The following is a 57671-nucleotide window of genomic DNA, read 5'->3' as shown; positions in this document are numbered from 1 at the left end:
GTTACTTACGCCTATGAGCGAAGTGGCAGGTCGTATGTCTATACAGCAAGGAGCACGATATCTAGAGAAGCCCGTAAAAGGGCGAGGCGTACTTCTAGGTGGAGTTCCTGGAGTGAGTCCTGGTAAGGTGTTAGTCTTAGGAGCAGGAGTAGTAGGAATTCAAGCGGCAAAAATGGCTGCGGGATTAGGTGCCCATGTAACCATCCTAGATATTAGCATGAAGCGACTACGTCATGTAAATGACATCATGCCGCCACACGTGGTGACAGAATTTTCAAATGAATTTAATATTCGTAAGCATATAAAAACGCACGACCTTATTATAGGTGGTGTTCTTATTCCTGGGGCAAAAGCGCCAAAACTTATTACTCGAGACATGCTCAAGGAGATGCGTCCAGGTACCGTAATTGTAGATGTTGCTGTAGATCAAGGTGGCTGTGTAGAAACCTCAAAACCTACTACGCACGAAGGTCCAGTCTTTATTATAGACGATGTGGTGCATTATTGCGTGGCAAATATGCCTGGTGCAGTGCCTTATACTTCCACCGTAGCGCTTACTAATGTGACCTTGCCTTATGTATTGAAAATTGCAGACCAAGGTTGGAAATCTGCGTGCCTTAAAGATGCTACTCTTAAAAAAGGAGTCAATATCGTAGGAGGTGATGTTGTGTATCAAGAGATTTCGGAGGTTTTTGATGTGCCATATGTTCCGCTAGCAATATAGGTTGTGGGTTACGCTTTCGCGAAAGCGTACTTTTAAAAAACAACATATGTATTCCATAATCTTATGTAGTTGTTATTACACCGAGTATTTGAGGCTCTTGATGATAAAAAGATGAATTGTAATCTTGGCTTAATTTGTGCATAATACTTTTGTAACTTTAGAAACCTAAAAACAACTTTAAAATAAACGACTATGTTAGGAGGATATATGGGCTACTATATTATTGTAGGAGCTATCGGGCTTGTGAGTATGCTAGTAAGCAACAAGCTCAAAAGTAAATTTAAATTTTATTCAGAAGTGCAGCTGCGCAACGGGATGTCTGGAGCAGAGATTGCCGAAAAAATGCTAGCCGATAATGGAATTACAGATGTAAAAGTAATTTCTGTAGCTGGACAGCTTACAGATCATTATAACCCTAGAGATAAGACGGTAAATCTTAGTGATGTGGTTTACGGGCAACGCAATGCTTCGGCAGCAGCGGTTGCTGCGCATGAGGTAGGTCATGCTATACAGCACGCTACAGCTTACAGTTGGTTGCAAATGCGATCCAAGCTTGTACCCGTGGTAAACATTGCTTCAAAAATGAGTATGTGGGTTATTATGGGTGGTGTCGCGCTCATGGCGTCTACTTCAATAGGAGGTACTGTGGCTATTATTGGTCTTGCACTATATGCTATGGGGACTATATTTAGTCTTATCACGCTGCCAGTAGAGTATGATGCAAGTAACCGAGCATTAGCTTGGCTCAAAGCAGAAAACATGGTAACACCACAAGAGTATGATGGAGCAGAGGATGCTTTGAAGTGGGCTGCAAGAACGTACCTTGTTGCTGCAATAGGTTCGCTAGCTACATTAGCATACTTTGCGTTACAAGTTTTTGGTAATAGACGATAATAAGTGTTATCCTGTCAATGAACGTATGATAAACTGTCACAATGACGCTATAATCAAAGCTGATATAAGCGTTGTAAGGTTTGGATTAATTATTGACTAAGTTTGCATAACAGAAATTAATAAGAATACATTAAACACATATAGTTATGGCATTAGAAATCACAGATGCGACATTTGAAGAGCAAGTATTAAACAGCGATAAGCCTGTATTAGTAGACTTTTGGGCTGCTTGGTGTGGACCTTGCCGTATGGTAGGACCAGTTATCGAGGAGATCGCAGGAGAATACGAAGGTAAAGCCATAGTAGGTAAAGTAGACGTAGATGCAAACCAAGAATTTGCAGCAAAATACGGAGTGCGTAACATTCCTACAGTTCTTATGTTTAAGAACGGTGAGGTAGTAGGACGTCAAGTAGGCGTTGCTCCTAAGGCAACTTACACAGAAGCTATCGACGGACTTTTATAAGCCCAAGCTTTTTATAAGATTATCAGAAAGGTTTGGCACTGTGCCAAGCCTTTTTGTATTTTTAGTGCGCTGTTATACGAGTACGCTTTCGCGAAAGCAAAACAATACAACACTTAGCAGTTTTGATTACTAAAAGAAAATAATGATGAGGTTTCTGTCTAGGCAGGAACGATAAATAGCCGTAATCGCGGCATATGTTTATGGAAAAGAAAATGAAAGTACAAGACGCAATTGACAGTCAGTTGCTTGATGATAGAAAGATATTCCTCTGGGGAATGGTAGATGACAAAAGTGCAAAGCACGTGATAGATCGTCTTTTATACCTAGATGCACAAGGTCATGGTGAGATCCAATTGTTCATTAATAGCCCTGGTGGTTATGTAACATCTGGTTTTGCAATGTATGACACTATTAAAATGATTAAAAGTCCAGTTTCTACTATCTGTACAGGTCTAGCGGCAAGTATGGGTTCACTGCTTTTATCTGTAGGAGAGAAAGGGCGTCGTTTTATACAGCCACATGCACGTGTAATGATACACCAGCCATCTGGTGGAGCACGTGGTCAAGCTTCTGATATTGAGATTACAGCACAAGAAATTGTAAAAACAAAAGAATTGAGCGCACAAATCCTTGCTGATAACTGTGGTCAAACTTTTGAAAAAATAATGAAAGATTTCCAGCGTGATCACTGGATGGGTGCAGAGGAGTCTGTAGCCTACGGGATTGCAGATGGGGTTTATGAAGGATAGTCTCCTTTATAATTTTATGAGTAACACAAAGTGCGGAATTTATTCCGCACTTTGTGTTTAATGTATCAAAACATATATCTTACCTACTTAAATTGTACCCATAATGGATATCAAATCAGAACTTAACAAAACTTCGGGCTTCGGTAACTTAGAGTTGCTGGCGCGTCAGGTAGTGGAAGGTTTTATTTCTGGGATGCATAAAAGTCCGTTTCATGGATTTTCGGCAGAGTTTGCAGAGCATAAAATCTATAACCCTGGAGAGAGTACAAAGCATATAGACTGGAAACTCTATGCAAAAACAGATAGACTGTATACAAAGCGCTATGAGGAAGAAACTAATCTACGCTGCCACCTTATATTAGATAATAGTAGTTCTATGCATTATCCCGCTGTAAAGGAGCACAGCGTGACAGATCTTAATAAGATAAGCTTCTCTGCACTTGCAAGTGCCGCTATTATGAATCTCATGAAAAAGCAGCGTGATGCTGTGGGAATGAGTATTTATAGTGACGATTATGAATTTTACACGGGAGAGAAGGGAAGTGATAGACATCACCATATGTTATTAGATCAATTAAATGGTGTGCTAGATCCTGCTATTGCAAAAGCAGAAAAGAAAACAGCGACCTATAAGCACCTCCATCTTATTGCCGAAAAGCTAAAACGTAGATCCTTGGTATTTTTATTTTCAGACATGTTACAAGATGATGTAGAGCAAGAACAATTATTTGAAGCGTTGCAACATCTTAAATACAATAAACACGAGGTGATTCTTTTTCATACGTATAGTCAAGAGAAGGAATATGACTTTAAATTTGATAATAGCCCGCGTAAATTTGTAGATGTAGAGAGTGGATCATCAATTAATTTATATGCAGATAATATCAGAGATATTTACACCAGCGCGGTAGAGACGTACTTTAAAAACTTGCAACTACGTTGTGCTCAGTATCGTATCAAGTATATTCCAGCGGTGATTGAGAAAGGTTTTGCACCTATACTCACCACCTTTTTAGTGGAGCGTCAAAAATTTATTTAAAAATTTTAATTTTTTGTTTGTGTAATCAAAAAACGAGTGTATATTTGCACCCGCAACGAAGCAAAAGCAATGTTGCTTCTCTAATTAAAAAGTTAGAGATTGAAAAACTGAAAAATTTAAGACATACTCAAAGTCTCAAAAAGTGGAGTAACGGTCTGGTAGTTCAGCTGGTTAGAATATCTGCCTGTCACGCAGGGGGTCGCGGGTTCGAGTCCCGTCCAGACCGCAACAAAAAGCTCACAGTCCGTGGGCTTTTTTTGGTTTATAGAAGTAATTGATTACTTTTAACGATGTTGTGTTGGCCACATCACATGTGGTAGGATTTGTAGTTGAATCCGATGAAGAGCTTTTCCTGTAGGAAAGGCTTTTTTTGTTTCAGAGCAATCTTAGATGCTTGGAATAGCAACAAAACTTCCTTTATAGTTTCCCGATTTTCACGACAACTCTTGATATAATCTTTAAATCTTTGTATAGTCATTGTGCTAGCAAATACAAGAGCTCTTGATCATCTTTTTTAATATTTCTAGTAATGATGCTTTCGGCAGGGCTGATGATGCCGTAAAACGCTTTAATTGGCTCAAGAGGTTGCAAGCGTTAGGTCTTATGGTGGTGGTTATGTAAGAATTTATATAGTGAGCATTTATTAACACTTGTCACTTAGCACATTTAAAATAAGGCACAAAAAAAAGCCATACGGACTGTATGGCTTTTACTTACTAGCTCCTCAACTAAGACTCGAACTTAGGACCCTCTGATTAACAGTCAGATGCTCTAACCAACTGAGCTATTGAGGAGTGTTACTTTTTGTAAGCGGATGCAAATATAAAACTTTTTTACACTCGTCCAAAAAAATCAAGCATTTTTTTGACTTTTTTTTGACTTTTTTTTCATCATGCCTACCTGTAAGTAATGCGTTTCTTGAGCTTAAATAATCATCGTGATTCTTATGTGTTCAGAATCAGGTATTTTCAAAAAGAAGAGTAATTAAAAAGAGAAAACCCCAAGAAAAATATTTCTTAGGGTTTTTTCAGCTTTTTTTTGAAATTGTACTCAAAAGTAGTTTTCACTAATCCAAAAAAGCGGGGGAACATTGTTTTTAGTAGGATTAATTCTTTGTTATATAACCACCCAATTATAAAAACTCCTACCCTCCATTTGAAAAAAAAAGAAAAATAACTCAAGAATTCAATCATTGAGCATTGATTATCTTTGAGATAATCGCCTCTTAAACTTAAAACCTATGAAGAACCATCAGATATTATTTCTAATTGTAATTAGTTTAATGATTGCTTGCGCGAAAACAGGAGCACTCCATGCGCAATCTTCTACACAACAATTATCAAAAGAAGAGCTACAAATTGTAAACCTCGTAGAAAAACACACAGAGGAAAGTATTGAGTTTCTTAAAAACGTGGTAAATATTAATAGTGGAACACTCAACACAAAAGGGGTGAAAGAAGTGGGCGATGTATTCTCTACTTCTTTTAAAGAGATAGGTTTTACTACAAATTGGATTGATATGCCTGCCGAGATGAATAGAGCAGGGCATCTATTTGCTACGACAGAAGGAACAAGAGGCAAGCGATTGCTGCTTATAGGACATCTAGATACCGTTTTTGAGAACGATAGCGAGTTTCAGCAATTTGAAATGGTCAATGATTCTATTGCAAAAGGTCCTGGCGCAAATGATATGAAAGGTGGTAATGTTGTTGTGTTATATGCACTTAAGGCACTTAGAGAAGCAGGATTACTTGACGATGCACAAATCACCGTAGCCTTCACAGGTGATGAAGAAAGTACCGGAAAACCACTCACAATAAGCAGGAAAGATTTGATAGATGCTGCAAAGAATTCAGATATCGCTTTAGGTTTTGAAACGTCCACAGGTTTTGATAATGCTACGGTGGCAAGGCGAGGATCTTCTAACTGGAAAGTTACAGTTACTGGAAAGAGAGCACACTCAAGCGGAATTTTTCGCGAAAGCGTAGGAGCAGGAGCAAATTTTGAACTTGCACGTATTCTCAACGGTTTCTATAATGAAGTAAGAGGCCCAGAATTACTGTCTTTTAATCCAGGCATGATGCTGGGAGGTACCACAATGGAGCTCAACCCAGAAGAAAGCAAAGGAAGTATTTTTGGAAAAGGAAATGTAGTTGCACAAACAGCATATGTTCAAGGAGGTCTTCGCTTTATCTCTGAAGAGCAGAAGGAAGAAGCACGTGCAAAAATGCGTGAGATTGTAGCAAATAATTTACCGCATACAAGTGCCGTTGTCGAGTTTGAAGATAGTTATCCAGCAATGCAACCTACTCCTCAAAATTATGAAGTGCTTGAAATTTTGAGCCAAGTGAGTCAAGATATGGGAGGTCCTGCTGTTGCGGCCTATGATCCTGGAAAGCGCGGTGCAGCAGATACTTCGTTTGTGTCAGCTTATGTGGCTTGCCTAGATGGTCTGGGAACCATGGGAACGGGAGCGCATACTCCTAGTGAGACTGTAAATATTAAAACTATAGAAATGCTCACAAAGCGTACGGCAATTCTTATTTACAGATTGATTAATATGGAAAGATAATGAGGTACGCTTTCGCGAAAGCGCACTAATCCCACCACAACTTAAAAAGCCACATTGCTCTATGTTTATGAGTAATGTGGCTTTCTTACGATTTGTTATTCCAGTATTAAGAAGCGAGCAAATGCTCATAAAATTTTTTGAGCTTGGCTACCTTAGGATCTATGACTACGCGACAATATCCTTGCTGTCTATTTTCATTATAGTAATCTTGGTGTTCTTGTGTAGCCTCATAAAATAGAGGTAATTCTGAAACCTCAGTAACTATAGGATCCTCATAATACTCTTGTACCACCTTAATCACTTGTTCTGCTTGTGCTTTTTGCTCATCATTGTGATAAAAAATTACAGATCTATATTGTGTCCCACGATCTGCTCCCTGTCTATTTAGGGTTGTAGGGTCGTGTGTAGTAAGAAATACGGTGAGTATCTCTGTATACGTGATTACTTCAGGGTCAAAATCAAATTGTATTACCTCTGCATGCCCTGTAAGTCCAGAGCAAATCTCCCTATAGGTAGGGTGTCCAGGGACTTGCCCTCCTGCATATCCAGAAACCACATTAGAAACACCTTTTAAGCGTTGTATAACAGCTTCTACACACCAGAAACATCCTCCACCTATGGTTGCTTGTTGTAAATTATTCTTCATTTTCTTCTTCTTTAGGTGTATCTAGTCGGTTCCAGATTTTATCGGCCTTTAGTTCAAAGGTGCCTGCAAAATCCCAATTACATTCTTCTGGAGAGATTAAAGACAAAAAAGGCTCTCCATTTTTATAACGATATAGGTGATAAACTGCACCTACGATGGGTTCAAAAGAGAACTTTGCAGCATAGATGAGATTGTTATATTCAAACTTTTTCATCATCACCTCATACTGCGCCTTTAACTCCTCATATTCAGTCTTAAATTGGTGGTTAACCTTACTGATATTTGAGTTTTTCCATGTAGTTACATCATCAGTCACAATAGCTGGTGCTCCTAAGTTTGTAGCATAGGGCGTAAGTGAAGCGTCATACTTACCCTTCTCTTCATTATAAACAACCTGGTCTGGTTTTTTCTTTGTCATAGTGGTGATCTCTTACTTCAAAGTAAATACAATAGTATTACCTTCTTTTTGAAATTTTGTTATGTGTAATCTGTTTTTGACGACTGCATTTAAAGCGTGCATCATCCATGCCATAAGCACGTTTTGCTGCATGCTTAGTCTTACGTCCTTGCACTCGCTTACGCCACATACGGAAACTACTTTCTTTCATCTCACGACGCATTAATTCAATAACAAGTTGCTCCTTGATTCCGAACTGCATTTCTATAGCGTCAAAGGTAGTTCTATCCTCCCAAGCCATTTCTATAATACGGTCTAGTTCGCGTTCTGTAAATTCTGGTATTTCTTGCTTTTTCATAGTCTTTTAATCAAAATTATTTCTGTTTGCGAGCGTGTGTCGTCTTAAGATACGATACGCATCTCGCTTTACCATATTATCATCCTTAAGCTTCCACAACACGTCTCCTGCATATTTTGCCGTTTTCTTAATGTCAATTATAGGCGCAGGATAATCTTCACCTATCACTGTATTGCAAAATTGTTGTTCAAGAACACTCATCGTCCACGGTTCATGGATGTATGCGATAGGCACACTTGCCAATTCTGGAATCCATTTCTTTATAAACTCACCATCTTCATCATGCTCGTAACTATTTTTAACTGGATTGTATATGCGTAGCATATTTATCCCTGTCTTACCCGCTTGCATTTGTATTTGAGGGTAGTGAATACCTGGTTCAAAATCTAGAAACTGCTGGGCTAGGTGATACGTGGCATCTTGCCAAGGTTGCCATAAGTTATGTGTAAAAAAAGATAGCGTCATAGCACGCATCCTAAAATTGAGGTAGCCAGTCTCACACAGACATCGCATACAAGCATCAACAAGTGGATAACCTGTTTTTCCTTCTTTCCAAGCCTTTTGATAGGTGAGATTTACTCTTTTGGAAAGCTTGTGATATCCTTTATTTACACTCACAAATTCCATTGAATCCTCCATTTCAAACTTCTGAATGAAATGTGCTTGCCATCGCAATCGTGAAGTAAACCCATCGATGGCGCGTTTATTTTTAGAGCTTTCGCGAAAATGTTTTGCTTCTTGATACACTTGGCGTATACTCACATTTCCCCAAGCGATGTATGGTGACAATCTAGAACAGCTCTTTCTAGCTAGGCTAGGTTTTGAAATATGTTTTGCATAATTGAGGTATCGATTATCATGCAAAAATGACGCCAAGTAGCGCATCGCCATCGTCGTCCCTCCCTTTTGAAAAGCGCTAGATGCAGGTGTTTGTAAAGAGACTTTTTTAAAATTATCTTCTAGAGCATTAATATATTGTATTGATAGTAATTGATTTTTTTTGGGCTGAAAAGGAATCTGCGGTTGTTTCATAAACCACTCCCAGTCTTCGCTCCATCCTACACGATTTTTAAGTTTGCGTTGTACTCCGTTATTTGCAAATTCTACCCAGCCAAATTTATTTTCTGGTGAGGCTATTTTTAGATTATTTGCATATGCCTCTAGTGCAAGATCTCTATCATAGGTAACACGCAGTCCAGTTTCTTGATGTGAGAAAACGGTGTGAATTTTATAATGTTTTATAAGCTCTTTAAAAGCAGAGACCACTTCATCATGGACAATCAAAATCTTAGAATTAAATGGTTTTAATTCTTTCTGAAGATCAAGTAATGATTCTTTGATAAAGTTAAAGTGACGGTCACTATAATGAGGATCTGCTTCTAATGAAGGTTCTAAAATGTAAAGTAAAAGCAGCGGCTTACCCTCTTGCAAAGCATTGTACAAGGGTAGGTGGTCATGCAAACGCAAGTCCCTTTTAAACCATACTATGTTTACCTCTTTCTTAATAATTTGCTGGATTTTTAATGATGTCTTCTGCGCGCTCTTGATGCGCCTGTAATGTTTTCTTGTCCATTTTATTCAAAAGGCTTAGCATCATACTCATGCGATTGTTTCCTTTAAAATATTCTTGTTTTTCATTCAAGAAATTCCAATACAAGGAGTTAAAAGGACATGCATCTTCGCCTGTTTTTTTACTCACTTTATAATGACATCCTTTACAGTAATTAGACATCTTGTTGATGTAACTTCCGCTTGAAACATAGGGTTTTGTCGCAATTTTACCACCATCTGCCCATTGAGACATTCCGCGAGTGTTTGTGATTTCAACCCATTCTATAGCATCTATATAAATCCCGAGATACCATTCATCTACTTGTGCTGGATCACACATAGTAAGAAGCGCGTAGTTGCCAGTAATCATTAATCGCTGTATGTGGTGTGCATAAGCGTTATCTAGACTATTGTTGATACTGCACTTAAGGCAGTTCATCTTAGTCTTTCCAGTCCAGTAAAAATCTGGCAGCGCATTATGATTTTCAAGATGGTTAGTCGATGCAAATGCTGGCATCTCTTTCCAATACATGCCTCGCATGTACTCTCTCCATCCCAAAATTTGCCTTACAAAACCTTCTACCTGACTAATATTTATTTCTTCTTGATGCGCTCTCCAGAAGTTAATAACCGTTTCAATTACTTCTTGAGGATCTAGAATCTTACTATTCATAGCAAAGCTTAATCTGCTATGATATAAGTAGGCTTGATCTGGATCCATGGCATCTTGATAATCGCCAAAATGAACTAACAAGTGTTCACAGAAATAGTCAAGCACTTCAAGTGATTCAGTGCGTGTAGTAGGCCAAGCAAAATTCTTTTCATCTATGCGTCCTATTGTTTTAACTCCAGCACTTTCAATGAGCTTTACAAGAGACGAGACGTTGGTGTCAAATGTCTTTTCAATCGGGATTAAAGTGTCTCCTTTCCACTTGTTGCGGTTACTGTGGTCAAAGTTCCATTTACCACCCTCTGGGTCTTTATCGTTTATCATCATGACGTCATATTTCTTGCGCATCATGCGGTAAAAATATTCCATCGTAAAGAGCTTTTTACCTTCAAAAAACGAACTAAGATCGGTACGAGAAGTCATAAAATGCTCTGTATCGTATGACTTTACTTCGATGGTTACGCTTTCGCGAAAGCGTGATAACATTTCGTCCAGGCGGTATTCATCTGGAAGTTGATATTCAAATAGTGATATATTTTTTTCCTTGATAAGTTGCTCAAGGTTGTCAATGAGACTTTGGGTATTTTCAGGCGCATCTAAGCTGTAATAAATCACTTTGTGCCCTTGAGATGTAAGCCAATCAGAAAACTCGCGCATTGCTTTAAAAAAGGCGACAACTTTTTGAATATGATGGGTTGCATAATTTGTTTCTTGGCGCATTTCTGCCATGAAATAAATGACATCGTCAGATTGCTCTTGATACCAAGAGTGCTTGTGGTTGAGCTGATCGCCCAGAATAAGTCGTAAAGTGCTCATTTAGAATAATTCATTTTGCGTCCATAGCCTTACAAACTTGCCATTGCCATCATACATTTCCTGCTGCCTTTTAATGTTGAATTTTCTATCTCTAGGATCATTTCCTACTCCTGCGTTGTACATCCAGTTTGCCCAGTTGCTATGCACGTCATAATCTATGAGGATACTTTCAAAGTAAGCAGCGCCTACGCGCCAGTCTTGTTGTTGCTCTTTTGCCCAGAAGCTCGCAACATTCTGACGACCGCGGTTAGACATCCAGCCTGTTTCTTTGAGCTCTATCATATTGGCGTTTACAAAGTTGTATCTTGTATTGCCATGAATCCACTCGCGCTGAGCTTTGTCATTACGTTTCCAGTCGTATTCTTTATGTAGAATGCCGCCTATTTTAAACAGGTCGTTGCCATGTTTAAGAGAGACGTATTTAAAATAATCTCTCCATATCAATTCAAAAATGAGCCAATAGGTATCTTGATTTGAAATAATTTCCTTTTCAAACTTTTTTACCTCCCAATAAATTTGGCGTGCAGATATAGATCCATTTGCCAGCCATGCAGATAACTTTGAACTGTAATCTTCGCCTACGAGTCCGTTGCGTGTTTTCTTATAGTACTGGAGTTTTTTTGTATTCCAGAAGTAATTATTGAGTCGGCTCCAAGCTTCATCTTCTCCGCCGTTCCAAGGGAATGCAGAGCGATGGTCTTTAGTGAAAGTGTCTAAGCCTAGCTCTTGCAAGTCAGGTATGCTGCTTTCTTCATTGAGTAGATTTTTTGAAGGAAGCGCTTCGATTTTTTCTTGTAAAGGCTGGACATTGCTTTCTTTCTCGCACTTTTTACGGAATTGAGTGAATACTTGAGGAATGTCTCCGAAAGTATCGAAAGGAATATCTTCGGGATGAAAGAGAAACTGATCATAATAGGTGTGATGCTTTACGTTACTTAACTTTTTTTCAACAGCAAGGGTAACTTCATTTTCTTCACGCGTCCACTCTTTTTGAGAGTAAATTTCTGAGATGTTATGTTGGTCTATGAGTGCTGGAATAGTCTTTTCTGGATGCTCGTGAGTTACAATCAAAGTGATGTTAAGATTGTTGAGATTCCTTTTAAGATTCTGGACAGTCTCAATTAAGAATTGAGCGCGATATTTCTCCGTCTTTTTAAACCCAAAATCACCTAATTGAAATTGTCTAGGATCAAAACAGTATAATCCAATAACTTGCTTACCTGAGGAAATTGCATGAGTCAGGGAGGTATTATCTTGTGTTCGTAGATTATTTCTAAACCATACCAGTGCGGTATCCATATTTCTATTTTGAAATAAAGATACTTATTGTTTATCTTTTAATAAATAAGATTAAACAAAATTTAACCTATGATTGTATTATTTAACTTGGTGAGCTGGTTTGAGAAGGTCGTTTACTGTTTTTACTGGATTAAAAGTAAGTAGTGGAACTTCTATAAATATGGTGTTCCAGTGTGCCATTGCACCATTCCAAAGTCCGGGATGTTCAAGTGCTTTTATTTTCTTTCCTTGGTAGCTTTTTGAAGCGATAAATCCTGCTTTGTAATCCACATAATTGAGAAGATTGTATTTCTCTCCTTTGTAATTTTTTACACCACAAATAATGTCAACTGGATTAAAATGAGTGGCGTTTTTAAGAATTTCTTGCTGCTCCTTGTCATCAGGGTTGATTTGTACACTTTCTATAATTTGTAAGCTCTCAGTACCATCTTCATCAAGCACCCAGAAAGGTCCACCTCCTGGTTCGCCTTCATTTTTTACCATACCACAGACACGTATGGGGCGGTCTAATAGATTTCTGTAATGAGCAATTTGTGTACTCTGGTCAAGACTTTCATGATTTGCAGGAAGTCTCAAGCATAGGTCATTTTTTAAGAAGGCAGCAATCTCTCGATGCTCGTTGTCCAAAAGGTCTCTTTGTTTGTCGATTTTCTTTAGATATTCAAAAGATGTTGCTTGAAGTGAAAGCAACTTTCCAGCAAGCATTTTTTTATAATGAGCAACTTGAGTCTTGTACTTATTTACAACTACATTATCAATATTCTTAATGAATATGATATCTGCATCTTGCTCATTTAAATTTTTAATTAAAGCTCCATGCCCTCCTGGTCTAAATACGAGTTTTCCATTCTCATCTCTTAAAAGAGTATTTGACTCTGTAATGGCAACCGTATCTGTAGCCGAATCTTGGTAAGAATAAGATATGTCAAAGTTCACACCGGTCTTACGTTCAATATAATCTTTACGTTTATGAAAACGTTTTACAAATCTCTTCTGATGTTCTTTTGAAACCGTAAAGTGAAGACGAGCGACAGTTCCTTTGGTAGCATACAACGCGCCTTCAAAAAGGTGCTCTTCAAAAGCTGCTGCTACATATTTTTTATAACTATGAAAAGGAAATAGACCTTTGGGTTTTTTTCCAAAATTAAGTTCTTTCTCCTCAAGCATTATTTTTACAAATCGCAATCTGTTTTCATTGATGTCTGCACCATCTTTGCCATACTTTTCTTTAATGCGTGCTCTTATTTTCTTGTAGAAAGGGAAGCTCTCTAAGCCAACAAAGAATAATCTTAACTCTGGAACTCCTTTTTTATTAATATACGCATTAATGCTTCCATCATTAGGGTTATAATCTTCTACAAATTCAAATAGAAATTTGAACATTCTAGTAGCAGCACCAGAGGCTGGGGTAAATTTTAATGGATTTATACCATCTTTTCGATCCTCATAATGTTGTACAAGTTGTTCTTGTTCTTCGGGCTTAAGTACTATGAGTCCATTTCCTTTTGTAGCCGCACTGCGTAATTTTGTAAAAGGAATGCCTTGCTTAAGAATCTGGAACTGTTGCTCTACTTGATCTCTGGTTACACCTAAGTTTGTGATGTGCTCTATGTCTTGTTCTGTGATTTTCAAACTAAAAGTGTATTTATAGATTCGGTAGCAGTTACCATTCTTTCTGGAACGGTCCCTTTTACAAGAATAAATGGTTTTTTATATTTCTCTAAGTTATGTTTAAAATAATTAAACATTTCCTCTCTTCTTTCTGGGCGATCTCTTAAGTCATCTTGCTCCCAAGGAGTATCTATGTACGTTAAAAGATACAAATCATATGTGTTTTCCAATGCCATTTTCTCTAATAATTCTGGACACCAGCCATCATAATAAGCCTCGCTATATGTTTTTGTGGTGAGTAAATCAGTATCGCAAATAACAAGATTTGTGGCATTTTTTACAGCAGTATTCTCTAGTTTTATTTGGCCTTTGGCTATCGGTAACAAATCCATTGGTCTACATATCTTTTGCTCTGTGTCCCATAAATCTTGAAGATATTGTCTTGCATATTCGGGAACTAGGGGTGCGCTGTAATGCTGAGCTAGCTTTCGCGAAAGCGTACTTTTACCACTACTTTCTGGTCCAATAAGGCAAACTCTTATGCAATTACTGCTGACTTGTCTAAGTTCTTCTTCCATGCTAAATATCCAAAAATGGCAATAATAGTGAGTGCAAAATATAAAATACTGCTGAAAGTGAGTCCCTTATAAAAATAAAGGGGTACGGTTATAATGTCACCTATGATCCAGTATATCCAGTTTTCAATCTTCCGTCTAGCCATAAGCCACATGCCTACAAAAAAGATTCCTGTAGTTATCATATCTACGTAAGATGTCCAATGTTCAATTTTATCAAAAATGATATATACGACATACACAAAAATCGCAGATGTAATAAAAATCACTACAGAGAGGAGGTGTTCCTTTCTAGTAGCACTCGTAATGGGAGTAACCGCGACACCGTCTACTTTTTGTGTCCAGATGTACCATCCATAAACACTCATAATGAAGTAGTATCCATTAATCATCATGTCTCCCAGTAGTCCCCATTTGAGAAGTAGATACACAAAGATTGCTGTACAAATCATTCCTGTAGGAAAAACGAGAACGTTATTTCGTTTTGAATAGACTACAGATGCGATTGTAAATACGGCAGCTATAAGTTCTAAGACAATATCTAAGGTGTCGTATGTGGCGTACTGGCCAAAAAGGAAATCAAAAATCTGCGACATAATCAGAGCGATCTGTTTTTACAATTTTAATATAAAATAGACCGATGCCTATTTCCTCAAAGCTACGCTTCATTTCTTTAGTAAGTGTAGTCATCACCTTGTCATAGTCCCCATATACTTGAGTGGCAAGAGGATTTTCTATAATGGTAAGGCCAGAGTCGCGTAGTCGCTTTATAAATGCAATGATATACATTTCATAATCATTTTGTAGCGGACTAAAAGTAAGATCTACAGAGATTTGCATAGTTATTATTCTTGATAAACGTGCAGTAATGCACCCATTCCATAATTTACATTTCCAGTTTTTACTAGCGCCGAATGCTCATTGTACGTACGGTCAAATACTTGCCATTTTTTATCATTAAAGAATACCCTTCTTACATATGTTTTTTGTGATGGCAATTCATTTGTAAACGGTAATAAAGGTCTAAAAGTAACAGATACTTTTTGAATTCCTCTAGGAGTTTCAATTTCATTATATTTTTTAGTCTGTATGAGCTTTCCTTGTTTATCTGCATATCCCAGCACTTGTAAGGAGGCAAAAATCCCGTCTTTAGGAATAAAGATTTGATATTTATCTATATCGAGTTCGTACATCTCATCATCTTGCTCGCTTACGCGAAAAACAATATCCCTATGGATTACAGGTGTTCCAGGCAGTCCATTTTCGTTTTTATAAAACTGAATGCGAAACAAGGTAGAGAATTTCATATTGCCCTTCTTGCGAAATTCCTTTTCTGAGTTAATAGGAATCCAGAGTTGTGCAATTTTTGACAATTTACCATTTTCACGTTCAAAAAATACAGCAACCTCACTTTCTACAGTAGGAAGCCAGCAGTTGTAATAATTAGTGTGTGTAGTCTCCTTGTATTTTTTCTTCTTGTATTTACCTTTCTTCTCTGCAGTAACGATAACTTCAGAAAGTAAGCTAGCCTCTGGGGCTAGATATATTTTGTTTGGTAAACTGGCGGCAGCAAAAGCTTGTTCCTTAAAACCTATGGCCGAGATGTATAAACTGTCAATGTCCTTATATTTTGAACTTATAAAAGTAAACTCACCAACATCGCCTGCAAATGTTCCTCTTCCATCACCAAAGGAAATAGTAGCAAAGGATACGGGTGTTTTTGATACAGCATCTATTACATAGGTCGTTTGACCTAGTAGTTGTGTTGTGATGAGAATCGTTATTAGATAAATGATATGTTTCATAAGGATGATTTAATATTAAATTAGCAGTCATTCCATGAGTTCTCTTCAAAAGCTGTGCCTATAACGACCATTGTTGCACCAGCCTCATATGCCAGCTCCATTTGCGTAGAATTTCTAATGCCACCGCCCACGATTACTGGAATGTTGAGTGTATCGCATACGGCTTTGATTATTGAAGGTTGTACTGCGATTTTTGCACCACTTCCTGCTTCTAGATAGATACATTTTTTGCCTAAATATTGTCCTGCAAGTGCCGTGTCTACTATGCGCTCTTTATCATCTTGTGACATTGGGCTGGTCTTGCTCACTCGTTGGACGGCAGTTACAGAGCCGCCGTCTATGAGTAAATATCCAGTAGGGATCACCTCAAGCTTGCTTTGTTGTACTGCTCTTGCAGCTTTGGTTTGCTGGCCTATTAAAAATTCGGGATTATCACCAGAAAGTAGTGATAAGAATAATATTGCGTCTGCATCTGGAGTAACCTGATTGTAATTTCCAGGAAATAGTATAATTGGTAATCCTGTTTCGGCTTTTAGAAGTTGTGCCACAGTTGCTGTTTTAAGTGCTGGATCTGTACTTCCGCCTATAAAAATGTGAGTTGTAGTGGTGGGTATTTTTTTTAAGTACGCTTTCGCGAAAGCGGGATCCAGTTCAAACTTATCTGGATCTATGAGAATTGCGAGTAGCTTAACGCCTTTGTCTCTGTTGTGTATTATCTGAGAGTATATAGTCACCACACGAAGGTAGGAATTGAAGTACAAAGAAAGCTATTCATTTTTAATAACCGTAGACGCAGGTAAATCCCTCGAACTCCATAAATGTAAGATCATAAGTAGATACGGCGCCTTCATAATTTACCGTGGCTGTAGTCTTGGCATCATCAAAATTAAAATCTGCTACATCTATATGCTTTAAAAAGCTCAGTCCTTCTTGAGCATAGAGTTTATAAAGTGATTCCTTTGCTCCCCATACAATAGTGAGTTTACGCATGCGAGCATCTGCATTAGTAAGTGTGTAGTATTCTTCTATAGGTGTAAATTTATGAGCAATGCGCAAGATTTTGTCGCGTTGTTTTTCTATATCAATACCCACAGGTTGATCACTCACAATAATGGCAGTAAAGGTGTAGCTGTGTGTTATAGAAATATGCTTTCCATCGTGTAGATGTGGTTTTCCATTCTTATCGTAATATAAATCAAAGTCTGTGTATCCAGCTTCGGCTAGGAGGTGGCGTATACTCATGAAGCCCCTTTGGTGAAGCTCAGACTTCATTCCTTGTAGTCTATTCTGGCAATGATCTGTAAGTTTTATATTTCGCGAAAGCGTAGTAATATCTTCCTCAATCTTCCAAATATAGACTGTTGTACTCGAGCTAACTGTTATCGTTTTGTAAAGAGGCATCGATTAAAAGGTTTTCTGTAAGGTATTGCGTAAATTTGCCACTGCTAAGAAATAAGCTAAATATACAAATTATGAGCACAAAGACAGTACCGTACGTACCGTACAAAGTAAAAGATATTTCCCTAGCGGGTTGGGGACGCAAAGAGATCGAACTTGCAGAGGCAGAGATGCCTGGGCTTATGTCTCTACGTGAGGAGTATGGAGATGAGCAGCCGCTTAAAGGTGCTCGTATCGCAGGATGTCTGCATATGACAATACAAACAGCTGTATTGATTGAAACATTAAAAGCACTAGGAGCAGAGGTGACTTGGTCTTCTTGTAATATATTTTCTACGCAGGATCAGGCTGCTGCAGCAATTGCAGATGCTGGTATCCCAGTATATGCTTGGAAAGGAATGAATGAAGAAGAATTTGACTGGTGTATCGAGCAAACACTTTTCTTTGGAGAAGATCGTAAGCCATTAAATATGATTCTTGATGATGGAGGAGATCTTACCAATATGGTATTAGATCGTTACCCAGAACTTGCAAAGGATATCAAAGGACTTTCTGAAGAAACTACAACGGGTGTACACCGTCTTTACGAGCGTGTAAAGAATGGAACGTTACCTATGCCAGCTATAAACGTAAACGATTCTGTAACTAAGTCTAAGTTTGATAACAAATACGGATGTCGTGAGAGTGCGGTAGATGCTATACGTCGTGCTACAGATACTATGCTTGCTGGAAAGCGTGTAGTAGTATGTGGATACGGTAACGTAGGTAAAGGAACTGCAGCTTCTTTTAAAGGAGCTGGATCTATCGTTACAGTAACAGAAATCGACCCTATCTGTGCGCTTCAAGCTGCAATGGACGGTTTTGAAGTTAAGAAACTAGAAAACGTAGTAGGTAATGCAGATATCGTTATCACAACTACAGGAAACAAAGATATCATACGTGGTGAGCACTTTGAGGCAATGCGCGATAAAGTAATTGTTTGTAACATAGGCCACTTTGATAATGAGATCGATATGGCTTGGTTAAACGGTAACCACGGCGCTACAAAAGATGAGATCAAACCTCAAGTAGATAAGTATACTATAGATGGTAAAGATATTATCGTTCTTGCAGAAGGTCGTCTTGTAAACTTAGGTTGTGCAACTGGTCACCCTAGTTTTGTAATGAGTAACTCATTTACAAACCAGACACTAGCGCAAATCGAGCTTTGGAACAATAGCGAGAAGTACAATAACGAAGTTTATATGCTTCCTAAGCACCTAGATGAAAAAGTAGCAGCATTGCACTTATCAAGACTAGGAGCAGAGCTAGAAACACTTTCTAAAGATCAAGCAGATTACATCGGTGTGACAGTAGAAGGACCATTTAAGCCTGAATACTACAGATACTAAGAGAGAGTCGCATAGACAGAACAATTTTTTCGCTTTCGCGAAAATGTTAAATATAAAAACCCACGCCTATAGCGTGGGTTTTTTTTGTAGTTAATTCTGAAGAAATCTAGTTTCTTTTACTGCTTTACTAATGTAAGCTCTGCCTTTTCGCCTGTTTTAAGACTAGTTCTTGTAGTGATTAAACTCATGCCGTCTTGTATTTCTACCTTAACCGTATTAGGGGCAGAGGTCCCTTCTGTAAGAGCTTCCACGCGCACGACGGTTGTTTCTTTTGTAATGGTGATTGGTATTTGCTTTTTAGCTCTTTCAATTGAGTAATCTTCTAGTACAAGTACATCATCTACATAAAGGTTTATGCGATCATCATCTACTTTACCGGAGTCATAAATAGAAATCACAACATTCTTAGTTTTAGCAAAAACGTTGAGGTTTTCATTCTTTCTCACGATACTCATGGTAAGCGTGTCTACGGAACGTTTTGCCGAAATTCGATCTTTTAATTCTTGACTTACCTTTTTAGATTTTTGAATCTTTCTGTCTAGCTTGGCAATTCTAGCTTGTGCTTCTTCTGTAGCAGACATGATAAGCATCCCGTCTAGGCAAGAGCTTTTGTCTGGATATAGTCCTTTAAAATCACCGCTAAAAGCTTTGTTATTTTCAAGTTTTCTCATTTTACCTTCAAAGTTTATGAGACACATGTCTACTTCACCTAGTGGAGATTTTGTGTACACAATATCATATTCGGCAAAGGAGAATAGTTTGTTTTCACTATCATAAATTCCTTTAATGTTAGACTTTGTCTCATGCTTACCACCTAGATCAGACATAGAGTACCCTTGCACCCTACCATCTATTTCTTCAAAAGCAAGTTTGTAAGATATAAAGGCTGTGTCATTAAGTTTTATTACGCCCATATACTCATAAGCAGTAAGTTGGCCGTAAGCAGTTGCTCCGAGTAGTAAATATGTAAAAAAGAGAATTCTTCGTAAGTACATAGCTGTTTTTTAGGTAATTTAGTTAGGTCTAATAAAAACAAAACCAAACTATGAGACTCAAAATTACACTATTATTTGCGTTTGTAATGCTTGCCGTTACAAATACCTATGCTGGATTTCCAGTACAGAGAACAGCAGTTGCTGCCGTAAACGGAGTAACACTTACTGAGGATGATCAAGCAGAGGTGCTTACTTCTCCTGCAGCAGTAGAGGCAGACCGCCAGCTAGTAGCTATTTTATTATGGTTATTCTTAGGAGGTTTTGCAGCACACAGATGGTACTTAGGAAGCCCAATAGGCTGGAATATCTTATTTATTCTTACAGCAGGTTTCTTTGTTGTAGGTTGGATAATTGATGGTATTGAGATCCTTACGGGTAGCTATCCTGGGCTGTAACAAAAGCTTAGTATATAGAAAAACCTCTCCAAGTGAGAGGTTTTTTTATGCGTAAATAATGGGTTTTAATGGTGGTGGTACGCTTTCGCGAAAGCGTAAAAAATTAGATTTTAATCTGTCTGTCTATTTGTTGATCAAGCGAGATAAATGTTTCAGTACGTGATACACCGTCTATCGCTTGAATCTTTTTATTGAGTAAATTCATCAAGTCCTCGTTATTCTTGCAGAGAATTTTGATAAGTACAGACCAGTTTCCAGTAGTGTAATGACACTCTATTACCTCAGGAATATCTTTGAGTTGTCGTACTGCTCTTGCATTATTTGCAGCTCTATCAAGGTATACACCTATAAAAGCTTGCGTGCGATAGCCTAGCACTTTTGGGTCTATAATGAACTTAGAGCCAGCTATAAGTCCAGACTTCTCAAGCTTGCGTAAACGCTGGTGTATGGCAGCTCCAGAAATTCCTACTTTACGAGCAATCTCAAGAATAGGCTTACGGGCATCTTCCATAAGTTGGCGCAAGATTATCTTGTCTATACCATCTATTATAAGTTCGTTTTTTACAATTTTCATCTCTAGAAGGTTCTATATTGAAACTACAAGATATGTAAATAGTTATAAACTGTAATTCAATTTTTAAAAAGTTTATCCGCCTACGATATCTGGATTATAACCTAGATAGTCAACCTCGTACTCCTTAAAAGTAATGCCGTAGTCTTCCAGTTCTTTTAAAATAGGTTCATAGACTTCCTTTTTAATAGGTAGTTGCACTCCAGGTGTAGTGATCTCACCGTTAAGAATGCGTAAGGTGGCCATTGCTACTGGCAAGCCTACTGTTCTTGCCATTGCGGTTTCTACTTGATCTTCTCCTATGTTTACCATCGTGGCATCAATCTGCTTGCGCTTACCGTCAAGCTCATAGCCAAATTTATGATACATCACAATCATGTCCTTATCTTCTGGAGCCAGTGTCCACTTGTCCTCTAAGATGCGTTGTAATGCTTGAGCAGGAGTTGCGTTTGTAAGCCCTATTTTTTTATTGGCATTAAAAAGATCAAGCTCTAATAGTTTGTCCCAGAGTAAGTCATCTTGATCAATTTTGAGGTAGTGGCGCAGTTTAAGCTCTACCGAATCTGTAGGGGAGTAGGGTAAAAATAAATTTACATAATCACGGTAACTCATTTGCTCTGTGTTTTCTAGTTGATAACTATCATCTGTCATACCTAGGAGTACAAACATTTGCCAAGCTCTAGAAAAGCCAACTCTACGTATGGTGCCACGATACAGTGTAGGGATGTCATCGAGACCATATACAGAGCGATACTTAAGAGAATTACGATTTGCATATCCTTCAAAACGACCGTGACCTTCTATCTGTAAAAACTCAGTGCGCCTAAAAAGACGTTGATATGGGATATACTTATAAGTGCCTTCCTGTATAAATTCGGCAGCGCCACCTTGCCCTGCGAGAACTACATTACGAGGGTTCCAAGTAAATTTATAGTTCCATAGATTAGTGTCGCTTTCTGGAGCCACAAGACCACCTGTAAAAGACTCAAAAAGAATCATCTTTCCTCCCTTATCGCGTATGCGATCTATAACCTGCATCGCACTCATATGATCAATGCCTGGGTCTAGACCTATTTCATTCATAAATACAAGCCCTTTCTCTTTTACAGAGGCATCAAGAGCTTGCATCTCGTCAGAAATATAAGATGCAGTTACCATAGACTTTTCAAAAGTGACGCAGTCTCTAGCAACCTCAATATGGAAACGCGCAGGAAGCATAGAGATTACTATAGTTGCCGCTTTGATAGCCTGCTCACGTTCTTCCTTGTTAAATACATCAAGGCGTATTGCAGTAGCATTTTTGTGATTATTGATGAGTTTTTGAGCATTCTCTATAGAGATGTCGCCCACGGTAATCTGTAAATCTTCTGTGTCAGATTTAGAAAGTAGGTAGTTTACGAGTTGGCTCGTGGATTTTCCAGCGCCTATAACGAGAATCTTTCGCATGGGTAGTTTGTTTTGTAATTTTGTATGAGAGTTCAAATTGAATTCTGCTGGTCTAAAGTACGGTTTTGGACCACATCTTAAACAAATAGCATGGATAAAAAATTAAGACTCACAGGTGGGATTTTTGGACTGACAGCAGTTATTATAGGAGCATTTGGTGCTCATGGTCTTGAGAAAGTACTTGATGCATCAGCGATTGCGACTTTTGAGACGGGTGTAAAGTATCAAATGTACCATGCCTTATTGCTGTTGCTTATTCCAGTTTTCGCTTTAAGCGAAAAAACGAAAAAAACAGTATGGGTGCTGCTATTGCTAGGTGTTTTGTTCTTTTCGGGTTCTATATACGGGCTGGCAACCAATGAATTAACATCTTTTGATTTTACTAAAATCGCTCTCATCACCCCTATAGGTGGTACTTTGCTCATTGTTAGTTGGCTTTTGATAGTTATACATTTCATAAAATCCAAATAAAACAGCGAAAACGTTATAGTGCTGAGCAAAGTCTTACTACTTTTGTGATCTAAAACAACACAAAACTCATTGTTATGGTCGCAGATAGCTTAGCTTCGAAGACACTTTCATTAGAAAAATTAGGCATCAAAAATGCCAAAATCAACTACCAACTCTCCCCTGAGAAACTACACGAAATAAGCGTAGAAAACGACATGGGAACTACTGCGTCTTCTGGCGCACTAGCAGTAAACACAGGTAAATTTACAGGAAGATCACCTTTAGATCGCTTTATTGTAAAGGATGCCAAAACAGAAGATAAAGTCTGGTGGGGCGACATTAACCTACCATTTGGCGAAGAAGCTTTTACAAAATTAAAAGCTAAAGTAGCCAACTATCTTTCTGAGAAAGAAATTTATGTACGAGACAGTTATGCTTGTGCAGATGACAATTACAGACTAAATATACGAGTGATAAACGAGTATCCTTGGTCTAACATGTTTGCTTATAACATGTTTCTTCGTCCTACGGTTGAAGAACTTAAAACATTTGATCCAGAGTGGACCATTCTTAATGCTCCAGGATTTCTTGCAGATCCAGAAGTAGATGGTACTCGCCAGAGCAACTTTGCAATTCTTTCATTTACAGAAAAAACAATCATTATAGGTGGAACTGGTTATACAGGTGAGATCAAGAAGGGAATCTTCTCTGCATTAAACTTTATCCTTCCTGTAGAAAAGGAAACATTGCCTATGCACTGTAGTGCAAACGTAGGTGATAATGGAGAAACTGCAATTTTCTTTGGACTTTCTGGTACTGGAAAAACAACACTTTCGGCAGATCCTGAGCGTAAGCTTATAGGAGATGATGAGCATGGATGGACTAAGGAAAATACCATCTTCAACTTTGAAGGAGGTTGCTATGCAAAGGTGATTAACCTATCTAAGGAAAATGAGCCAGATATCTTTAATGCAATCAAGCCAGGAGCAATACTAGAGAATGTAATTCTAGATGACAATGGTAATGTAGCTTTTGAAGATACTTCTATTACACAGAATACGCGTGTGAGTTACCCTATTCACCACATTGATAATATACAAGAGCCTTCTGTAGGAAAGAATCCCAAAAACATCTTCTTCTTAACAGCAGATGCTTTTGGAGTACTGCCTCCTATCTCAAAATTAACCCCAGGTCAAGCTGCATATCACTTTATAAGTGGTTACACAGCAAAGGTTGCTGGTACTGAGGCTGGAGTTACAGAGCCACAACCGTCATTTTCGGCTTGTTTTGGAGCGCCTTTTATGCCATTACATCCTACTAAATATGCAGAGATGCTTAGTGCAAAAATGAAGGATGCAGGTGTAAATGTATGGCTTATCAACACTGGGTGGACTGGTGGACCATACGGAGTAGGATCACGTATGAAACTTAAGTATACGCGTGCTATGATTAAGGCAGCGATGAATGGAGAGTTACCACAAGAGACAACTCACGATAACTATCACATACACTCTGTTTTTGGACTAGCACAGCCACGTACATGTCCAGGAGTACCTACAGAGGTGTTATCTCCTAGAGCAACTTGGAATAACGATGAAGGATACTATGCAACAGCAAATAAGCTTGCGAGATCTTTTAAAGATAACTTCAAGAAGTTTGAAGAGTATGCTAGTGAAGAAATAATGAATGGACAACCACCACTAGGGTAGTTGAAAAGATAGTTTAGTTGATAAAAGCGATTTGCAGTAATGTAAGTCGCTTTTTTTGTGCGCTTTCGCGAAAGTTAGCATGTGAACTTGACGAGCTCCTTAAATCTAGAGGCCTTTATTTCAATTTAATCAGATTTAATTAGACCTTTCTTCTTTTTCCAGTATTCCCAATATAAACACCAGTAAGAATAATAAGCGTAGCAATAACTTGAAGACTTGTAAACGCTTCTCCGTCTAGTAATCCCCAAGTGACAGAAATAATAGGCATTAAGTAGGTTACAGAGGAGGCAAACACTGGGTTACTTATTTGTACTAGCTTATTAAACATCACCTTTGCGATAGCTGTACCAAAAATGGAAAGAACGACAATGTATCCCATAGATTGCTGTAAGGTAGTATCTGTACTTAATGGAAGCTCAAAGAAATCTGAGTAAAAAAGTATGATAAGGGCGGGGATAATTAAGAAAACAAAATTTCCTGCGGCAATCGCTATGGCGCTCACTTCTTGAAGATGGCGTTTTATGATATTCACATTGAGTGCATATAGCGATGCTGCAATAATCACTAGCGATGCGTACCAATAGTTCTGCTCTTCATTTATCTGCGCGCCTATATAAATGAGTGCCCCAGCGCCTATAAGTCCTAAAAGAACACCTATAAACTGCTGCTTTATGAATTTAGCACCAAATATTAGTATTCCAAAAATAAAAGCAAGTAGCGGAACGCTAGAATTTAAAATTCCTACTACAGCACTATCAATCTCAGTTTCGGCAAAGGCAAATAGAAATACAGGTATGCCAGTTCCTAGCAAGGCAGAGACTCCTATCCATTTCCATTCTAGTTTGTTTATAGTTTTTAAGCTTTTCCAGCCAAATAATAATAAAACAAATGCGGAGAATAAGATGCGCAAAGCTCCTAATTGTAGTGGTTCTAGACCTACTAGCCCTTTTTTAATAAGGATAAATGAACTTCCCCAAATAATGGATAGTGCCACGAGGTATATCCACTTAAGCGATTTATTTGGCATTACTTGATTTTAGAAATGCAAAGTTCGGTAATAAGTTACTAGGAATAGGAGAACTTTTTCGCGAAAGCGAACTCTAAAGAAGAGTGCGACTATTCTTTCCATTTGATACTTTCCATCAAATGCCTAATATCGTTTTTGAGATACATAGCTGCGGGATAAATACTATCGTAATTAGGTTTTGTGTTAAAGTAAATAGATCCGGTTAGAAAGTGCGTTGTGCTGTCTGTGATATAAAATTGGGACTGGGAAGCAGCATCTCCCTTAATGTCATAAAACATCCCGTATGCGCCTTGCTCTTGGTTTACATACTTCTCTTCAATAATATCATCTGCTTTGCGCACATGCTCATAAGTGAGTTTTTGTGCGTCATTGAGTAAGGCATTGATATTATTATTTACCGCTCTATAGGTTAAAAATACACTGCCGTTGAGCGATGGATAATCAATAACTGCAGAGCAATTATCTTTGTAGCGCACCTTGCCTAGTGAGTTGAGGTCAAAGTTGTAATCACAATCTGATGCGGTAAATGAATATGAGGGTTTAGGGTATGATAAACTGAGCTGCCCTTTAGGTTTAGGTAGTGTGTCACCACCACAAGACGCTAGTAATAGTGCGGCAAATGTTGCTATTATGAATGCTGTAAATTTCAAGACTTTATGGTGAATTTAATCTGTTTGATTCGTTTTTTATCAAGAGCTTCTATGGTGAACGTGTAGTTTTGATAGTTTATTACCTCATTCTTACGTGGGAAACTACCAGAGACTTCGAGTACAAAACCAGCAATAGTTTCTGCCTCTCCTTTTTTGTTTTCAAAGATTGCAGTTTCTTCTAGCTTTATAATACGATAAAAATCCTTTAGGGATGTTTTCCCGTCAAAAACCCAATTGTGCTCATCGAGTTTGGAATAGATGATATTTTCGTCATCAAACTCATCTGCGATGTCTCCTACAATTTCCTCAATAATATCTTCTAGAGAAATCAGACCACTCGTACCGCCATACTCATCTACTACGATGGCGAGGTGGTTTTTCTTTTCTTTAAACTCTGCAAGAAGGTCATCTAACTTTTTGTTTTCTGGGACAAAATACGGTTCGCGTATCAGCTTTGCCCAGTCAAATTCTTTCTCGTTAAGATGAGGAAGCAGGTCTTTTACATATAAAATCCCTTCTATGGTATCTATACTTTCAGAAAAGACAGGAATGCGCGAGAAACCGTTTTCTGTAATTTGTTTTAGAATAGATGTATAATCATCCTCTTTATTGAGAGCAAATACATCCATGCGAGGACGCATCACTTGCTTGGTATCTGTGTTTCCAAAGGAGACAATACCCTTTAAAATCTTCTGTTCCTCTTTTGTGGTATCTTCTTCACTTGTAAGTTCTAGGGCTTGCGATAGCTGGTCTATATTAAAGCTAGTTTTTTGTTCTCCTAGTTTTCTTTGTATCCATAGCGTTGCAGCGCGCATAGGGCTACTAAGTGGTGTAAAAACTACATCAAGTACGCGTAATGGATAGGCTACCAGTGCTGCAAATTTTTTGTTATTACGGTTTGCATAAATTTTAGGTAGAATCTCGCCAAAGAGTAAGATTAAGAACGTAATAAGCACTACTTCCAGTAAAAAACGCCAAGGAATGCCTAGGATCTCTGCTGTGATATTAGAAAAAATCACTTCGCCTAGACTTGCAAAGAGCAGTACAATTGCAATATTTATGGCATTATTTGCAACAAGAATTGTTGCTAGAAGCTTTTTAGGTTTTGTGAGAAGCTTTTTTACAATGAGCATCTTTCTATCTGCAACTTGCTCTTCTGTTTCTAGAAGATCACTAGGTGATAGTGAGAAAAAAGCAACCTCGGCACCACTTATAAGTGCAGAGCACATGAGTAGTACTAAAAGCACTACGATGCTTACTATAGTAGTAGGGTCTACACTAATTAATAATATCAATAAGGGTTCGGGATCGGGGTCCAAAAGTTTTATCGTTTAGTTAAAATTAAAATGGCAAATCATCTACATCGCTAGTGTCTGTAGAGGGTTGTGCTGGTTGTGCTGGCTGGTTAGGGTTGTAAGGTTGTGCTTGAGGACGAGCTGCTTGTACTGGTCGCTGCGCCTGTTGCACGCCTCCTGGTGATTGCCCTTGGCTTTCGCCTTTAGGTGTAAGGAAGGTAAATTCTTGGCACTGGATTTCTGTAGAGTATCTATCCATTCCTTTATCATCTGTCCACTTGCGTGTTTTAAGACGTCCTTCTACATATACTTTGTCACCTTTTTTGAGGTACTTCTCACAAATTTCGGCAGCCTTGTTGCGCACTACAATGTTGTGCCACTCTGTATTACTTACTCGCTCGCCTGTGGTACGATTTACGTATTCTTCATTAGTCGCTAGCGGAAAACGTCCTATACAATTCCCACCTTCAAAGTAGTTCATCTTTACATCATCTCCCGTGTGACCTATTAAGATCACTTTATTGATTGTTCCTGCCATAATTTCAAATGTAGTAAATATTGCAATGCAAGTGTGTTATGCTTTCGCGAAAATATGCTCTCCCTTACTATTATATCCTTTATTAGAGAGCTTCTATTTTTAATAAATAAGAAGTGTGACAGGAACTTAATAAACACAAAAAATCCCTAGACGAACTACCATCTAGGGATAACTAAGCATACTAATTGTTTACTACAAGCAAACAGATATTATAGTATTTCAAATTCTTTACTATAGCTCTCTTTTTCATTCTCAACATGGATGGTGTAGTATCCTTTATAAGCACCTTTGAAGTTAAAGGTCTTGTTTAAAGAAGCTTCTCCGTCAATCTCATTTGAATAAACGATACGATTAAGACCATCTCTCACTTCGAGCTTGATAGTTTGTAATTCTGGATTAGAAAAACTTACATATACGATGTCTGTTCCTTCTGTAAATACATCTTTGTCTATTGCTTTAGACGTTTTTTTGATTTTATCTCCTGGATTTGAAGCCCTTATTAAAAGCTCTGGTTGTCCTTCATAATGTGTCATCTCACTAGTAGCTGCAAATGTTGTAATAGCAGTAAATAATAAAAATGCAATTGCTGAAAATTTTAGTGTCTGTTTCATAACTGTTGATTTAAGTAATTGATTATTTATTTTGATACAAACATACGGTGGTATATAGGCGATCACCACTAGTAATTGTGCAGCAATGTGTTCATTTTTAACCTATGCATTGTTCTTTAATGTTGTTTGTGTTAATTTAGAACATGTTTAAGGTAAATTAATGTAGATTTCACTTTACAGTCATTTATAAATTTGCAAAAAAATAAGGCCATGCTTCTGCATAAACCCACTTTTGAATCTATTACTCCAGATTTTGGAAATTCATTTACGTATCAAAGATTTGATGAGCATCATATTAATGATAACAGCTTGTGGCATTATCATCCAGAGATTGAGCTGGTTTATGTAAATGGAGGTACGGGAAGAAGACAAGTGGGAAGTAACTTGTCTTATTATACATGGGGTACTCTTATCCTCGTAGGTAGTAATTTACCTCATTGCGGTTTTACAGATGAACTTACTGGAAATAAAAGTGAGACTGTAATACACATGAAGAAAGATTTTCTAGGAGATACTTTTTTTAATCTTCCAGAAATGGCGGCAATTAAAAGATTATTGCAGGTAGCGCAACGTGGGATTGTATTTTCAGGTGAGACCAAAAGTAGAGTAGGAGCAATGATGGAATCTATGGAGCATCAGTCAGATTTTAATCGTCTCATGACTCAAATAACTGTTTTAAATGAGCTGGCAACTACAAAAGAGTTTAGAATACTTAATGCAGACGGATTCTCACTTCTTTCTGATGTGAAAGATAATAACCGTATCAATGAGGTTTTTAATTATGTAAAAACACATTTTAAAGAAGAGATACCTTTGGAGAAAATGGCTGATATAACAAACTTGACCATTCCATCGTTTTGTCGCTATTTTAAAAAAATCACTCATAAAACATTTACGCAGTTTGTAAATGAGTATCGACTTGTGCATGCCTCTAGACTACTTGCTGAGCAACCCATGAGCATTACTCAGGTATGCTTTGAGAGTGGCTTCAATAACTTTTCTCATTTTAATAAAAAATTTAAAGCCTTTACGGGTCAAAACCCTTCAGATTATAGAAAAGAACTCAGGACGGTCTTGGAGTAGTGTGCTACTTAGATAGAAACTCTTCTAAGAATCTACCTATTAATATGGGTACAGGATAATCTTTTATAGTTGAGATAGGAATCCCTTTTCTTCCAGTGGTTGCTACATCAACTACCCAGAAGGTTGTGTGTAGGTGCTGGTGAGATAATTTATGGATAATCGGTTTCTCATTAAACCTTGTAATTGCTGCAATGTCCATATCATTAGCTTGCTTTGAGGTTGTAACGCTTTCGCGAAAGCGGGATTCTTCGCCATCAGTAAGCGCAGCATCAAGTTCAATTACTGGAAATTCATAGAGTCCTTGCCAGATTCCTTTACCAGTGCGTTGTTGTAATACGGTTTTCTCATCCTTATCTCTAAAGACAAGATAGTTGAGGTAGCGATTACGCACCTTAGTCTTTTTGAGCTTTACAGGGAGTTCAGAAACTTTGTTCTTTTGTAATGCTACGCACTTGTCATTATATATACAATGCAGGCAGTATGGATTTTGAGGTTTGCATTGTATAGCGCCAAACTCCATAATAGCTTGGTTAAAATCTGCTGGGCGTTTTACATCTATGAGCTCTTGAGCAAGTGCTTTAAACTCTTTAATGCCAGGAGTGCTATTTATAGGAGTGTCTATGCCGTATACTCTAGATAGTACTCTATATACATTACCATCTACTACGGCTGTAGGCTCATTAAAACTTATGCTTGCGATGGCACTAGCGGTATAATCACCTACTCCTTTTAATTTTTTAATTTCTTCATAGGTGTCTGGAAAGACTCCGCCGTACTCATTTACAATAATTTGGGCAGATGCGTGAAGGTTTCTGCCGCGGGAATAATAGCCTAATCCTTGCCAAAGTTTAAGTACTTCCTCTTCTGTCGCATTTGCAAGATCTTGTACTGTAGGAAATGACTTTGTAAAAGCCAAATAATAGGGCAATCCTTGCGCTACTCGCGTCTGTTGAAGGATAATTTCTGAGAGCCAAATCTTATAAGGATCCTTAGTGTTGCGCCATGGCATATCACGTTTGTGTTCTAAGTACCAAGCAATGAGTTTGTTAGAAAATGACAATTTAAAATAGGGTTTTACACAAAGCTAGATGTTATGTATCTATTTTTTAAAAGATTATGTTTGATTCTTTGTTATTTTAATCCCTATATTTGCAGTCTTGAATTTTTAACCCCTAAATATTTGACATTATGACTAAAGCTGATATCGTAGCTAAAGTTTCTGAGAAACTAGGTATCGAAAAAAATGACGTGCAAGCAACTATCGAATCTTTCATGGAAGAAGTAAAAACTTCTTTAGAAGGTGGAGATAACGTGTACTTAAGAGGATTCGGTAGCTTTATTATCAAAACCAGAGCGGAAAAAACAGGTAGAAATATTTCAAAGAATACGACTATCAAAATACCAGCACATAATATTCCAGCGTTCAAGCCTGCTAAAGTTTTTGTAGAAGGTGTAAAAACGAACGTTAGTGTAGACTAATAAGTAATTAAAAACTATCATTTTTATGCCAAGCGGTAAAAAAAGAAAAAGACACAAGGTAGCGACTCACAAACGTAAGAAAAGACGTAGAGCAAATCGCCACAAGAAGAAAAAGTAGTCTTAAGACTACTTTTTCTTTTATTACACCCATCGGGTGAAATACTGCGTTCATTGACATGGCAATAACAGCACTACCTACACCTTAGGTACGTCATTATTGCACCGGCATTTATTACACAACGTATGCGTATGGCATACACATTAATCTGTAATGAATTAGAATTATCAACCATCCCGATAGTTATTGGGATAAAATTACTACACAGTGAATAAAGAATTGATCATAAGATCTAGTTCCGCCGTAGTTGATTTTGCCTTATTAAAAGATGGAAAACTTATTGAGCTTCACAAAGAAGAAGATAAAAATAAGTTTAACGTAGGTGATATTTATATCGCAAACGTAAGAAAGACCGTTTCTGGTCTCAACGCCGCATTTGTAAATGTAGGCTATGAGAAAGATGCATTTTTGCATTACCACGACCTTGGTCCTAAACTTCCTACGCTTCAGAAATACATAAAAAGTGTAACTACAGGTAAATTAAAAGACTATTCCTTACAAAATTTCACCTTTGAGAAAGACATAGACAAAAACGGCAAGATTGCCGAAGTTCTTAAGTCTAAACAAAGTGTACTTGTACAGATTGCAAAAGAGCCTATCTCGACCAAAGGACCTCGCATAAGTAGCGAGCTGTCTATAGCTGGTCGTTATATTGTTCTCGTTCCTTTTTCTGACCGTATCTCTATCTCACAAAAGATTGAGAGCAAAGAAGAAAAAGCACGTCTTAAAAGACTTGTTACAAGTATCAGGCCTAAAGGGTTTGGCGTTATCGTACGTACAGTAGCTCAAGGCGTAAAAGTTGCAGAACTAGACAAAGACCTGCAAAATCTAGTGGACAAATGGACCACTATGAGCAAAAAAATTCCAAGCGCTCACCATCCTAGCAAAGTTCTAGGAGAGATGAATCGTGCATCGTCTATCCTGCGGGATATTTTTAACGATAGCTTTACGAGCATCACTGTAGATGATGAGACGTTGTATTATCAAATTAAAGATTACCTAAGCGAGATTGCTCCACACAAGGAGAATATTGTAAAATTATATAATAGCCAAGTGCCTATTTTTGAGAAATTTGGTATCGAGAGACAGATTAAAACGTCTTTTGGTCAGACAGTATCAATGAGCCGTGGTGCTTATCTTGTAATTGAGCATACAGAAGCCTTGCACGTTGTAGACGTAAACAGTGGTAATAGATCAAATAAAGCCAAAAGTCAAGAAGACACAGCACTTGAGGTAAACATGATCGCCGCTTCAGAAATTGCACGTCAGCTCAGCCTCCGTGATATGGGAGGAATTATCGTAGTCGATTTTATCGACATGGGTAAAGCTGAACACCGCCGTCAGTTATTTAATCACCTCAAAGATGAGATGAAAGATGACCGCGCAAAACACAAAATCTTACCTCCTAGTAAATTTGGACTTATCCAGATCACTAGGCAGCGAGTACGTCCAGAAATGAACATTAAGACCCGTGAAGAAAATCCTAACGGTGGTACTAATGAGATAGAAGCTCCTATTGTAATTGTAGAGAAACTTCAAGGACAGCTCAACCGCATATTAAAATCTGGAACAAAGAAGGTGACGCTACATGCACACCCATTTGTAGCAGCCTACTTAACAAAAGGCTTCCCGTCCATACGATCTAAATGGTTTTTAGATCACAAGAAGTGGGTAAAAGTAATGCCACGAGATGCATATACGTATCTTGAGTATAACTTTACAGATGCTTCTGGTAAGGATATTAAGATTGAAAATTAGTAAAAACCCCATTCTCTTTTGAGAATGGGGTTTTTTTATGCCCAATTGTAAAAATGGTACCCTTGTAAACAAGTACTTTTGCTTAGTGCAACAACCCGTAAAAACATATACTGTAGAAGAAGCAAAACGTAAGCTAGAAGCCTACTGCGCTTACCAAGATCGTTGCCATAAAGAAGTCGCTCAAAAGTTACGAGACATGCGTATGATACCAGATGCAATCGATGTGGTGATAGGTCATTTGCTAGAGCACAACTTTTTAAACGAAGAACGTTTTGCAAAAGCCTTTGCGAGGGGTAAATTTCGTCATAAAAGCTGGGGAAGGACAAGAATCACCCGCGAACTCAAACAACGCGGCATAGGGGCTTATAATCTCAAAACAGCCCTACTTGAGATAGAAGACGAGGAATACGATACAGTTTTTAATACGCTTTCGCGAAAGCGTTATGAACAACTCTCCTCAGAAACCGATAAATATCGCAAGCGTAAAAAACTAGCAGACTATCTCACCTACAGAGGTTGGGAAGGTGATCTTGTGTATGAAAAGGTAAAGGAGCTGGTGCCTTAGAAACGATAGCTAAGTTTTAATAATGCATATCTAGGTAAAATACGATACTCTGTGGTGGAAGAGCCTATGTCACTTATGGAGGTGTTTCTGAACGTCTTAGTGTTTAATAAGTTTTTTCCAGATAACATTAATACAATTTTATTTTTCTTGATTGTATAGCGAGCATTTAGATCAAGGAAATAATAAGTGTTATCTGTTTGTAAATTTCCAAAATGATAGCGTTCACCTTGTAAATCCATATCTAGTTCTTTGCTTAAATAGAAGTTTAGGTCTATGAAGCTTACATTATCCGTAAACTCATTTTTTACAACCGTTTCTATATTGTTTACTAGCCATTTACCTCCAATGTTGAAGTCAAAAAAACTATCGAAGGCACTTCTTAATTCGAAGCCATACTGGTAGTTTGCAGAGAGTACCTGTCTTAACTGTGAGTTATTTACAAAGTTTGTAAATTCTGACTTGGAGTAACCAAGATTTACCTTAATGTTACTGGATAATTTTTTTATAAAAAAGTCTAAAGAAGCGTTTGCATTGAGAGCTTCTCTGTCTTTAATTACAATCTTGTTTGTTTGTGAGAAGTTTTGAGTTAGTAACGTATTTGTAGAAAAGAAATCATGATTTTTAGTGTATGTAAATGAAGTGGTTGCAAAAAAGCGATCACTCCAATTACCTAGTCTATAATCTAACAAAAAAGCCGAAGCATCTAATTGGTTAAATTCACCTGTGCCACGATTAAAATTTCTAAAACCAGTTAAAACAAAATTGCTATAAATATCTAAGACTGTTGCATTTGTTCTGTTTTGAGCATAAGATATTTTAACGCGGTTGTTTTTATCTATTTTATAGTCTATACCTGCGCTTGGATTTATAAATAATTGCTGTTGTGTTTCTATTTGGTCATACTCAACTTGGCGATTAAATAATTGATGTAAGCCTAAATTACCTATGAATGTTATGTTGTTAAGCTTGTAGTGATACTTTCCTTTTACATATAAGTCATTTACAGAGTAACTTGAGTTGTTTTGATAGCCTTCGGGACGGTTTAAGCTCGTCCTATCTTCTAAAAGAGAAAAGTTGCTATTTAATTTGTCCTTTCTAAAAGTATTTCCAGCTTTAAATTCAAAAAGATTTTTACTTTTTTTTCTATCAAGTATATGTGCTTCTATGCCTAAAAACATCATTTCTTGGTCTAAAGTTTGCTCTACATTATTTGCAGTAGTGTTAGGGAATAGCTCCTCAAATAAAAATTGATTTACTTGATAAGTTTGCGGTGTTTTTTCTTTGATAAACCTTCCTGTTATCAATAATGCTTTGTTGTTTTTAAATCTATTAGTGTAGGTTGTTTTTTGATCTATAAGCTCTAGAGGTTTTTCAAGTTGCTCTGAGCTAGTACTATTATTAAAAATTAAGTCTGATCTAGTATTGAAATTTGCGTTTTCATATTTTACAATACTCTCGAGTTGTTGGTTTTTAGACAAGTTATAGGTGATTTCTCCCTTAACAAACCCTATCCTCTGACTGTCTTTAAGAGTGTAGTCTTCAGTATTTGTAAAGTTTTCATTTGCAACATTTATTTTTTCGATTTTATTTCGAAAGAAATCTAATTCGTCCCAATTAAAAAATCCAAGCGCTTTAATTTTTAATTTTTCTGTAGGATTAAAAATGGCATTTAGAGAGGCCATTTCTGCATTGTTGAATGTAGTTCGGTTTTTATTAAAGTTTTTTGGTCTTGCAGACAGGTTTATTAATGAATTTAGAGATTGGTCGTCACCTAAACTAGCAGGTTGATCAAAACGTAATGGGCGTATCAAGTGATTTATGTCTCCTGTGGCATCAAAACCAATATTGTTGAGGATAGTTAAAAAATAGTATTTATTTTTTTTGCCAAAATTCATCAAGTTGCCTTTTACATCATAACGATCTTTGCTAGCAGAAGGATCATAGCCTAATGTGACATTGCCAAACCAGATACGTTTTGCATCATCGTTTAATTTTAAATTGAGAGCAACACGTTCACTTTCTTCTACGTCTTTCAATAAATGATTATTTGAGTAATTTTGTAATAGCTCAATTTTATCAATAGGTTGAGCGGGCATATTTTTGGTAAGTAGTTTGTAGCCGCGTTCAAAAAAATCATCGCCATCCACCATTACTTTTTCGACTTCTCTGTCACCTATTTTTATGGTGCCGTCTGTATCAATGTTGAGTCCGGGGATTTTTTTGAGTAAGTCTTCTACAACTTCTTCATTACCTTGAGCAAAGGCCTTAGCATTAAAGCTTATAGTATCTTTTTTTTGTGTGATATCTAATTCGGCGCTTACCACAACCTCGTCTAGAGAAACTATTTCATCCTTTAAAACTATATCAAGTTTAATGTCTTCTTTTACTTCTGATAATACTATGGGATATGTCTTTTTTGCATGTCCTAATGATGAGAAACTCAGAAGAAAGTTTCCTGTTTTTTTTGGTTTTAAAGAATAAAAACCTTCAGCGTCTGATCTGGTATATGACACAAAAGAACTGTCAATAGTTTTTTTTAAAATTACTGTGGCAGACTGAATGGGTTTACCTCCTGCATCTATGATGGTTCCTTGTATCTGTGAGTAACACGTGAGGGAGGAAATTAATACTGTTAAAAGAATATAATACCTAATCTTTTTTATCATTTACAGATTCTGTTTCCCATTCAAATACTTTTTCATCACGGTATTTTCGACCATTAGCTTTTTGTGGACCTTTTCTAAAATTACGTGCTATTTCTCTAGGTAACCTAGACTTCATTTTTCTAAATACGTGGTCATTATAATTATCCCTAAACTCTACATATTCCTTTAGAGTTTTTTCTTCGCTTGCCGTTGGTTTTTCAAAATCTACTTCACAATCTTCACAAGGATACTTAATACTCACAAATTTAATCCCAAACATTTTCTCACTATCCTCGGCTTCCAAAATAAGCCCAGGTAACCCATAAAGTTTCCATGGGCCATATGGTAGCGAAATTTCCTCAGTAAACCATGCTGTATATGTTCTCCCACGGAATGTGCCAATGGCTTTTTGGGCGGTAAAGCTGGCAATTTTTTTAGTCTTTCCTTTAATTTCCCATGTAATTTCTTTCCAAATATCATCGTAAAAAAAAGATGGAAAAAGTTTTCTTGTTTCCGCGGTTCTAATTCTTATCTCCTTGTTATTAAAATTTCTATAAACAATAGATCCTTTTGTGTCTGATACGTTGAAATTGACGTTTATATTGCCGCCATTAGAATTTACATTATTCTTTATTGTGGACTCTTCATCTACTCTATTATGTACGAATTTAGAAACACTATCATTAAAGCTAAGAAATGCAGTTTTATAGATTTTTTTTTCTGCGGGTATTTTGTAGATGTACTCCACACTCCCAGATATTGATAAATTATTTGCTTTTTGCTGTGAGAAAACCCATAGTGGTAGCGATAGTAGGAGTATGAAAAAGAAACAAGTTGTCTTCATAAGTTTAATTTTAAGCGGGTGAATATACTGTCCATAATCTTTTTGCAAGAATTACTAGAATAATCTAAATAGTACACTAGTACACAAGAATGCTCTCTCGTCTAACTTCTAATATACTATGTGATTAGTCAGTTGCAATGTAGTAAATTCTCACAGATGCATTTTACGGATTTCCTTTATTTTGGCTTTTTGTAGGAAAATCAAATGCTCTTTTTTTAACCCGCTTAGTGTTTTGTTTATGAGTAATTTATAAATGAGTTTGTTTTTACATCATTTTAAACGCTTATAAATTTTAAAAAAGAGACAATATAGAATTTGAGTCCTCCATATGGAAGTCTAGAGAGGTATTATGATTTATAGATTTATTTGCTTTCGCGAAAGCGTAAAAAAAACCCCACATGTAAAACATGTGGGTCAAGTTTAAATAAATGTCTTAGATATCCTCTTATTATCTACTAGTGCAAAGAGGGAGATAAGTAAATGTTAAGCTACACGTGCTTTCTTTTCAAGAGCCATAAAGTGTGTGAGTTCTCGATCCTTATTAAAAAGAGGTATGATTTTTATATCACAGAGATATGGCGTGCCATCTTTTTTATAATTAAGTAGTTGCTTGACTACAGGTTTTTCAAGACGTAGTGTGTTACTTATAACTTTCTTGGTTTCTTTTGAGGTTTCTGGGCCTTGTAAAAAACGAGGGTGTTTACCTACAGCATGATTTCTTGGGTAGCCAGTCATTTCCGTAAAACCACCATTTACCCATTGGATAACTTGGTCACGATCTGTTACTACAATCGTGGTAAAATCTTCTGTTGCTAGTAGTGAAGTGTCAAAATCCCAATTGTACTTTGAGATGAAATCTGCCACCTTAGAATAATCAAGTTCTCTTGCAGCTTTAGTAGCCCTGGCGACTAAGTATTCTGAAAAAATATCCCAAGATTGTAGGGGAGCGGTGACTTTTACTCTTTGCATCTTATAAAATTTTGATAAATATAGGAAAGTGATGTTCAGTACAATTATTTAATATATTAATTAACACAAACGTTTAAGGGACATTAATTTAGTGTTTAATTTTAGATGAGACTAAATATATTTTTTTACTACTCTACTTCTGTTTATTACCTTTGATTAATATATGTACACACTCGCAGAAGAAAATTATCTTAAAACAATCTTCCACCTTGAACAAGAATTCAACAAGGAGGTAAGCACAAACGCACTTGCAGAAACGATGCAAACTAAGGCGTCTAGTGCAACAGATATGGTGCAAAAACTCGCAGACAAAGGCTTGGTTTCTTACCGAAAATATAGAGGTGCCCGCTTATCAAAAGAGGGTGAAAAAGCAGCGATTTATATTGTGCGTAAACACAGGCTTTGGGAAGTTTTTCTGGTGGAAAAACTCAATTTCCAGTGGGACGAGGTACACCATATTGCAGAGCAATTAGAACATGTAAACTCTACGGAGCTTATTAATCGCTTAGACAAATTTCTTGACTATCCAGACTACGATCCGCATGGAGATCCTATTCCAGATAAAAACGGAAATATAAAGAGTGCTATAAAAAAGTTGCTGTCAGAATTAAATAAGGGTAACACTGGGCAGCTCGTGGGAGTACGAGAAACATCGGCAGAGTTTCTTCAATTTTTAGATAAAAGGAACATTGCAATAGGGGCAACCATAAAAGTATTAGGGCGAGAGTTTTTTGACGGCTCGATGGTGATACAGGTAAAAAAAGAACAGTTTTTTATCTCTAAAAAGATAGCAGATAACCTATATATCCAGATTTAATAATTACCAAAATCAATAACCTTGAAACAAATTTTTACGCTTACAACAGTATTACTTTTTTCGCTAGGCAATCAACTAGTTGCACAAGAAACTGAAGCTCAAGTAGGTCTTGTGACCGATCGCCCCGACGCAACAGAGGCTCCTACGGTCGTTTATAAAGGAAGCCTGCAGGTAGAGACGGGAGCTTACACAACCACGTATGAGCAGAACAATGTAGAAGAACGCGTATGGGGTTACAATACTACGCTGCTGCGTTATGGGATACTAGATAATCTCGAGCTTAGAGTGGGATGGGCATATCAAGAGGTGGAGACAATAATTAATGATCAAGAAGTAAGTAGCCTTAACGGGATGTCTCCGTTACTTTTTGGTGCAAAAGTGGCGATTGCAAAAGAAGATGGATGGAAACCAGAAATAGGTTTAATAGGTCATTTATTTCTTCCATTTACCGCAAGTACAGACTTTAAGCCAGAATTTACTAGTGCAGATTTTCGCTTTGCGTTTAATCATACACTTGGTGAACGATCAGGTATTGCCTACAATTTAGGGGGGCAGTATGGAGGTGACTCTCCAGAGCTAGCATACATTTATACGTTTGCATATGGCTATGCGATAACAGATAAGTTAGGCGCTTATGCTGAAGTCTATGGGGATTTTCCAGAAGATAATAGCGCAAACCATTTTTGGGATGCTGGTCTTACATATGCTATTGCTCCATTAGTGCAACTCGATGCAACAATCGGTCAGAGTATTACAGATGGACAAGATTTATTGATCAGTGCGGGAGTTAGTTTTAGAATAGATAAAAAATAAGAAATAATGAAACAGAGTCTATATATAGTAATTATCATTTTCGCTTTAAGCGTTATAAGTTGCAAGGGGGAGAACGAAAGTAATGGCAAATTAAATGTAGTTGCTACCACCTCAATGATTACAGATCTTGTAAAAAATATAGGAGGTGATCTCATTAACCTTGAAGGGTTGATGGGCGCCGGTGTAGACCCTCACTTGTATAAAGCAAGTGCTGGTGACGTTACAAAACTCGCTGGAGCAGATGTGATTTTCTATAATGGACTACATCTAGAGGGTAAGCTGGTAGAAGTCTTTGAAAAGATGAATGCCACTCAAGTGACGCAAATTCCTTTAGGAGAGTCGCTGGATAAAAATACCCTCATAGGTTCAGATTATTTTGCATCTAACTATGATCCGCATGTGTGGTTTAATATTCAGTATTTTAAGCAATTTGCAACAGAGGTGGTAAGTACGCTTTCGCGAAAAGATCCTCAGAATGCAAAAAGCTACGAAGCAAATGCCCAAAATTATCTTGCACAATTAGATGAGCTCGAAGCTGAAATCAAAGCTACAATAGCTACACTCCCAGCTGAAAAAAGGATTCTTGTTACGGCTCACGATGCCTTTAACTATTTTGGGAAGAGTTATGGTTTTGAAGTAGTAGGATTGCAAGGACTATCTACCGCTACCGAAGCAGGAGTTAAGGATGTACAGCGTCTTTCTCAATTTATAATTGACAATAAAGTAAAAGCCATTTTTGTAGAGAGCTCCGTACCTAGAAGAACGATAGAGGCATTGCAAGCAGCGGTACAGTCTAGAGGACAAGAAGTAGTGATAGGCGGTTCATTATATAGTGATGCGTTAGGTAATGCGGGAAGCGTAGAGGGAACATACATAGGCATGTTCAAATATAACGTGACTACTATTGTAGAAGCTTTAAAATAACAATATGTCACATTCAAAAATAGCCATTCGTGTTGATGATCTTACGGTTGCATATAACTACAAGCCGGTACTTTGGGATATAGATCTGGAAGTGCCAGAAGGAGTGCTCATGGCTATTGTGGGGCCTAATGGTGCAGGTAAGTCTACGCTTATAAAATCTATACTCGGTATTATAGATCCTATTGCTGGGAGCGTTTCTATCTATGGAAAACCCTATGATAAGCAGCGAAAACTCGTAGCATATGTTCCTCAAAAGGGAAGTGTAGATTGGGATTTTCCCACCACGGCACTTGACGTGGTAACTATGGGAACCTACGGAAAGTTAGGCTGGATAAAACGTCCTGGAAGTAAGGAAAAAAGAGCAGCACTAGAGGCACTAGAGAAAGTTGGGATGCTTCCTTTTAAAGGTAGACAAATAAGCCAACTATCAGGAGGGCAACAGCAGCGTGTTTTCCTTGCGAGAGCACTAGTGCAAGATGCAGCCATCTATTTTATGGATGAGCCTTTTCAAGGAGTAGATGCAACCACGGAGATTGCTATTATTAATATTCTTAAAGAATTACGTAAAGCAGGAAAAACGGTAGTGGTAGTGCATCACGATTTACAAACGGTACCAGAATATTTTGACTGGGTGACTTTTTTAAATGTAAAGAAAATCGCAACAGGACCCGTAAAAGACATCTTTAATGATGGCAATCTTACCAAGACTTATGGTATTAATTACAAGGTGGCGGTAAATCAATAGCTTGTAGACGGTAGGACGTTCCTGCGGAACTGTTAGGACGCGATGCTTGTAGTATGAGTTGTTTGCGTTGCTTTTGCAAAATAATTAATGTTGGGACATGGAATTGATTTAAATATAAAAATTACTAAGATGGAAAAAGTAGTATTCAATTTTGAAAAGTTAACTGTTTATCAGAAAGCACTAGACTTTATTGATGCAGCTGATGCATTGATTGATACATTTCCACAAAAAGAGAGATATCGACTATCGAGTCAATATGGTAGGGCGGCTCTTTCTATAGCATTAAATATTAGTGAGGGTCACGGTGATACAAATAAACAATTCAATAGATATTTAAATATGGCCTGGGATTCTCTTAAGGAATGTGTTACGTGCTCTACCGTTGCAACTAGAAAAAAGTATATTTCTCAAGAACAGAATGATAATACTAGAAAACAATTACAAGAAATTGCAAAAATGATAATGGGCTTAAAGAAAAGTTTAAAATTAGATTAGATTTTTTTCACTACAAGCGAAGCGTCCTACAAGCACCAGCGGTGCATCCTAAGTCCTACAAACTAATAACCCATGGAACTCTCAGAATATTTCTCTCAACTCTTCTCTGACTATACCCTCAGGACCATCACGCTGGGTACTGCTATACTTGGTGCTATTTGTGGTATGCTTGGTAGCTTTGCAGTGCTTAGAAAGCAAAGTTTGCTTGGTGACGCGATTTCTCATGCTGCGCTGCCTGGTATTGCTATTGCTTTTTTAATCACAGGTACAAAGGATACAAATGTATTGCTGCTAGGAGCTTTAGTAAGCGGACTTATAGGAACTTTCTGGATACGTGGGATGGTTACCAAAACTCATCTTAAAAGTGATACAGCACTAGGGCTTATATTATCGTTATTTTTTGGTTTTGGAATGTTATTGCTTACGTTTATACAGAAACAACCAAATGCAAATCAAGCGGGGCTTGATAAATATCTTTTTGGTCAAGCCGCAACGCTAGTCGAGAAGGATGTAACATTGATGGCAGTAGTTACAGGAATCTGTTTATTTATAATGTTACTATTCTGGAAGGAGTTTAAAATCTTACTTTTTGATGCAGACTACACCAAAACTTTAGGGTTTAACACTCGTTTTATTGATATACTCATTACCTTTTTTATCGTGCTTGCCATTGTGCTAGGACTACAAACAGTAGGAGTTGTATTAATGAGTGCGATGCTACTCGCACCTGCAGCAGCGGCAAGGCAGTGGACAAATAAGCTGAGTGTGATGATTGTACTCGCGGCTATATTTGGTGCGTTCTCAGGAGTCTTTGGAACGGCAATTAGTGCTAGCCAAAACAACTTGTCTACAGGACCAGTGATTGTGCTTGTAGCTAGTGTATTTGTGCTTTTTTCATTCATCTTTTCTCCTGGACGTGGTATTCTTTTTAAACAACTACGTAAATATCAAAACAGAAGAGATTTGGAATTACAAAAGACATTGCAGTTTATGTTTGATATTGCAAAAACACATGAAGACATCTCCCACCCTCACGCAATATTAATCCTAAACAATTTTCAAGGATATGCAAAATCTACATTGAAGGAGCTAGAAGAAAAGGAATGGGTAAAAGTTAAAGGGCAAAACTGGTCACTTACTGAAAAGGGATACGATGCAGCCGCAAACTTATATAGCAATAACTAATGGATGCACAAATAGAAATACAATTGATTGCCGCAGTAGTAGCCATTGCTTGTGCCATCCCAGGAGTCTTTTTAGTACTACGTAAAATGGCGCTTATAAGTGACGCCATTAGTCACTCTATATTACCAGGTATTGTAATTGGCTTTTTTATTACTGAAGATCTCAACTCGCCACTATTAATATTACTAGCAGCTGTGACTGGTGTTATTACTGTTGTTATGGTAGAGTCTATCCAGAAAACTGGATTGGTAAAAGAAGACACTGCAATAGGACTCGTTTTTCCAGCGCTCTTTAGTATAGGCGTTATTCTTATTGCTAAAAATGCAAACGATGTACACCTTGATGTGGATGCGGTATTGCTAGGCGAACTAGCATTTGCGCCTTTTGATAGGCTTATTATAGGAGGAACAGATGTAGGGCCTAAATCACTGTGGGTGATGGGAGCAATTTTAAGTATCACTGTAGGTATGCTCTTTGCGTTTTTTAAAGAACTTAAGGTGAGTACCTTTGATGCTGGGCTGTCTGCAGCGCTTGGTTTTTCGCCAGTGGTTTTACATTATGGATTAATGACTATTTCATCAGTAACGGTTGTTGGTGCTTTTGAAGCGGTAGGAGCAGTACTTGTTGTTGCGCTTATGATTGCGCCCGCAGCAACGGCTTATTTACTTACATCAGACTTAAAAAAGATGTTAGTGCTTTCGGTGATATTTGGAGTGTTTTCGGCAATTGGTGGATATTGGGTGGCTCATGTTCTAGATGCATCTATCGCCGGGTCTATGACTACCGTCCTTGGTCTCGTATTCCTTACCGTTTATCTTTTTGCACCTAGTAAAGGGCTTATTGCAGTGATGTATAGACAGCGACAGCAGCGCACAGAAGTGTCGTTACTTACGTTTTTACTACATCTTAATAATCATGAGGAAGAAAGTGAGAGACACGTAAAGCATCTCAATGAGCATATAAATTGGCAAAAAGTGAGATCTGAAACGGTACTTGAACTCGCTGAAAAAAATAATCTTATCAAAATTAATAAGGAGATTGTTGCCCTCACACCAAAGGGTAAAGAGTTTACAGATCTTGCGCTAGAATATATCATCACAAATAAGGATGAGCATATCGAGCATATGAAGGATGATTTTTTCTTATTTAGAGGGTAATTTGCAACATGGCATTGCTTTTGGAGTATTTAGATGTAAATAGTGAGTGTGTATAACTATCTATCTAGCTCGACTTGTATAAAACCTAACATTATGAAAACCTATTACCTCGTTGCGATTCTATTTCTTTTTTCCGCTTTCGCGAAAGCGCAAGACTCCACAACCGTAGAAGTTCCTAGGATCTATGCAAAAGCTTTTCAAGGAGAATCTACATACATTGAGGGAGCTACTGTAAGGCTAGTAAAGGTGTTAGAAGATAGTAGGTGTCCAAAAGGAGTAGATTGTATTTGGGCAGGAAATGCCAAGGTTGCTGTGGAAATAATAAGTGAAAGCGGTAAAAAAATAACTAAAGAAATTACCTTAGGTGGTGGGCCAGTAGCGCCTATTTATTTACAAGATGACCTAAAAGTATTAATTAAAGGATTAGCCCCTTATCCATCCTCACTATCAAAAATTAAAGCAAGTGATTATTACTTGCAAGTAGAAGTTAGCAATTAACACCCACAGCTACCAGTACCACAGCCGCTATCATTTTTCTTCTTTAAGAAAGCTGGTGTCCACACAAATTTTGTAATGAGATAGCCTAGTGCTAGTAGAAAAATAAGAATGACGATAGCATTTTGTATTAGCTCCATGCGTTATTAGTAGTTAAATAAGTGTCTAGCTTACAAATTATTTTAAAATCTGGAATGCTGTTAGCGCAGCTATATATGCAATAGCGGTCATTGCTACGAGTTGTATAGCAGGCCACTTCCAGCTGTTTGTTTCTCTTTTTACAATGGCAAGGGTACTCATACACTGCATAGCAAAAGCATAAAATAACAACAATGATATTCCGCTTGCAAAATTAAATCTTGGTGTACCTAGCACTGGGTTTATCTCTCCAGCCATGCGGTTTCTAATGGTTTCCTCCTCGGCATCACCTACGCTATAGATGGTTGCTAGTGTCCCCACAAAAACCTCTCTTGCAGCAAAGGAAGTAATAAGAGCAATCCCTATTTTCCAATCATAACCAAGAGGCTCAACAATAGGTTCTATCGCTTTACCCATATACCCTATATAACTATGTTCCAGTTTCTGGCTCGCAACTAGCTTGTTTATTTCTGCTTGATAAGCCTCAGCATCTGGAAATGCGTTTATGCCTCCATCTGCTTCTAGTTGTGTGGTCACAATATCGTCTGCCTGATTAAACTTTTCATTAGGCCCAAAGGAAGCTAGTACCCATAATACAATGCTAATAGCAAGGATAATCTTACCAGCGTCTACTACAAAGGATTTTGTTTTTTCAAGTACATTGATTCCTACGTTTTTAAGCAGCGGCATTTTATAGTTAGGCATTTCTACTACAAAGAAAGACTTGCTTTTTATCTTAAGAATTTTATTGAGAATCCATGCAGAACCTATCGCAGCTCCGAAGCCTATCAGATACATGAGCATCAAGGTAAGCGCCTGTAGATTAAAAAACAGAAACTTCTCATCAGGAATCACTAGCGAAATAATGATCAAATACACAGGCAATCTCGCCGAACAGGTAGTAAATGGAGTGACTAATATGGTAATTAATCGTTCTTTCCAGCTCTCAATGTTACGTGTTGCCATAACCGCAGGGATGGCACATGCAGTTCCAGAAATAAGAGGAACTACAGATTTACCACTCAGTCCAAAACGGCGCATCACTCTATCCATTAAGAAAACCACGCGACTCATATAACCACTCTCTTCTAGTACAGAGATAAAGAGGAATAAAAAGGCAATCTGAGGTATGAATATAACAATACCTCCTAGTCCAGCAATAATACCTTCTGCTAGAAGGTCTGTAAGTTTACCTTCTGGAAGGGTGGTTTGTACCCACTCACTCATACTAGCAAATGCGGTGTCTATAGCATCCATAGGATACTGTGACCAGTCATAAATTACTTGAAAAATGAGTAGTAATATCGCAAAGAAAATCACATAGCCCCATACCTTATGCGTAAGTAAGCGATCTAAGCGAGCTCTTAAATCTTTTGCATTTGCCACATCTATTGTTTGAGTTTCTCTCAAAACTTCATTGATGTATTTGTAGCGAACAATGGTTTCTTTTTGCTGTAGTCTTTTAAGATTACTCTCTGACTCAGTTTTGAAAGAGGAGATGGTTTTCATCTCGTTGCGCTCCAGTTTTCCAAAGTTTACGTCTTGGGTGATTACAAGCCATAATTTGTATAAATCTTGCTTTGGGAATGCTTTACGTAATCTGTCAAAATATTCTGGAGCAATTATAGAAGCATTAATACAAGGTTCTGTATTTATGGATCTATATTCTGTAATGAGCTCCTTAAGTTTGTCTATTCCCGTGTTTTTACGGCTGCTTATAAGTGCAATTCTCGTTTTAAGGCGGTCTTCCATCTTGGGAATGTCAAGAGAGATTGCCTTGCGCTCCATACGGTCTGCCATGTTAATGGCAAGAATAGTAGGGATGCCAAGATCTTTAATTTGTGTAAAGAGTAGTAGGTTGCGTTTAAGATTTTCTACATCAGATATTACTACCGCGACATCTGGGTAGTCTTTGTCATTCTTATTAAGAAGTAACTCTATCACCACATTTTCATCAAGAGATGAAGCGTTAAGGCTATACGTACCCGGAAGATCTAATATGTGTGCTTTTACACCACGATCTAGTTTACAGATGCCTTCTTTTTTTTCTACAGTAATCCCAGGGTAATTCCCTACTTGTTGGTTAAGACCAGTGAGGTGGTTAAAGACAGAAGTCTTTCCCGTGTTTGGGTTTCCTATGAGGGCAACGTTAATCTGTTTGGCCATAATTTAGGATGGCGTTTCTATGATTATATGAAGTGCCGTTTCTCGGCGTATCGCTAGGTGACTTCCATTTACGTCTATGTATAGTGGGTCAGAAAATGGTGCGAGTTGTATCAATCGCACTTCGTTACCTGGAAGGCAGCCCATCTCAAGTAATTTAAGAGGCACCTCGTCTGTCATCACGTCTGTGATAATAGCTCGTTCTCCTTTAAGTAAATGTGCGACTGTTTTCTTCAATGTTTATTTAGATTGAATTTAGATAACAAAAGTAATGCATTTTACGCTTTCGCGAAAGCGTACACAATTCATTCTAAAAAATCTTTTGGTACCAAGCTTTCCTTGGTCCATATGATGCTTTTAAAATTTCTATATCTTCAAGTAATTGGTCTATTGCTTCTGGATCAGTACCGTCATAATATCCACGTATTTGACGTTTTTTATCTATTAACATAAAGTTCTCAGTGTGAACCATGTCAAGGTCATCTTCTGTTCCTGGGATATCATTTACTGCCAAATAACTTTTTCGCGCAAGCGTGAAAATTTCTTCTTGAGAACCAGTTACTAGGTTCCATCGTGAGTCATCTACTCCTTTTTTTAGGGCATACGCCTTCAGAACATCTGGTGTATCATAAGTAGGGATTACTGAGTGAGAAAGTAGTTTTACAAGTGTGTCGCCTTCTAACTTCTTTTGTATTTGAACCATGTGCTCTGTCATAATAGGGCAAATAGTCTGGCAGGTGGTAAAGAAAAAATCTGCTACGTAGATATGGTTTTCATAATCCTTCTGGGTGATGGTCTTTCCATTCTGATTAGTGAGTGAAAAATCTGCAATGGTATGATACTTCTTAACATACTGCATGGTGCTGTCTACAAGTTCTTTATCTACCATATCTGGTTGGTAGACCGGTAAAGTAGGAGTTACTTTGAGTTGGCTATATATTAAGGTCATAATAATGACAGAAAGAATACCAAGGGTAATAAACAGTGTTTTATAGCGAGATAGATGATGTGCCATAGTGCATTTTTTTACAAAGTTACAATCCAAGTGGCAGTTATATAAAGTATGGCTTGAAAAATGCTATCCTACGCTCATATAACTTTAGTATGCGCATCTAAAAGCCTATTTTTGTGCGTTTAAAATTTGACTTATATCCTTCTATGGAGACTTTTATACAGATTGCCCAGTTTACACTTGCTATTTCTATCCTTGTAATTTTACATGAATTTGGTCACTTTGCACCAGCTCGTTACTTTGGAATTAAAGTAGAAAAATTCTTTCTTTTCTTTGATGTGAAGTTTGCGTTGTTCAAGAAAAAGATAGGTGACACCGTTTATGGAATAGGATGGCTTCCACTTGGAGGTTATGTGAAGATTGCCGGGATGATTGATGAGAGTATGGACAAGGAGCAAATGGCAAAAGATCCAGAACCTTGGGAGTTTAGATCAAAACCGGCATGGCAACGTCTTATTGTGATGATAGGAGGTGTGACGGTAAATGTGCTTCTTGCATGGTTTATTTATAGTGCAATGCTTGTTTATTATGGAGACGAGTATGTGCCTGCAGACCGTCTTAAGTATGGTATTGCCGTAGGAGAAGTAGGAGAAGAGATAGGATTGCGTAATGGTGACCAAGTAATAAAAATAGATGATAAAACGGTAACTCGTTTTGACGATGTTCAGATTGATATATTATTAGGAGATAATGTAACAGTACTTCGTGGCGGTAATGAACTTACATTTGCTATCCCAGACGAAGCAAAAAAATCTGTACTTGATGCTGAGGAGCGTTTCATAAGACCGCGTTTTAGTAATACAATAGGTCTTGTAGCCAAAGACTCAATAGCTTACAATAATGACGTTCTTGTAGGAGATAAAATTGTTGCTATTAATGGAAGTCCTGTTAATGAATGGACAGAATTCCAATCTCTTTTTGATCAAGCAAAAGGAGGTGATGTTGTTATGACGCTCGATAGAGACGGACAACGTATAGAGAAAACATTTCCTGTAGATCAAGGTCGTTCCTTTGGGGTAGGTGCAAATGTTGAGGAGTTGTTAGTAAAAGATGAGTATAGTATAGGTGCGGCAATTCCTGCTGGTCTTACAAAAACTTGGGATGTACTCACAAAACAAGTGCGGCAGTTTAAATTAATCTTTAATAGAAAAGTACAGGGTTATAAAAAAGTAAAGGGTCCTATAGGTATTGTAGAGATGATGGCACCACAATGGGATTGGTATAAATTCTGGGGATTCACTGCCATGTTTTCTGTTTGGCTTGGCTTTGTAAACATTCTTCCTATTCCAGCACTTGATGGAGGACATGTGATGTTTTTATTATATGAGATGATTTCTGGAAAAGCTCCTTCAGAAAAAACATTAGAAAGAGGTCAGATTATTGGTTTTGTCATTGTGATGGGATTAATGGTTGTGATTTTTGGAAATGACATTTGGAACTTGATTAAAGGATAATTTTATCTCGCTTTCGCGAAAATAGGATCTATAACCTTATTCTATTGCTGGTCGTTTATGTATAGCAATAAATTATACCCTTCTAATTCTTGCTTTTTTTAGAGCTTGTTTTATGGCTGATTATAAAATTAATGACCACCAAGCCCTCTGTTGAATTATCTGATTGGAAAAGCTCTTAAATTCGTTATTCTTCTTTTTTCTTTAAAATTTCACGATTTTAAACTTTACGCTCTTTTTGCTGAAATACGATAGCAACTCATTTTCTGTTGAGCACAATTATATGCTTAGTATTGCACGAAAAACTGTTGAGTATAGTCAAAATTTACCACACTTACTTCACTGATTGCTAGAATATTAACATATTTTAACAAACTTTTTGGATCCTGTTTAGTGATAGATTTTTTCGGCCAAATGCCGATTATCCCTTATCTACACTGGTGTTCAGAGATTTATAAAAATTGAATTATTCAATTTTTCCAAAACCTAAGCGCTATCTATTGCGTACATAGGAGGAAATGTGTTGTTTGAGTTTTTAATTGTTTATAAGCTGTGTATAACATCGAATTATTTGTCTCTTTAGTCGAATTTTCGGTGAAGATGCGTGGTTCTGAAATTCGTTTTTTAAGTCCATTGTATTTTTGTATTGGTTTTTATAGTTACACCCCATTAATTGCAACTAAAACAGAAAGCTTAGGCTTTCAGCTATTTATAGTATATGATAAAATTTACTCTTAAACATTTTAATAATGTAATTGTTATCCTTCTGATAACCTTCGGAGGATTATTTCTTAGTGGAAACATTCACGCTCAATCTGTTCCAAGATCGTGTGATGATGATCCTATTGTGTTAACATCTGCAGATTTCATTGGAGCAAACGCTACAGTAGAATCTGAGGCTGGTTTACCTGCTGTTATTGAGGTAGGGGATATCTTTAGATTTAATGATGTATCAGCAGGTATAGACTGTTTGGTCTCTGTAGATGCATTTATTAATGGAGCTTCTATTAGTAGTATAGATAACCTTGATGCTACAACTGGAGCTGTAGGTGGTTTTGATAGAGCCTTTCAGCCGGTAATTGAGGGAGATCCTGGAGTTAATGGTCAAGAGGTTGTCTTTACATTCAATTTTGTAGTAGCAAATACTAATATTAGCCAGGCAGTATCGGTATATCTTACGGCATTGGACCTAGATAGTAATATTGCTGGGGATGTTGAGAGAGTTAAGTTGGAAATTCCTGATGCCTACTATACAAATGGAGCTAATTCTCAAATAAACATCACGCAGACACCTACGCAAATTATAGGTGAGTCTAATGGGTCTGGAATTGTGAATGGTATTAATGTAGATGATTCTTATTCATTTACAGGATATTATAACTCGTTTTCTTCTATTGAATATACAATAAGTAAGGATGGTTATAATGGAGGTTTAGGTTTTGAAGACAGACAGTTTTCTTTATTATTTGAAGATGTGGAATACAGTCCTGAAGAGTCTGTACTCCTTACTAATCCTATTATTTGTGGTCAAGTTTTTGTAGACGGTGCTCCAAGAGCAGGTGTTGCTGTTAATCTTACGGGTGATTCAACTCAGACGACTACGACAGATGCAAATGGTCAGTATAGTTTTACAGTTTCTGGTAATGGTAATTTTACCATAACAGAGACAGATTTGTCTGGTACTGTGTCACTAAGTGATGTGGATGCGGGTAATGATAATATCATCAATGTTGCGATTACTAACTTCGAATCTTCTCAAGAAAATGATTTCTTTGATTCTATATTGGTAAGTGTTGGTGATGTAACGGTAGTTGAAGGTGATGATGGTTCGACGGTTGTTGCAAATTTCCCTGTGACTTTAGGTGCGCCAGCAGATGTAAATACAACAGTGACTTTTACGGTTTCTAATGGTACAGGTACACTCGGTGATGCAGATTATGTGGCTCCTACAGTCTTAACAGTGGTTATACCAGCCGGACAGACAAGTGGAGTATTTCCTGTTACTATAAATGGAGATGATAAGATTGAAAATAATGAGCAATTTTCGGTTAGTATAGCTAGTGTATCTAGCGGAACAATCAATCCAGCAGCAAATACTGGAGTGGGGACTATTACTAATGATGATACTCCTGGAGTTGTATCAGTGTCAACAGAAGAAGAACTGGAAGGTACTGCATTAGTGCATGATGTTGTTGTTACTGAGAGTATTGTTGCTGAAGTATATCCATTTGTTATTTCAAATGACAGTACTGAGGATGAGGATTACACGCTACCAACGGATGCAGAATTCACTAACGGTGTTGTGTTAAATAATGATGGTACAATTACAGTTCCTGCTGGAGTTACTGATTTTACAGTAACAGTGCCAACAACTGACGATGCTATTGATGAAGAAGCTGAAGTTTATGATCTTACTGTTGGTGGAGTAGCTGCTACAGGAACGATTACAGATAACGATGATGCTGGTGTAGTATCGGTATCAACGGAAGAAGAATTAGAAGGTACTTCATTAGTACACGATGTAGTAGTTGTAGAGAGCGCAGATGCTGAAGTATATCCATTTGTTATTTCAAATGACAGTACTGAGGATGAGGATTACACGCTACCAACGGATGCAGAATTCACTAACGGTGTTGTATTAAATAATGATGGTACGATTACAGTTCCTGCTGGAGTTACTGATTTTACAGTAACAGTACCAACAACTGACGATGCTATTGATGAAGAAGCTGAAGTTTATGATCTTACTGTTGGTGGAGTAGCTGCTACAGGAACGATTACAGATAACGATGATGCTGGTGTAGTATCGGTATCAACGGAAGAAGAATTAGAAGGTGCTTCATTAGTACACGATGTAGTAGTTACAGAGAGTGCAGATGCTGAAGTATATCCATTTGTTATTTCAAATGACAGTACTGAGGATGAGGATTACACGCTACCAACGGATGCAGAATTCACTAACGGTGTTGTGTTAAATAATGATGGTACAATTACAGTTCCTGCTGGAGTTACTGATTTTACAGTAACAGTGCCAACAACTGACGATGCTATTGATGAAGAAGCTGAAGTTTATGATCTTACTGTTGGTGGAGTAGCTGCTACAGGAACGATTACAGATAACGATGATGCTCCAACAGTAACTATTGAAGATGTAGTAGTAAATGAAGATGCTGGAACAGTAACAGTTCCTGTGACTTTAACTAACCCAAGTGATGAGGATACAGTTATCGAGATTGTAACTACAACGGGTACAGCTGGTGCGGATGATTTTGAAGAGACTATTGTAACGGTAACGATTCCTGCAGGAGAGACTGAAGGAGAAGTAATTGTACCAATTACAGAAGATACTACAGATGAAGAAGATGAGATCTTCACAGTAGATGGAACAGTAACAAGTGGTAACACTGCCAATACAGATCCAAGTGGAGATGTAACGATTACTGATAACGACGATGCTCCAACAGTAACTATTGAAGATGTAGTAGTAAATGAAGATGCTGGAACAGCAACAGTTCCTGTGACTTTAAGTAACCCAAGTGATGAGGATACAGTTATCGAGATTGTAACTACAACGGGTACAGCTGGCGCGGATGATTTTGAAGAGACTATTGTAACGGTAACAATTCCTGCAGGAGAAACTGAAGGAGAAGTAATTGTACCAATTACAGAAGATACTACAGATGAGGAAGATGAGATCTTCACAGTAGACGGAACAGTAACAAGTGGTAACACTGCCAATACAGATCCAAGTGGAGATGTAACGATTACTGATAACGACGATGCTCCAACAGTAACTATTGAAGATGTAGTAGTAAATGAAGATGCTGGAACAGCAACAGTTCCTGTGACTTTAAGTAACCCAAGTGATGAGGATACAGTTATCGAGATTGTAACTACAACGGGTACAGCTGGTGCGGATGATTTTGAAGAGACTATTGTAACGGTAACAATTCCTGCAGGAGAAACTGAAGGAGAAGTAATTGTACCAATTACAGAAGATACGACAGATGAAGAAGATGAGATTTTCACAGTAGATGGAACGGTAACAAGTGGTAACACTGCCAATACAGATCCAAGTGGAGATGTAACGATTACTGATAACGACGATGCTCCAACAGTAACTATTGAAGATGTAGTAGTAAATGAAGATGCTGGAACAGCAACAGTTCCTGTGACTTTAACTAACCCAAGTGATGAGGATACAGTGATTGACATTGTAACTACAACGGGAACAGCTGGTGCGGATGATTTTGAAGAGACTATTGTAACGGTAACAATTCCTGCAGGAGAAACTGAAGGAGAAGTAATTGTACCAATTACAGAAGATACTACAGATGAGGAAGATGAGATCTTCACAGTAGACGGAACAGTAACAAGTGGTAACACTGCCAATACAGATCCAAGTGGAGATGTAACGATTACTGATAACGACGATGCTCCAACAGTAACTATCGAAGATGTAGTAGTAAATGAAGATGCTGGAACAGCAACAGTTCCTGTGACTTTAAGTAACCCAAGTGATGAGGATACAGTTATCGAGATTGTAACTACAACGGGTACAGCTGGTGCGGATGATTTTGAAGAGACTATTGTAACGGTAACAATTCCTGCAGGAGAAACTGAAGGAGAAGTAATTGTACCAATTACAGAAGATACGACAGATGAAGAAGATGAGATTTTCACAGTAGATGGAACGGTAACAAGTGGTAACACTGCCAATACAGATCCAAGTGGAGATGTAACGATTACTGATAACGACGATGCTCCAACAGTAACTATTGAAGATGTAGTAGTAAATGAAGATGCTGGAACAGCAACAGTTCCTGTGACTTTAACTAACCCAAGTGATGAGGATACAGTGATTGACATTGTAACTACAACGGGAACAGCTGGTGCGGATGATTTTGAAGAGACTATTGTAACGGTAACAATTCCTGCAGGAGAAACTGAAGGAGAAGTAATTGTACCAATTACAGAAGATACGACAGATGAAGAAGATGAGATTTTCACAGTAGATGGAACAGTAACAAGTGGTAACACTGCCAATACAGATCCAAGTGGAGATGTAACGATTACTGATAACGATGATGCTCCAACAGTAACTATTGAAGATGTAGTAGTAAATGAAGATGCTGGAACAGTAACAGTTCCTGTGACTTTAAGTAACCCAAGTGATGAGGATACAGTTATCGAGATTGTAACTACAACGGGTACAGCTGGTGCGGATGATTTTGAAGAGACTATTGTAACGGTAACAATTCCTGCAGGAGAGACTGAAGGAGAAGTAATTGTACCAATTACAGAGGATACTACAGATGAAGAAGATGAGATTTTCACAGTAGATGGAACGGTAACAAGTGGTAACACTGCCAATACAGATCCAAGTGGAGATGTAACGATTACTGATAACGACGATGCTCCAACAGTAACTATTGAAGATGTAGTAGTAAATGAAGATGCTGGAACAGCAACAGTTCCTGTGACTTTAACTAACCCAAGTGATGAGGATACAGTGATTGACATTGTAACTACAACGGGTACAGCTGGTGCGGATGATTTTGAAGAGACTATTGTAACGGTAACGATTCCTGCAGGAGAGACTGAAGGAGAAGTAATTGTACCAATTACAGAAGATACTACAGATGAAGAAGATGAGATTTTCACAGTAGACGGAACAGTAACAAGTGGTAACACTGCCAATACAGATCCAAGTGGAGATGTAACGATTACTGATAACGACGATGCTCCAACAGTAACTATTGAAGATGTAGTAGTAAATGAAGATGCTGGAACAGCAACAGTTCCTGTGACTTTAAGTAACCCAAGTGATGAGGATACAGTGATTGACATTGTAACTACAACGGGTACAGCTGGTGCGGATGATTTTGAAGAGACTATTGTAACGGTAACAATTCCTGCAGGAGAAACTGAAGGAGAAGTAATTGTACCAATTACAGAAGATACTACAGATGAGGAAGATGAGATCTTCACAGTAGACGGAACAGTAACAAGTGGTAACACTGCCAATACAGATCCAAGTGGAGATGTAACGATTACTGATAACGACGATGCTCCAACAGTAACTATCGAAGATGTAGTAGTAAATGAAGATGCTGGAACAGCAACAGTTCCTGTGACTTTAACTAACCCAAGTGATGAGGATACAGTTATCGAGATTGTAACTACAACGGGTACAGCTGGTGCGGATGATTTTGAAGAGACTATTGTAACGTTAACAATTCCTGCAGGAGAAACTGAAGGAGAAGTAATTGTACCAATTACAGAAGATACGACAGATGAAGAAGATGAGATTTTCACAGTAGATGGAACGGTAACAAGTGGTAACACTGCCAATACAGATCCAAGTGGAGATGTAACGATTACTGATAACGACGATGCTCCAACAGTAACTATTGAAGATGTAGTAGTAAATGAAGATGCTGGAACAGTAACAGTTCCTGTGACTTTAACTAACCCAAGTGATGAGGATACAGTTATCGAGATTGTAACTACAACGGGTACAGCTGGTGCGGATGATTTTGAAGAGACTATTGTAACGGTAACGATTCCTGCAGGAGAGACTGAAGGAGAAGTAATTGTACCAATTACAGAAGATACTACAGATGAAGAAGATGAGATCTTCACAGTAGATGGAACAGTAACAAGTGGTAACACTGCCAATACAGATCCAAGTGGAGATGTAACGATTACTGATAACGACGATGCTCCAACAGTAACTATTGAAGATGTAGTAGTAAATGAAGATGCTGGAACAGCAACAGTTCCTGTGACTTTAAGTAACCCAAGTGATGAGGATACAGTTATCGAGATTGTAACTACAACGGGTACAGCTGGCGCGGATGATTTTGAAGAGACTATTGTAACGGTAACAATTCCTGCAGGAGAAACTGAAGGAGAAGTAATTGTACCAATTACAGAAGATACTACAGATGAGGAAGATGAGATCTTCACAGTAGACGGAACAGTAACAAGTGGTAACACTGCCAATACAGATCCAAGTGGAGATGTAACGATTACTGATAACGACGATGCTCCAACAGTAACTATTGAAGATGTAGTAGTAAATGAAGATGCTGGAACAGCAACAGTTCCTGTGACTTTAAGTAACCCAAGTGATGAGGATACAGTTATCGAGATTGTAACTACAACGGGTACAGCTGGTGCGGATGATTTTGAAGAGACTATTGTAACGGTAACAATTCCTGCAGGAGAAACTGAAGGAGAAGTAATTGTACCAATTACAGAAGATACGACAGATGAAGAAGATGAGATTTTCACAGTAGATGGAACGGTAACAAGTGGTAACACTGCCAATACAGATCCAAGTGGAGATGTAACGATTACTGATAACGACGATGCTCCAACAGTAACTATTGAAGATGTAGTAGTAAATGAAGATGCTGGAACAGCAACAGTTCCTGTGACTTTAACTAACCCAAGTGATGAGGATACAGTGATTGACATTGTAACTACAACGGGAACAGCTGGTGCGGATGATTTTGAAGAGACTATTGTAACGGTAACAATTCCTGCAGGAGAAACTGAAGGAGAAGTAATTGTACCAATTACAGAAGATACGACAGATGAAGAAGATGAGATTTTCACAGTAGATGGAACAGTAACAAGTGGTAACACTGCCAATACAGATCCAAGTGGAGATGTAACGATTACTGATAACGATGATGCTCCAACAGTAACTATTGAAGATGTAGTAGTAAATGAAGATGCTGGAACAGTAACAGTTCCTGTGACTTTAAGTAACCCAAGTGATGAGGATACAGTTATCGAGATTGTAACTACAACGGGTACAGCTGGTGCGGATGATTTTGAAGAGACTATTGTAACGGTAACAATTCCTGCAGGAGAGACTGAAGGAGAAGTAATTGTACCAATTACAGAGGATACTACAGATGAAGAAGATGAGATTTTCACAGTAGATGGAACGGTAACAAGTGGTAACACTGCCAATACAGATCCAAGTGGAGATGTAACGATTACTGATAACGACGATGCTCCAACAGTAACTATTGAAGATGTAGTAGTAAATGAAGATGCTGGAACAGCAACAGTTCCTGTGACTTTAACTAACCCAAGTGATGAGGATACAGTGATTGACATTGTAACTACAACGGGTACAGCTGGTGCGGA

At 37.7% G+C, this 57671-nt stretch carries 53 protein-coding genes and 2 tRNA genes (2 of these 55 running past the window's edge); 25 read left to right on the top strand and 30 right to left on the bottom strand.

Going from position 1 to position 57671, the window contains the following annotated elements:
- The 6 genes from ald to SJY23_RS04065 all read left to right on the top strand — a co-directional run.
- On the top strand, window positions 1–724 hold the 3' portion of the coding sequence (ald, locus tag SJY23_RS04090) for an alanine dehydrogenase (protein WP_396597548.1). 383 nt of this gene lie to the left of the window's left edge; the window shows 724 of its 1107 coding nt (coding positions 384–1107); its start codon lies off the left edge, out of view; its stop codon occupies window positions 722–724.
- A gap of 192 nt (window positions 725–916) precedes the next feature.
- Window positions 917–1618 carry a zinc metallopeptidase gene (locus SJY23_RS04085; RefSeq protein ID WP_035335385.1) on the top strand — a complete coding sequence of 234 codons (702 nt, stop codon included), beginning with the start codon at window positions 917–919 and terminating at the stop codon, window positions 1616–1618.
- Window positions 1619–1764: 146 nt separating this feature from the next.
- Entirely contained in the window at window positions 1765–2082 is a 318-nt protein-coding gene (trxA, locus tag SJY23_RS04080; RefSeq protein WP_035335387.1) for a thioredoxin, read from the top strand.
- Window positions 2083–2282: 200 nt separating this feature from the next.
- Window positions 2283–2831 carry a ClpP family protease gene (locus SJY23_RS04075; protein ID WP_035338043.1) on the top strand — a complete coding sequence of 183 codons (549 nt, stop codon included), beginning with the start codon at window positions 2283–2285 and terminating at the stop codon, window positions 2829–2831.
- Window positions 2832–2934: 103 nt separating this feature from the next.
- A complete protein-coding gene (locus SJY23_RS04070; RefSeq protein WP_396597547.1) occupies window positions 2935–3870 on the top strand; it encodes a DUF58 domain-containing protein in 936 nt (311 codons plus the stop codon).
- Window positions 3871–4022: 152 nt separating this feature from the next.
- Window positions 4023–4096 (top strand) — tRNA-Asp (locus SJY23_RS04065).
- Between the two features lie 494 nt (window positions 4097–4590).
- Here the strand turns inward: SJY23_RS04065 and SJY23_RS04060 are convergent.
- Window positions 4591–4664, bottom strand: a tRNA-Asn gene (locus SJY23_RS04060).
- A 446-nt stretch (window positions 4665–5110) separates the two neighbouring features.
- Here SJY23_RS04060 and SJY23_RS04055 point away from each other — a divergent pair.
- Entirely contained in the window at window positions 5111–6442 is a 1332-nt protein-coding gene (locus tag SJY23_RS04055) for a M20/M25/M40 family metallo-hydrolase (protein WP_396597546.1), read from the top strand.
- A 106-nt stretch (window positions 6443–6548) separates the two neighbouring features.
- Here the strand turns inward: SJY23_RS04055 and msrA are convergent, their stop codons facing one another.
- The 13 genes from msrA to SJY23_RS03990 form a co-directional block, all read right to left on the bottom strand.
- On the bottom strand, window positions 6549–7088 hold the full coding sequence (gene msrA / locus SJY23_RS04050; RefSeq protein ID WP_396597545.1) for a peptide-methionine (S)-S-oxide reductase MsrA: 540 nt from the start codon (window positions 7086–7088) through the stop codon (window positions 6549–6551).
- Window positions 7078–7506, bottom strand: a complete 429-nt coding sequence (locus SJY23_RS04045) for a DUF2452 domain-containing protein (RefSeq protein ID WP_396597544.1) — start codon at window positions 7504–7506, stop codon at window positions 7078–7080. Before SJY23_RS04045 ends, msrA begins: the two co-directional genes overlap by 11 nt.
- Window positions 7507–7543: 37 nt before the next feature.
- A complete protein-coding gene (locus SJY23_RS04040) occupies window positions 7544–7843 on the bottom strand; it encodes a TIGR03643 family protein (protein ID WP_013750850.1) in 300 nt (99 codons plus the stop codon).
- 6 nt (window positions 7844–7849) lie between these two features.
- The gene (locus SJY23_RS04035; RefSeq protein ID WP_396598095.1) at window positions 7850–9352 is read right to left on the bottom strand and encodes a deoxyribodipyrimidine photo-lyase/cryptochrome family protein; all 1503 of its coding nucleotides are present in this window, start codon (window positions 9350–9352) and stop codon (window positions 7850–7852) included.
- Entirely contained in the window at window positions 9345–10880 is a 1536-nt protein-coding gene (locus SJY23_RS04030) for a cryptochrome/photolyase family protein (RefSeq protein ID WP_396597543.1), read from the bottom strand. The genes SJY23_RS04035 and SJY23_RS04030 overlap by 8 nt, the downstream gene beginning before the upstream one ends.
- Window positions 10881–12179, bottom strand: a complete 1299-nt coding sequence (locus SJY23_RS04025; protein ID WP_396597542.1) for a DASH family cryptochrome — start codon at window positions 12177–12179, stop codon at window positions 10881–10883.
- 78 nt (window positions 12180–12257) lie between these two features.
- A complete protein-coding gene (locus tag SJY23_RS04020) occupies window positions 12258–13811 on the bottom strand; it encodes a DUF4301 family protein (protein WP_396597541.1) in 1554 nt (517 codons plus the stop codon).
- Entirely contained in the window at window positions 13808–14368 is a 561-nt protein-coding gene (locus SJY23_RS04015; protein ID WP_396597540.1) for an AAA family ATPase, read from the bottom strand. The genes SJY23_RS04020 and SJY23_RS04015 overlap by 4 nt, the downstream gene beginning before the upstream one ends.
- Window positions 14329–14961, bottom strand: coding sequence for a nicotinamide riboside transporter PnuC (gene pnuC, locus SJY23_RS04010; RefSeq protein WP_035335414.1), 633 nt, complete (start codon window positions 14959–14961; stop codon window positions 14329–14331). The genes SJY23_RS04015 and pnuC overlap by 40 nt, the downstream gene beginning before the upstream one ends.
- Window positions 14945–15205 (bottom strand): hypothetical protein, encoded by a 261-nt coding sequence (locus tag SJY23_RS04005; protein ID WP_035335416.1) that lies wholly within the window; start codon window positions 15203–15205, stop codon window positions 14945–14947. The genes pnuC and SJY23_RS04005 overlap by 17 nt, the downstream gene beginning before the upstream one ends.
- Before the next feature lie 5 nt (window positions 15206–15210).
- A complete protein-coding gene (locus tag SJY23_RS04000) occupies window positions 15211–16170 on the bottom strand; it encodes a carboxypeptidase-like regulatory domain-containing protein (protein WP_396597539.1) in 960 nt (319 codons plus the stop codon).
- 20 nt (window positions 16171–16190) lie between these two features.
- Complete coding sequence (locus SJY23_RS03995; protein ID WP_396597538.1) at window positions 16191–16904, bottom strand: geranylgeranylglyceryl/heptaprenylglyceryl phosphate synthase; 714 nt, start codon at window positions 16902–16904, stop codon at window positions 16191–16193.
- Window positions 16905–16947: 43 nt separating this feature from the next.
- The gene (locus SJY23_RS03990) at window positions 16948–17571 is read right to left on the bottom strand and encodes a 4'-phosphopantetheinyl transferase family protein (protein ID WP_396597537.1); all 624 of its coding nucleotides are present in this window, start codon (window positions 17569–17571) and stop codon (window positions 16948–16950) included.
- A 71-nt stretch (window positions 17572–17642) separates the two neighbouring features.
- Here SJY23_RS03990 and ahcY point away from each other — a divergent pair, with 71 nt between their 5' ends.
- Window positions 17643–18959, top strand: a complete 1317-nt coding sequence (ahcY, locus tag SJY23_RS03985) for an adenosylhomocysteinase (RefSeq protein WP_396597536.1) — start codon at window positions 17643–17645, stop codon at window positions 18957–18959.
- Window positions 18960–19075: 116 nt separating this feature from the next.
- On the opposite strand, the gene SJY23_RS03980 is transcribed toward ahcY, so the two are convergent.
- Window positions 19076–19954, bottom strand: coding sequence for a hypothetical protein (locus SJY23_RS03980; RefSeq protein ID WP_396597535.1), 879 nt, complete (start codon window positions 19952–19954; stop codon window positions 19076–19078).
- Between the two features lie 50 nt (window positions 19955–20004).
- Here SJY23_RS03980 and SJY23_RS03975 point away from each other — a divergent pair, with 50 nt between their 5' ends.
- Window positions 20005–20349, top strand: coding sequence for a TM2 domain-containing protein (locus tag SJY23_RS03975; RefSeq protein ID WP_396597534.1), 345 nt, complete (start codon window positions 20005–20007; stop codon window positions 20347–20349).
- A 103-nt stretch (window positions 20350–20452) separates the two neighbouring features.
- Here the strand turns inward: SJY23_RS03975 and SJY23_RS03970 are convergent, their stop codons facing one another.
- Window positions 20453–20923, bottom strand: a complete 471-nt coding sequence (locus SJY23_RS03970) for an Lrp/AsnC family transcriptional regulator (protein WP_396597533.1) — start codon at window positions 20921–20923, stop codon at window positions 20453–20455.
- Window positions 20924–20995: 72 nt separating this feature from the next.
- A complete protein-coding gene (locus SJY23_RS03965) occupies window positions 20996–22366 on the bottom strand; it encodes a saccharopine dehydrogenase family protein (RefSeq protein ID WP_035335423.1) in 1371 nt (456 codons plus the stop codon).
- 90 nt (window positions 22367–22456) lie between these two features.
- On the opposite strand from SJY23_RS03965, the gene SJY23_RS03960 reads away from it, so the two are divergent.
- Window positions 22457–22837, top strand: coding sequence for a DUF423 domain-containing protein (locus SJY23_RS03960; protein ID WP_035335424.1), 381 nt, complete (start codon window positions 22457–22459; stop codon window positions 22835–22837).
- A gap of 74 nt (window positions 22838–22911) precedes the next feature.
- Window positions 22912–24525 (top strand): phosphoenolpyruvate carboxykinase (ATP), encoded by a 1614-nt coding sequence (pckA, locus tag SJY23_RS03955; RefSeq protein ID WP_035335425.1) that lies wholly within the window; start codon window positions 22912–22914, stop codon window positions 24523–24525.
- Window positions 24526–24664: 139 nt separating this feature from the next.
- On the opposite strand, the gene SJY23_RS03950 is transcribed toward pckA, so the two are convergent.
- From SJY23_RS03950 to SJY23_RS03930, 5 genes are all read right to left on the bottom strand, one after another.
- On the bottom strand, window positions 24665–25552 hold the full coding sequence (locus SJY23_RS03950) for a DMT family transporter (protein WP_396597532.1): 888 nt from the start codon (window positions 25550–25552) through the stop codon (window positions 24665–24667).
- Between the two features lie 89 nt (window positions 25553–25641).
- Entirely contained in the window at window positions 25642–26202 is a 561-nt protein-coding gene (gene gldD / locus SJY23_RS03945; protein WP_051583820.1) for a gliding motility lipoprotein GldD, read from the bottom strand.
- Window positions 26199–27521 carry a gliding motility-associated protein GldE gene (locus tag SJY23_RS03940; RefSeq protein ID WP_396597531.1) on the bottom strand — a complete coding sequence of 441 codons (1323 nt, stop codon included), beginning with the start codon at window positions 27519–27521 and terminating at the stop codon, window positions 26199–26201. Before SJY23_RS03940 ends, gldD begins: the two co-directional genes overlap by 4 nt.
- Before the next feature lie 22 nt (window positions 27522–27543).
- Window positions 27544–28035: a single-stranded DNA-binding protein gene (gene ssb, locus SJY23_RS03935; protein ID WP_396597530.1), complete on the bottom strand. Its 492-nt coding sequence runs from the start codon at window positions 28033–28035 to the stop codon at window positions 27544–27546.
- 209 nt (window positions 28036–28244) lie between these two features.
- Complete coding sequence (locus SJY23_RS03930; RefSeq protein ID WP_396597529.1) at window positions 28245–28646, bottom strand: DUF3244 domain-containing protein; 402 nt, start codon at window positions 28644–28646, stop codon at window positions 28245–28247.
- Window positions 28647–28856: 210 nt separating this feature from the next.
- On the opposite strand from SJY23_RS03930, the gene SJY23_RS03925 reads away from it, so the two are divergent.
- A complete protein-coding gene (locus SJY23_RS03925) occupies window positions 28857–29729 on the top strand; it encodes an AraC family transcriptional regulator (protein ID WP_396597528.1) in 873 nt (290 codons plus the stop codon).
- 4 nt (window positions 29730–29733) lie between these two features.
- On the opposite strand, the gene mutY is transcribed toward SJY23_RS03925, so the two are convergent.
- Entirely contained in the window at window positions 29734–30789 is a 1056-nt protein-coding gene (gene mutY / locus SJY23_RS03920) for an A/G-specific adenine glycosylase (RefSeq protein ID WP_396597527.1), read from the bottom strand.
- Window positions 30790–30917: 128 nt separating this feature from the next.
- Between mutY and SJY23_RS03915 the strand changes: the two genes are divergently transcribed.
- The 3 genes from SJY23_RS03915 (at window position 30918) to SJY23_RS03905 (ending at window position 33649) form a co-directional block, all read left to right on the top strand.
- Complete coding sequence (locus SJY23_RS03915) at window positions 30918–31208, top strand: HU family DNA-binding protein (protein WP_013750876.1); 291 nt, start codon at window positions 30918–30920, stop codon at window positions 31206–31208.
- Between the two features lie 325 nt (window positions 31209–31533).
- A complete protein-coding gene (locus tag SJY23_RS03910; protein WP_035335437.1) occupies window positions 31534–33084 on the top strand; it encodes a ribonuclease E/G in 1551 nt (516 codons plus the stop codon).
- 37 nt (window positions 33085–33121) lie between these two features.
- Window positions 33122–33649, top strand: a complete 528-nt coding sequence (locus SJY23_RS03905) for a regulatory protein RecX (RefSeq protein WP_396597526.1) — start codon at window positions 33122–33124, stop codon at window positions 33647–33649.
- Here the strand turns inward: SJY23_RS03905 and SJY23_RS03900 are convergent.
- The 3 genes from SJY23_RS03900 to SJY23_RS03890 form a co-directional block, all read right to left on the bottom strand.
- Window positions 33646–36315, bottom strand: a complete 2670-nt coding sequence (locus SJY23_RS03900) for a carboxypeptidase-like regulatory domain-containing protein (protein ID WP_396597525.1) — start codon at window positions 36313–36315, stop codon at window positions 33646–33648. The two genes, SJY23_RS03905 and SJY23_RS03900, sit on opposite strands and share 4 nt — an antisense overlap.
- Entirely contained in the window at window positions 36299–37138 is an 840-nt protein-coding gene (locus SJY23_RS03895; protein WP_396597524.1) for a GLPGLI family protein, read from the bottom strand. Before SJY23_RS03895 ends, SJY23_RS03900 begins: the two co-directional genes overlap by 17 nt.
- A 483-nt stretch (window positions 37139–37621) precedes the next feature.
- A complete protein-coding gene (locus tag SJY23_RS03890; protein ID WP_396597523.1) occupies window positions 37622–38107 on the bottom strand; it encodes a PAS domain-containing protein in 486 nt (161 codons plus the stop codon).
- A 163-nt stretch (window positions 38108–38270) separates the two neighbouring features.
- On the opposite strand from SJY23_RS03890, the gene SJY23_RS03885 reads away from it, so the two are divergent.
- The 8 genes from SJY23_RS03885 to SJY23_RS03850 all read left to right on the top strand — a co-directional run bounded on the left by SJY23_RS03885 (window position 38271) and on the right by SJY23_RS03850 (window position 44741).
- Window positions 38271–38924, top strand: coding sequence for a metal-dependent transcriptional regulator (locus SJY23_RS03885; RefSeq protein ID WP_013750882.1), 654 nt, complete (start codon window positions 38271–38273; stop codon window positions 38922–38924).
- Between the two features lie 21 nt (window positions 38925–38945).
- Entirely contained in the window at window positions 38946–39737 is a 792-nt protein-coding gene (locus tag SJY23_RS03880) for a transporter (RefSeq protein ID WP_396597522.1), read from the top strand.
- Window positions 39738–39743: 6 nt separating this feature from the next.
- Window positions 39744–40661: a metal ABC transporter solute-binding protein, Zn/Mn family gene (locus tag SJY23_RS03875; RefSeq protein ID WP_396597521.1), complete on the top strand. Its 918-nt coding sequence runs from the start codon at window positions 39744–39746 to the stop codon at window positions 40659–40661.
- A gap of 4 nt (window positions 40662–40665) precedes the next feature.
- A complete protein-coding gene (locus tag SJY23_RS03870) occupies window positions 40666–41406 on the top strand; it encodes a metal ABC transporter ATP-binding protein (protein WP_396597520.1) in 741 nt (246 codons plus the stop codon).
- A 129-nt stretch (window positions 41407–41535) separates the two neighbouring features.
- On the top strand, window positions 41536–41901 hold the full coding sequence (locus SJY23_RS03865; protein WP_396597519.1) for a four helix bundle protein: 366 nt from the start codon (window positions 41536–41538) through the stop codon (window positions 41899–41901).
- 72 nt (window positions 41902–41973) lie between these two features.
- Window positions 41974–43086 carry a metal ABC transporter permease gene (locus SJY23_RS03860; RefSeq protein WP_396597518.1) on the top strand — a complete coding sequence of 371 codons (1113 nt, stop codon included), beginning with the start codon at window positions 41974–41976 and terminating at the stop codon, window positions 43084–43086.
- Entirely contained in the window at window positions 43086–44243 is a 1158-nt protein-coding gene (locus SJY23_RS03855; RefSeq protein ID WP_396597517.1) for a metal ABC transporter permease, read from the top strand. Before SJY23_RS03860 ends, SJY23_RS03855 begins: the two co-directional genes overlap by 1 nt.
- 93 nt (window positions 44244–44336) lie before the next feature.
- Window positions 44337–44741: a hypothetical protein gene (locus tag SJY23_RS03850; RefSeq protein ID WP_396597516.1), complete on the top strand. Its 405-nt coding sequence runs from the start codon at window positions 44337–44339 to the stop codon at window positions 44739–44741.
- Here the strand turns inward: SJY23_RS03850 and SJY23_RS03845 are convergent.
- From SJY23_RS03845 to SJY23_RS03830, 4 genes are all read right to left on the bottom strand, one after another.
- On the bottom strand, window positions 44738–44878 hold the full coding sequence (locus SJY23_RS03845) for a FeoB-associated Cys-rich membrane protein (protein WP_396597515.1): 141 nt from the start codon (window positions 44876–44878) through the stop codon (window positions 44738–44740). The two genes, SJY23_RS03850 and SJY23_RS03845, sit on opposite strands and share 4 nt — an antisense overlap.
- Window positions 44879–44915: 37 nt before the next feature.
- Window positions 44916–47042 (bottom strand): ferrous iron transport protein B, encoded by a 2127-nt coding sequence (gene feoB, locus SJY23_RS03840; protein ID WP_396597514.1) that lies wholly within the window; start codon window positions 47040–47042, stop codon window positions 44916–44918.
- 3 nt (window positions 47043–47045) lie between these two features.
- Window positions 47046–47276 carry a FeoA family protein gene (locus SJY23_RS03835; RefSeq protein ID WP_035335447.1) on the bottom strand — a complete coding sequence of 77 codons (231 nt, stop codon included), beginning with the start codon at window positions 47274–47276 and terminating at the stop codon, window positions 47046–47048.
- A 73-nt stretch (window positions 47277–47349) separates the two neighbouring features.
- Entirely contained in the window at window positions 47350–48054 is a 705-nt protein-coding gene (locus SJY23_RS03830; RefSeq protein ID WP_396597513.1) for an SCO family protein, read from the bottom strand.
- Between the two features lie 143 nt (window positions 48055–48197).
- On the opposite strand from SJY23_RS03830, the gene rseP reads away from it, so the two are divergent.
- Window positions 48198–49505, top strand: a complete 1308-nt coding sequence (rseP, locus tag SJY23_RS03825) for an RIP metalloprotease RseP (RefSeq protein ID WP_396598094.1) — start codon at window positions 48198–48200, stop codon at window positions 49503–49505.
- Window positions 49506–50220: 715 nt separating this feature from the next.
- Window positions 50221–57671 carry the start of a Calx-beta domain-containing protein gene (locus tag SJY23_RS03820; protein ID WP_396597512.1) on the top strand. The gene runs 9451 nt beyond the window's last position, so 7451 of the gene's 16902 nt are visible here — the first part of the coding sequence; it begins with the start codon at window positions 50221–50223; its stop codon lies beyond the right edge, outside the window.

The sequence above is a fragment of the Dokdonia sp. R86516 genome (genome assembly GCF_044596715.1).
GTDB lineage: Bacteria > Bacteroidota > Bacteroidia > Flavobacteriales > Flavobacteriaceae > Dokdonia.
The sequence above is the reverse complement of the archived record's forward strand: the minus strand, read 5'-3'. Positions and strand labels throughout refer to the sequence as shown.

Coding starts and splice junctions, on each gene's coding strand:
- SJY23_RS03870 (WP_396597520.1), top strand. CDS start 40,666: ATGTCACATTCAAAAATAGCCATTCGTGTTGATGATCTTACGGTTGCA.
- SJY23_RS04055 (WP_396597546.1), top strand. CDS start 5,111: ATGAAGAACCATCAGATATTATTTCTAATTGTAATTAGTTTAATGATT.
- SJY23_RS03925 (WP_396597528.1), top strand. CDS start 28,857: ATGCTTCTGCATAAACCCACTTTTGAATCTATTACTCCAGATTTTGGA.
- SJY23_RS03900 (WP_396597525.1), bottom strand. CDS start 36,315: ATGATAAAAAAGATTAGGTATTATATTCTTTTAACAGTATTAATTTCC.
- SJY23_RS03855 (WP_396597517.1), top strand. CDS start 43,086: ATGGATGCACAAATAGAAATACAATTGATTGCCGCAGTAGTAGCCATT.
- SJY23_RS03890 (WP_396597523.1), bottom strand. CDS start 38,107: ATGCAAAGAGTAAAAGTCACCGCTCCCCTACAATCTTGGGATATTTTT.
- SJY23_RS03860 (WP_396597518.1), top strand. CDS start 41,974: ATGGAACTCTCAGAATATTTCTCTCAACTCTTCTCTGACTATACCCTC.
- SJY23_RS03895 (WP_396597524.1), bottom strand. CDS start 37,138: ATGAAGACAACTTGTTTCTTTTTCATACTCCTACTATCGCTACCACTA.
- trxA (WP_035335387.1), top strand. CDS start 1,765: ATGGCATTAGAAATCACAGATGCGACATTTGAAGAGCAAGTATTAAAC.
- SJY23_RS04070 (WP_396597547.1), top strand. CDS start 2,935: ATGGATATCAAATCAGAACTTAACAAAACTTCGGGCTTCGGTAACTTA.
- SJY23_RS03885 (WP_013750882.1), top strand. CDS start 38,271: ATGTACACACTCGCAGAAGAAAATTATCTTAAAACAATCTTCCACCTT.
- ahcY (WP_396597536.1), top strand. CDS start 17,643: ATGAGCACAAAGACAGTACCGTACGTACCGTACAAAGTAAAAGATATT.
- SJY23_RS03960 (WP_035335424.1), top strand. CDS start 22,457: ATGGATAAAAAATTAAGACTCACAGGTGGGATTTTTGGACTGACAGCA.
- SJY23_RS03875 (WP_396597521.1), top strand. CDS start 39,744: ATGAAACAGAGTCTATATATAGTAATTATCATTTTCGCTTTAAGCGTT.
- SJY23_RS04075 (WP_035338043.1), top strand. CDS start 2,283: ATGGAAAAGAAAATGAAAGTACAAGACGCAATTGACAGTCAGTTGCTT.
- msrA (WP_396597545.1), bottom strand. CDS start 7,088: ATGAAGAATAATTTACAACAAGCAACCATAGGTGGAGGATGTTTCTGG.
- SJY23_RS03990 (WP_396597537.1), bottom strand. CDS start 17,571: ATGCCTCTTTACAAAACGATAACAGTTAGCTCGAGTACAACAGTCTAT.
- SJY23_RS03845 (WP_396597515.1), bottom strand. CDS start 44,878: ATGGAGCTAATACAAAATGCTATCGTCATTCTTATTTTTCTACTAGCA.
- ssb (WP_396597530.1), bottom strand. CDS start 28,035: ATGGCAGGAACAATCAATAAAGTGATCTTAATAGGTCACACGGGAGAT.
- SJY23_RS03965 (WP_035335423.1), bottom strand. CDS start 22,366: ATGCGAAAGATTCTCGTTATAGGCGCTGGAAAATCCACGAGCCAACTC.
- SJY23_RS04040 (WP_013750850.1), bottom strand. CDS start 7,843: ATGAAAAAGCAAGAAATACCAGAATTTACAGAACGCGAACTAGACCGT.
- SJY23_RS03970 (WP_396597533.1), bottom strand. CDS start 20,923: ATGAAAATTGTAAAAAACGAACTTATAATAGATGGTATAGACAAGATA.
- SJY23_RS03975 (WP_396597534.1), top strand. CDS start 20,005: ATGAGACTCAAAATTACACTATTATTTGCGTTTGTAATGCTTGCCGTT.
- SJY23_RS03850 (WP_396597516.1), top strand. CDS start 44,337: ATGAAAACCTATTACCTCGTTGCGATTCTATTTCTTTTTTCCGCTTTC.
- SJY23_RS03830 (WP_396597513.1), bottom strand. CDS start 48,054: ATGGCACATCATCTATCTCGCTATAAAACACTGTTTATTACCCTTGGT.
- SJY23_RS04000 (WP_396597539.1), bottom strand. CDS start 16,170: ATGAAACATATCATTTATCTAATAACGATTCTCATCACAACACAACTA.
- SJY23_RS04005 (WP_035335416.1), bottom strand. CDS start 15,205: ATGCAAATCTCTGTAGATCTTACTTTTAGTCCGCTACAAAATGATTAT.
- pnuC (WP_035335414.1), bottom strand. CDS start 14,961: ATGTCGCAGATTTTTGATTTCCTTTTTGGCCAGTACGCCACATACGAC.
- SJY23_RS03865 (WP_396597519.1), top strand. CDS start 41,536: ATGGAAAAAGTAGTATTCAATTTTGAAAAGTTAACTGTTTATCAGAAA.
- SJY23_RS03980 (WP_396597535.1), bottom strand. CDS start 19,954: ATGTACTTACGAAGAATTCTCTTTTTTACATATTTACTACTCGGAGCA.
- SJY23_RS04025 (WP_396597542.1), bottom strand. CDS start 12,179: ATGGATACCGCACTGGTATGGTTTAGAAATAATCTACGAACACAAGAT.
- SJY23_RS04045 (WP_396597544.1), bottom strand. CDS start 7,506: ATGACAAAGAAAAAACCAGACCAGGTTGTTTATAATGAAGAGAAGGGT.
- SJY23_RS04015 (WP_396597540.1), bottom strand. CDS start 14,368: ATGGAAGAAGAACTTAGACAAGTCAGCAGTAATTGCATAAGAGTTTGC.
- SJY23_RS04030 (WP_396597543.1), bottom strand. CDS start 10,880: ATGAGCACTTTACGACTTATTCTGGGCGATCAGCTCAACCACAAGCAC.
- SJY23_RS03915 (WP_013750876.1), top strand. CDS start 30,918: ATGACTAAAGCTGATATCGTAGCTAAAGTTTCTGAGAAACTAGGTATC.
- SJY23_RS04085 (WP_035335385.1), top strand. CDS start 917: ATGTTAGGAGGATATATGGGCTACTATATTATTGTAGGAGCTATCGGG.
- SJY23_RS03950 (WP_396597532.1), bottom strand. CDS start 25,552: ATGCCAAATAAATCGCTTAAGTGGATATACCTCGTGGCACTATCCATT.
- feoB (WP_396597514.1), bottom strand. CDS start 47,042: ATGGCCAAACAGATTAACGTTGCCCTCATAGGAAACCCAAACACGGGA.
- SJY23_RS03930 (WP_396597529.1), bottom strand. CDS start 28,646: ATGAAACAGACACTAAAATTTTCAGCAATTGCATTTTTATTATTTACT.
- rseP (WP_396598094.1), top strand. CDS start 48,198: ATGGAGACTTTTATACAGATTGCCCAGTTTACACTTGCTATTTCTATC.
- pckA (WP_035335425.1), top strand. CDS start 22,912: ATGGTCGCAGATAGCTTAGCTTCGAAGACACTTTCATTAGAAAAATTA.
- SJY23_RS03905 (WP_396597526.1), top strand. CDS start 33,122: ATGCCCAATTGTAAAAATGGTACCCTTGTAAACAAGTACTTTTGCTTA.